Origin of the sequence: Methylobacterium brachiatum, from assembly GCF_020523825.1 — a bacterium.
Taxonomy (GTDB): Bacteria; Pseudomonadota; Alphaproteobacteria; order Rhizobiales; family Beijerinckiaceae; genus Methylobacterium; species Methylobacterium brachiatum.
The window spans coordinates 279323-334395 of sequence record NZ_JAJALK010000001.1; the positions used below are offsets into that span (position 1 = coordinate 279323).

Sequence of the window (55073 nt, forward strand, 5' to 3'; positions counted from 1 at the left end):
ACCCACGGCCATGTCGACCACGCCGCCGGCGCCGACGAGCTGCGCGAGCGCCTCGGCGTGCCGATCGAGGGGCCGCACCTCGCCGACAAGTTCCTGCTCGATTCCCTGCCGGAGACGGCGGCCAATTACGGGATCGGCGAGGGCAGGGCCTTGACCCCCGATCGCTGGCTCGACGACGGCGACGCCGTGACGGTGGGCGAACTCGGCTTCGACATCCTCCACTGCCCGGGCCACTCGCCCGGCAGCGTCGTGTTCGTGAGCCGGGACGCGCGCTTCGCCCTGGTCGGCGACGTCGTGTTCAAGGGCTCGGTCGGCCGCACCGACCTGCCGGGCGGCAACCACGAGCAGTTGATCCGGGCGATCAAGGAGAAGGTCCTGCCGCTCGGCGACGACATCGCCTTCATCCCCGGCCACGGGCCGACCGGGACGCTCGGCGAAGAGCGCGTCTCCAACCCATTCCTTCAGGGCTGACAGCATGGACAAGCGCCGCATCGGCCGCTCCGACCTCCGGGTCGCGCCCTTCTGCCTCGGCGGCAACGTCTTCGGCTGGACCGCGGACGAGGCGACCTCCTTCGCGATCCTCGACCGGTTCGTGGAGCGCGGCTTCGACTTCGTCGACACCGCCGACGTCTATTCGCGCTGGGCGCCCGGCCATCAGGGCGGCGAATCCGAGGCGGTGATCGGAAAGTGGTTCGCGGCGCGACCGGGCGCGCGGGACAGGATCGTGCTGGCCACCAAGGTCGGCATGGATATGGGCGAGGCCGGCAAGGGGCTCTCGGCCCGGCATATCGAGGCGGCCTGCGAGGCCTCCCTGCGGCGGCTCCAGACCGACCGGATCGACCTCTACCAGTCGCATGTCGACGATGCGGAGGTGCCGCTGGAGGAGACGCTGCGGGCCTATGAGCGCCTGATCGCCGCCGGCAAGGTCCGGGCGATCGGCGCCTCGAATTACGGCGCCACGCGGCTCGCCGAAGCGCTAAAGATCTCGGCCGCCTCCGGCTTGCCCCGCTACGAATGCCTCCAGCCGGATTACAGCCTCGCCGAGCGCGGCTTCGAGGCCGAGCTCGCCCCCCTGTGCCGGGCGGAAGAGATCGGCGTGATCGGCTATTTCTCCCTCGCCGCGGGCTTCCTCACCGGCAAGTACCGCTCTGCCCAGGATGCGGCCGGACGGGCCCGGGAAAACCGGGTCGCGAAGTACCTCACCCTGCGCGGCCTGGCGCTCCTCGACGTCCTCGATTCGGTCGCCCGGGACCACGGCGCCACCCAGGCCCAGGTGGCGCTCGCCTGGATCATCGCCCGGCCGGGCATCACCGCGCCGATCGCCAGCGCGACCTCGGTGGCGCAGCTCGACGACCTGCTCGGGGCCGCCGCGCTGACCCTGTCGGCGGACGCGATCGCCCGTTTGGACGCGGCCAGCGCGGGCGGAATCCAGGGCTAACGCGGCGTTAAGCGCCGGGCCTCAGAAAAGCGGGTGCACGGGTCCGGCGCGAGCCCGTAAAATCGTGCAATCTCAACGCGGAACCCCTATATCAGGCGGACCAAGCGAGAGCGCAGGCGTGGGCGCCCGACGGCGCGAGTCCCTCCGTCGCGAACTGGTCCGCCTGCCCGAGGAATTTCATGGCCGACATCCCCCCGAACGAGCCCGCCGAGTACGGCGCGGAATCGATCCGCGTGCTGAAGGGCCTCGACGCCGTCCGCAAGCGCCCCGGCATGTATATCGGCGACACCGACGACGGCTCGGGCCTCCACCACATGGTCTACGAGGTGGTGGACAACGCCATCGACGAGGCCCTGGCCGGCCATGCCGATCTCGTCACCGTCCAGCTCAACGCCGACGGCTCGGTCACCGTGTCCGATAACGGCCGCGGCATCCCCACCGACATCCACAAGGAAGAGGGCGTCTCGGCGGCCGAGGTCATCATGACCCAGCTGCACGCGGGCGGTAAGTTCGACCAGAATTCCTACAAGGTCTCCGGCGGCCTGCACGGCGTCGGCGTCTCCGTGGTCAATGCGCTGTCGTCCTGGCTGAAGCTCCGGATCTGGCGCAACGAGATGGAGCACGCCATGGAGTTTCGCCACGGCGATGCCGTGTCGCCGCTCAAGGTTGTGGGCCCCGGCAACGGACGCCGCGGCACGGAAGTGACCTTCCTGCCCTCCACCGACACCTTCACGATGATCGAGTTCGATTACGGCACGCTGGAGAAGCGGCTGCGCGAGCTCGCCTTCCTCAATTCCGGCGTGCGCATCGTGCTGACCGACGCGCGCCATGCCGAGCACAAGCGCGAGGAGCTGTACTACGAGGGCGGCATCGAGGCGTTCGTCCGCTACCTCGACCGTTCGCGCAAGCCGATCGAGGGCATGTCCAGCCCCGTGGTGGTCCGCGCCGAGCGTGAGGGCATCCGGGTCGAGGTCGCGTTCTGGTGGAACGACTCGTTCAACGAGACGGTCCTGCCGTTCACCAACAACATCCCGCAGCGCGACGGCGGCACGCATATGGCTGGCTTCCGGGCGGCGCTGACGCGGCAGATCACCGGCTACGCCGATTCGTCAGGCGTCTCGAAGCGCGAGAAGGTCTCGCTCACCGGCGAGGATTGCCGCGAGGGCCTGACCGCGGTCATCTCGGTGCAGGTGCCGGATCCGAAATTCTCGTCGCAGACCAAGGACAAGCTGGTCTCGTCCGAGGTCCGCCCAGCGGTGGAGAACGTGCTCAACGAGGGCCTGTCCACCTGGCTCGAGGAGAATCCGCAGCAGGCCCGCTCGGTGATGGGCAAGGTCGTGCTGGCGGCCTCCGCCCGCGAGGCCGCCCGCAAGGCCCGCGAGACCGTGACCCGCAAGGGGGCGCTGGACATAGCCTCGCTGCCCGGCAAGCTCGCCGATTGCCAGGAGCGCGACCCGTCGAAATGCGAGATCCTGCTGGTCGAGGGCGACTCGGCCGGCGGCTCGGCCAAGCAGGGCCGCGACCGGGCGTTCCAGGCGGTGCTGCCGCTGCGCGGCAAGATCCTCAACGTCGAGCGCGTGCGCGCCGACCGGATGCTGTCCTCGGTGGAGATCGGCACGCTGATCACGGCGCTCGGCGCCGGGATCGGCCGCTCGTCCACGGACCGCGAGGGATTCAACCCGGAGAAGCTGCGCTACCACCGCATCATCATCATGACCGATGCCGACGTGGACGGCTCGCACATCCGCACCCTGCTGCTGACGTTCTTCTTCCGCCAGATGCCGGAGCTGATCGACCGCGGCCACCTCTACATCGCCCAGCCGCCGCTCTACAAAGCCGAGCGCGGGCGCAAGGCGATCTACCTCAAGGACGAACGCGCCCTCGAGGATTACCTGATCGACCAGGGCACCGACGGGGCGATCCTGCGGCTGTCGACCGGCGCCGAGTTCACCGGCCCGCAGCTCAAGAGCCTGGTCGAGGAGGCGCGCGGCTTCCGCAACGTGCTCCAGGGCCTGCACACCCGCTACGACCGGTCGGTGGTCGAGCAGGCGGTGCTGGCCGGTGCATTCGACGCCGAGGCGGCCACGCGGCCCGGCGAGGCCGAGGTGCTGGCCGACATGACCGCGCGCCGCCTCGACCTGATCGCCGACGAGATCGAGCAGGGCTGGCAGGGCGAATCCCACGAGGGCGGCTATCGCCTCACCCGGACGCTCCGCGGCGTGAAGCAGGTCGCCACGCTGGATGCCAGCCTGATCTCGTCCCAGGAGGCCCGGCGCCTGTCCGAGCGCGCCGACGCGTTCCGCGAGATCTACGGCGAGCCCGCTACGCTGATGCGCAAGACCGACGAGACCGTGCTGCACGGGCCCGTCGCCCTGTTCGAGGCGGTGATGGCTTTCGGCCGCAAGGGGCTTCAGCTCCAACGCTACAAGGGCCTGGGCGAGATGACCGCCCAGCAGCTCTGGGAGACGACGCTGGACCGCGAGGTGCGCTCGCTTCTGCAGGTGAAGGTCAAGGACACGACCGACGCCGACGACCTGTTCGTCAAGCTGATGGGCGACGTGGTCGAGCCGCGGCGCGAGTTCATCCAGGACAACGCGCTGAGCGTCGCCAACCTGGACGTGTAGCGCCCGCTATGTAATTTCTCAGTAAAACATATCCCGGGAAGCGAGTTATGTGGACCGATTTACTGAGAAGCCTGACCTCGCCGGCATATCGGCCGGTTTTCAGGCCGGTAGAGCATTGATTCAGAGATGCTCTCCGCTGTCAACATCGAGCTTTCGTCAGTGCCCTTTGGTGACCGAGATCCAACGCTTCGGGGATGGTTACCTGCTGAGCGCCATGGCCGCCGAAGCCGTCGGGGTACGGACCGCTTAGGTTCGGAGTGGGTAAGGAAGACGGGGTTCCATCCGGCGTTGGTCGTCGCGGCGGGTGCCAGAGCGGGCAAACACCCTCGCAACGTCGACCGGGCGTCGGAGGAGGCCCAAGCCCTCATGGGGCCGCCCCCCTTCGGTTATGATTAAGCCGCCCGGCTCCTGAAAGGACTGCCTCATTGTAAGTGCTGGCGCTCAGAACAGCATCCAGCCGGTCCTGCAACCGCTCCGGCAGTACGGACTCTCAGTCCACCATCGCGGGCGTACCGACCAAGCCGACGATGGCAGCTACGGCCGCCTCACACTCGCCGGCGTCCATCTCCGTAACCTTGGCGTAGATGTCCGGCGAGCGTGGAAGACCCTTCATCCCCGCGATGCCCGATACCTGAGCGGGGGCGAACGTGGCTTGGGTAGCAAGGTCGCCGTCCTCCAGGGCGAGCATCGGGATGGACGAGTAGAGATCGTCGAGCCTCAACTCGACCCCGATGGCCGCTAGCCGGAGGACGGCGTTGGTCCTTGTTGGACTTCGTAGTGCCATCCGTCTCCCTGACGGTGAAAGAAATCAACCCGGCGCTGGTCCTGCGCGACAAGGACGAAATGCATGAGGTCCGGCAGCGTCTGGTATTCGAGCCATTTCCCGCCGCGGTCGTACCGTCAGGTCATCGAGGGGCCGGGTCAAGGCATCGTGGGCGATGGAGCCGCCGACCAGCATGCGGATTACCTGCCCGTCGATGTACTCCAGCCGCTCCCCTTCCTCCGCCGCTTCGCAAAGGCGTTCGTACTCATCCAGCCCGATGAAGTCGTCGCGTAACGCAGCGGGCATGCTATGGCCCTAGAGGTTCCCCCTCCTCATACGCTTGGACGTGGCGATCCGGAAGCTGCGGGCAAGGCACGGTGGCCGTTCGGCGCTCGCACGGGAACGTCCGGGTCACCGCGACGCCTGCGCTCCCTCTGTCGGATGCCGACCGGCCCTTTGCGGGAGGAGGACGATGAGCGCGACGATGAAGGCCCCGATCACGGCGGAGGCGAGCGGCCGGCTCAGGTTCAGCCCGCCGTCGGCGACCGGCTTGTCGAGGAAATCGCCCACCGTGGCCCCGAGCGGGCGGGTCAGGATGAACGCCGCCCAGAAGAGCGTGACCCGTGAAACGGAGGTCCGGTAGTACAGGGCGATGACGACCGCGAGCGCCGCCGCGAAGACGAGGGCGCCACCCTCGTAGCCGAGGCCGCCGGTGTCCGCGAGCCAGTCGCCGAGCGCGGTGCCCAACGTCTGCGAGAAGGTGATCGCCCCCCAATAGAACGCCTCGACCCGCGGGGTCGAAACCGTGTCCACCGACACGGTGCCCTCGGTCGCATACCAGAGCCCGAGCACGGCCGCGAGGCAGGCGAGGAGCAGGGTCGATCCGCCGGTGTATCCGATGCCGAGCGAGCGGTCGGCGAAGTCCGCCATCGTCGTACCGAAGGTGGTCGAGGCGACGATCGTGGACCAGTACAGGACCGGGTGGAACCGCTTCGACATGATCTGGGCGACCACGAGCCCGACCAGCAGCACGGCGAACAGGGCGGTGCCGGCGAGATAGCCCCAATCGAGGGTCATGGTGACGGTGTCGCCGCCGGTCTCCCCGAGCGTGGTGGCCAGGATCTTGACGATCCAGAAGCCCAGCGTGACCTCGGGTACCTTGCTCAGGGCGCGTTCGTAACGGTCGTCCATCGGACCTGCTCCTTCTTCGAGGGGAAACCTGACGGCGCGTCGGCGCAGGCCGCCCGGCGACCGGCACGCTGCGGGATGAGGAGGACGAGCCCGACCATGACGATCGCGAGGACGCCGGAGATCGTGATGTCGTCGATGCCCAGGCCGCCGGAAGCGACCGGCTTGTCGAGCGAGTTGGCGAGGGTGGCGCCGAGCGGCCGCGTCAGGACGAACGCCGTCCAGAACAGCATCGGCCTGGAAACGCGCGTACGCAGATGGAGGGCCGTGACCACGGCCAGCGCGACGAGGATGAGGAGCGCGCTCCCGTTGTACCCGAGCCCGCTGCTGTCGGCCATCCAGTCGCCCAACGCGGTGCCGAGCGTCTGGGAGAACATGACCGTGGCCCAATAGAAACCTTCGGCCCGCGGGGACCGCACCGTCTCCACGGCGACCGTGCCGAGCGTGCGCTTCCACAGGATCAGGGTCGCGACGACCGATCCGAGCAGCACCAGGGACCCGCCCGCGTAGCCGATGCCGAGGGACCGGTCGCAGAAGTCGGCGAGGGTCGTGCCTGCGAGCGTCGTCGCGGTGACCACGGCCCAGTACAGGAGCGGCTGGAAGCGGTCCGCCCGGACCTGTGCGGCGAGCAGCACCGCCAGGGCGGCCCCGAAGATCGCCGTGCCGGCGAGATAGCCGAGGCCGAGCGTCAACGTGACGGCGTTGCCGCCGACCTCGCCCAGGGTCGTGGCCACGATCTTGATGGCCCAGAACCCGGCGGTGGCTTCAGGCACCTTGGCGGGTTCGACGTGTCCGGGTCGCTCGGTCGGTTGCATCGGGCTGCCGTGGGAAAGCGAGTGCCGGCTCAGGCGGTGTGGGTCTGGTCGATGATGGCGAGCAGGTCGTCGACCGCGCGACGGCAGGCGGCCGGATCGGGGTTCGACGCCCGCAGCGCGTCGAGGGCGCGGTCGATGGCCTTGTCCACGACGTGCCAGTCGGCGGCGGCTCGCGGCTTCAGGCCGGCCTCGGACGCGTCCCAGGACAATTCCAGGTCCTTAATGTGCGTCTTGGCGGCGGCGAGGTCGCCCCGGTCGGTCATCGCCTTCACGTCGACGACGATGGACCGGAACTTGGAGAGGTCGCCAAGCTTCGAGGCCGCCATCGCCTTGGGCGTCGCTCCGACAGCGGCGTCCTGCATCGCCAGCAGGCCCAGGGGGGCGGCCGTGGCACCGATGACCGTCGCGGCGATGGCGGCGAGGAGGATGTTTCGCATGGTCGTTCGCTCCGTGTCGTGCGGCGTTGGAAGGACTGGAGGATGGGGATGCGGGAGGCGGCGGACGGTCAGGCCCGCCGCTGTCCGGCCGGCTCGCCAGGGCGTCCGGAGACGAGGCTCAGGGACGTCACCAGGGCGACGATGACGGCGAAGAAGGCGAGGCTGGTGGAGGCCGTGCCGAAGCCGAGGCCGCCGTATTCCCGTGCCTGCGACAGCAGATCGCCCAGCGATGCGCCGAGGGGGCGCGTGACGATGTAGGCGAGCCAGAAGGTCGTCACCGGGTTCGCGCCGAGGCGCCAGGCGAGGGCGAGGGCGGCCAGGATCGTGCCGAAGATGACGACGCCGAGATTGAAGCCGAGCCCCAGCGCCTCCGTGGCCAGGTCGCCCGCGGCCGTGCCGAGCGCGAAGGTCAGGAGGATGGCGAGCCAGTAGAACGCCTCGCGGCGTCGGGTCACGATGGCGTGGATCGAGAGCGTCCGCTCGGTCGCGTACCAGAGGGCGAACACGGCGGCGAGGGCGGTCGCGAACACGCCGGTGCTGACGAAGAGGCTCACGCCGAGCTTGTCGGTCAGGATGTCGGTGACCTGCGTGCCGACCACGCTGACGAGGACGACGGTCGACCAATAGGTCCAGGGCACGTAGCGCCGCTCGCGCACCTGCAGGGCGAGGACGGCCGCGAGGAGGCCGGCCGTGACGGTGGCGGTGACGGCGGCACCCAGGCCGACGTTCACCGCGAGGTAGTCCGCGCCGGTCTCGCCGACGGTCGTGGACAGGATCTTGATGACCCAGAAGGCCGCGGAGACCTCCGGTACCTTGTTCAAGACCTGGCGCTGGATCTCGCTCATCCCCGTCTCCCGTCCGTCATGGTCGGGCACGGTGATAGCGAGCCAGAATGAGGGCAGAATGAGCTTCGTCCAAAGGAGCCGCAGGCTCGGCCTCAGGCCGGCAGTCTGACGGTTGCGAGGGTCCCCTGCCCGTCACGTCGGTTTTCGACCGTCAGGCCGAGGTCGTTGCGCTCCGCGATGCGGCGGGCGATGGCGAGCCCGAGCCCTGTGCCTTCGACTTCCGGTGGCGCGGCCCGGAAGAAGCGGTCGAACAGGCGGCCCTCGCTTCCCGGCGGCAGCCCGCAGCCGGTGTCCCGAACCGTGACGACGCACGCACCGTCCCGGTTCAGCAGACGGACGTCGACCTGGCCTCCGGACGGCGTGTAGCGCAGGGCGTTGTCGACGAGGTTGGCGAACAGGACGCGGACCTCGTCCTCCGACGCGTGAAGCGTCGCGGGTGTCTCGATATGCACGCCCAGGTCGATGTCCTTGCGCTCGGCGAGCACGACGTGGTCGGCGACGCAGTCGAGCAGGAGCTGGCCGAGGTCGACGGATGCAGGACGCGCCTCGGCACCGTCGTCGAGCCGGGCGAGACGGAGCAGTTGATCCACCAGCCGGTTCGCCCTCCGGAGGCCGTCCGCCAGCGCCGTACGCCGCGCGTCGCTCCCGCCACCGGCAGGCCCGCCGAGGGAGTCGAGTTGGATCTGCATCGCGGCGAGCGGCGTACGCAGTTCGTGCGCCGCGTCGGCGACGAACCGCTTCTGGGCGGCCAGAGCGGCCTGCAGGCGAAGGATGAGCCCGTTCATGGCCTCGACGAGGGGCGCCACCTCCGTCGGCACGCCGCGCGTCGGCAAGGGGCCTTGGGCGGCGGCGCCGCGCCCGGCGAGGTCATGCACCAAGCCGTCGAGCCGCCCGAGCGCCCGGTTCATCGCCCAGCCGACGACGATCCACGACAGCGGGACGAGGAGCAGCAGGGGGGCCACGGCACCGAGCGCCGCATTGCGTGCGAACTCCGCCCTCACGACGTCGCGCTGGGCGACCCGGACCGTCGTTGTGCCGTTGGCGGTCGTGTATGTGCGCCAGAGCTCGCCGCCCATGACGACGTTCGCATATCCCGTGCGGCCGGGGTGGCGGACGTCGACGCCGCGGTCGTCGCGCAGGACCTGCCCGTCCTTCCAGATGGTGACGGCGAGTTGGTCCTCCGGGTCCTGGTCGGCGGCGGGCGGCGCGTCCGCGTCCGTTAGCCCGGGACCGGCGTTGAGGGCGACTTGCCGCAACTGCCCGTCGAGGAAATCGGCCGCCTCGATCCGCGCGAGGGCATAGGCCGCGACCATCGCGGCCAAGCCGATTCCGGCGAGCAGGGCGGTCATCCAGACGAGCGTCGTGCGGCGCAGGGAGGCGGCCCTCATGGCTTGGGTACCATCCAGCCCGCGCCGCGGACATTCAGGATCACGCCCTTGCCGACCTTTCGACGGACCGTGAGGATCAGGGCGTCCACCGCGTTGCTCTCGACCTCCTCGCCCCACCCGTAGATGCGTTCCTCGATCTGCGCACGAGAGAGGATGCGCCCCGGTCGCTCCATCAGGGCGTGCATGAGGGCGTATTCGCGCGCCGACAGGACCGCGACGGTCCCGGCGTGGGACAGGACGTGGCTTTCCGTGTCGAGTTCGGTCTCGGCGGCCACGAGCCGCGCGCTCGCCCGCCCGGCCCGACGGCGCAGGATGGCCCGCATCCTGGCGAGCAGCTCGCGCATCTCGAACGGCTTGACCAGGTAATCGTCCGCCCCGAGGTCGAGGCCTGCGACGCGGCTTTCGAGGCCGTCCCGCGCCGTGATGATGAGCACCGACGTGTCGATCCCGGCCGCCCGGGCGGATCGAAGCACCCGAAGTCCGTCCCCGCCCGGCAGGCCGAGGTCGAGCAGCGCGAGCGCGTGGCTGCCGTTGAGCAGGGCCGTCTCGGCCTCGCCGCCGTCGCGGACCCAATCGACGGAATAGCCCTCGGCCGAGAGGCCGTTCGACAGCCCTTCGCCGATCATCCGGTCGTCCTCGATCAACAGCACGCGCATCGGTCGGTCCGTCCGGTTTCGAGCCCTCGCCCTGGACTGCGCCGCGACGCATCCCTTCCCGCCGGCTTCATCCTCGATAGGCGACGAGCACGGCCCCGGCGGCGATGAGGGCGACGCCGAGCCAATTCGGTGGAGATAGACGTTCGCCGAGGAAGACGACCCCGAAGACGGCCACCAGCACGACGCTGAGCTTGTCGACCGGGGCCACGCGGCTGGCCTCGCCGAGCTTGAGGGCGCGGAAGTAGCAGATCCATGAGCCGCCGGTGGCGAGGCCCGAGAGCACCAGGAACACGTAGGTCCTGGCCGAGACCGACCCGACCGGTACCCACTGGCCCGTGCCGACCAGGATGGCGCCGAGGGCGCAGAGTATGACGACCGTGCGGATGAAGGTGGCGAAGTCGGAATTGACGTTCTCGATGCCGACCTTGGCGAAGATCGCGGTCAACGCCGCGAAGGCGGCAGAAAGCAGCGCCCACAGCTGCCAGGATCCGAGCAACGTCCTCATGCCGTGTTCCCCTCGATGCGGACCTGCCGCGACGCAATCCTCACGGCCCCCGACAGACCATCGGATGAGGGATGTCCGGCACCCGACGCCCCCCCCTGAGCGTCGCCGTTCCAACGCTCGCCGTGTGGTTCCTAATTCGCCCTGGACGGCCATTGCCGATGCAGGTCGTCGATGACGAAAGCATGCTCGTGCCGGCCCTGACCGATCCCCCGCACGTGGGGGTGGGACGGGTCGAGGTCCGCGTGGGCATGTGCGACGACGTCCGGGTCGGATGCAGGCCAAAGCATGGCCGCCGCCGCGACGCCCGCGACGGTCAGGGCGCCGAGTGCCGCCAGGGTCGCGGGCATCCCGACGGCAGCGCCGAGGCAGCCCGCCAGCGGGTAAGTGAGGAGCCACGACGCGTGCGAGAGCGCGAACTGGGCGGCGGAGTAGCCGATCCCAAGGACGAGCCAGGTCCCGAGCAGTACGGGCCAGCCGATGGCCCCGCACCAGGTCAGGGCAGCGACCCCGACGAGGACGACTCCGAGGAAGGCCGCGGACGGCAGCATCACACCCCTGTCGGACAGGCGGTCCAGGACCCGCGGTAGGACCAGGGCGGCGGCCATCGAGCCCGCGCCGAAGGGTCCAAGGGCAAGGGCGACGTCGTGCTGGGGGCGTCCGAGCAGGGCCTGGACGATTACCACGGTATTGACGATGACCATGGCGCCGGCCGCCGCGACGGCGAAATTCAGGGCGAGCAACCCGCGCAGGCGCGGTGTCGCCAGGAAGATCCGCCATGCCCAGTTGGCACTCGATACGGAGACGCCTAAGCCTCAGTGACGGGCCGGGCACCGAGCACAGAAAAGGCGACAGGCGCGTCAGGTCCGCGGGACCTCTGCTCTCCGTCACCAACACTCGATAACTGATAAATGGTCTCATCGGATTTCAACCAAGAGATCTACGCAAATCTTGGACGAATGCCTTCGCGAGCGCCGGCGCCTCGGCCACCACCTCTTCGTAGAACTTGGTCCCCACGGGGCCTGCCTGGGAATAATCCGGGGGCAACTCACCGATTGTCGCCGCGATCTCTGCGAAAACCTCTTCCCGTTCAGGTGCTGAAAGTTTTTGCATGAGAAGGGTCATCATGGCGATGGTCGATGTTCTCACAACCGCAAGCATCGCCGTTGTCGTCACGGCAAAATGGTGCGTTTGTAGATCATTCATTGAAAACACCTTGCATAGTCAAGCATCATTACTCAGGCATCACTTCCTGAGGTGCTTGAAGTATTGGAGAAACAATACGGCCAGAGGCAATCCGATACAGATCGCTATCATCATTCGATCCGCGGCTTTGCGGACGTATGGCCTGACCCGTCGCTTGCGCCGAGGATTTGGCGCCCACTCGGTCTGCAGCCGCGCCGATTTCTTACTCATGCCGGATGCTCGCCGTCACACGGGCAGGCGCGCGGCCTCGGCCGAAAGCGCCTCGTCCTCGACCTGGACGGTGACGTGCTCGATGCCGTGTCGCTCCTTCACCAGACGCCGGACCGCGCGGATGAGGTCGGGTCCGGCGGCGACGTCGTCCATGACCACGTGGCCGCTCATCGCGTCGAAGCCGGAGGTCAGCGTCCAGGCATGAAGGTCGTAGGCGCGCCGCACGCCAGGCATCGCCTCGATCTCCGTTCGTAGCGCGGCAAGATCGACACCCAGAGGCGTTCCCTCCAGCAGGATGTGAAGCGCCTCGCTCAACAGGCGCCAGGTGCGCGGCACGATGAACAGGCCGATGCCGGCGCCGACCAGCGGATCGACCCATCGCCAGCCCGTCGCCATCACCACGAGGGCCGCAGCGATGACGCCGACCGAACCCAGCATGTCGGAGAAGACCTCGAAGTAGGCGCCCTTGACGTTGAGGCTTTCCGACGATCCGCCCGCGAGGAGCCTCATGCTGGCGAGGTTCACCCCGAGGCCGACGAACGCGACCAGCATCATCGGCCAGCCGAGGATCTCGGTCGGCTCGAAGAAGCGCCGGTAGGCCTCGTACAGGATGTAGGCCGTCACCCCGAGCAGCACGACGGCGTTGGCGAGGGCCGCCAGGATCTCGAAGCGCATGTAGCCGAAGCTCTTGCCCGGCGACGGCGCCTTGGCCGCGTAGTGGATGGCGAGCAGCGACAGCGCGAGGCCGCCGGCATCCGTGACCATGTGGGCGGCATCGGCCAGCAGCGCGAGGCTGCCGGTGAGCAGGCCGCCGACGACCTCCGCGGCCATGTAGGTCAGCGTCAGGGCGAGCGCCCAGGCTAGGCGCCCCTTGTTCCTGCCCGCCGCCGAGCCCGCGGGTATGCCGCCGCCGTGCGAATGCCCGTGGCCGCCGCCGTGCGCGTGTCCGTGTCCCATGTCGCTCCCAGTCTTTCGTTGCCGTCCCGGACCGGCCGCCTCAGGGGCCGGAGGAGCCGATGAGCTCGGCCACGTGCGCGCCGGCGGGGTGTCCGGTCGCGGCGAGGTGGGCGGCCGAGCAGGCCGCGTAGCCGGGACCGAACGCCGCCATGACGAGCTCGTGCCGCCCGTCCGGAGCCTCGCGGCTGGCCAGGAGAGCCCGACCGCCGGGCCAGAGCTCGGAATCGGCCGATGGCCCCGGTGTCGGCTCGCCGTAGCGGCGCACCCCTTCGTCGTGGATGGCGCGGCGCACGCGCGCGAGTTCCTCGCCCGCCAGGGGGAGCCCCACCCAGACGACCTCCTGCAGACCCTCCTCGCGGCAGACCACCAGCACGACCTCGGCCGTTGCCGACCCGACGGCCGGCCGCCAGCCACGCGGGTAGTACAGCGCGGTCAGGTTGGCCTCGCGGTCGGCCTTGAGCGGGCGCGGCACGTCGGCGACGGGCCCCCACGCGAGGCCGAACGGAGCCTCGCCGACGCCTCCGTCCGCGCCCGGAGCCGCACCCGTCAGCGCGAGGAAGGCGAAAGGAGCCGCCAACCAGGTTGGGACGCGTCGCATCTCGTCTACTCCGCCGCCTTGAGGTGTCGTGGCCCCGGCTCCCGCGGCCGCTCCGCGACCTTCGGGACGACAACCTTGCCGAACCGGGCGTACAGGGCCGGCAGCACGATCAGGGTCAGCAGGGTGGCGCTGATCAGGCCACCGATGACCACGGTGGCGAGCGGCCGCTGGATCTCGGCGCCGGTCTCGGTGGCGATGGCCATGGGCACGAAGCCGAGCGAGGCGACCAGCGCCGTCATCGCCACCGGCCGCAACCGGGTCATGGCGCCCTCCAGGATGGCCTCGCGCTTCGGCCGGCCCTCCGCCACGAGCTGCTTGATGAAGGTCAGCATGACGAGGCCGTTGAGGACCGCAACGCCCGAGAGCGCGATGAACCCGACCGCCGCCGGTACCGAGACCGGCATGCCGCGCAGCCAAAGCGCGAAGATGCCCCCGGTGAGGGCAAGCGGCACCGCGCTGAACACCAGCAGCGCGTCCCGCGGCGAGCCCAGGGCCGAGTACAGCAACAGGAAGATCAGGAAGAAGCAGACCGGTACCACCACCATCAGCCGCCGCTTGGCCGAGGCGAGGTTCTCGAACTGCCCGCCCCAGGTGAGGTAGGAACCTGGCGGCAGCTGCACCTGGCTTCCAACCTTCGCCTGCGCCTCCGCGACGAGCGAGCCGATGTCCCGCCCGCGCACGTTGGCCGTGACCACGACCCGCCGCTTGCCGTTCTCGCGCGAGATCTGGTTCGGTCCCTCGGTGACCGAAAAGCTCGCCACCTGCTTGAGCAGGACCGAGCTCGCCCGGCCGTTCGGGCCCGCCGGCAGCGGCACCGGGATGTTCTCCAGGGCCTCCCGGTCCTCGCGGACCTTGTCGGTCAGGCGCACGACGATGGGGAAGCGACGGTCGCCCTCGAACACGACGCCGGCGTCCCGTCCCCCGATGGCCGCGCCGATGACCTCCTGGATCGCCCCGGTGCTCAGGCCGTAGCGCGCCGCCTCGGCCTTGTTGATCTTGATCTCCAGGAACGGCAGGCCCGCCGTCTGCTCGACCTTGACGTCCTCGGCGCCGTCGATGCCCTTCAGGACCGCCGCGACCTGGTTGGCCGCCTTCAGCATCGGCTCGAACTCGTCGCCGAACACCTTCACGGCGAGGTCGCCCCGGGTGCCGGCGAGCAGCTCGTTGAAGCGCAGCTGGATCGGCTGGGAGAACTCGTAGACGTTGCCGGCGAGCGCCCCGACCGCCTTCTCGATCTGCTCCTGCAACTCGGCCTTGGACAGGCTCGGCTCGGGCCACTCCTCCTGGGGTTTCAGGATGACGAAGGTGTCTGAGGAGTTCGGCGGCATCGGGTCGGAGGCGACCTCGGCGGTGCCGGTCTTCGAGAAGACGTAGGCCACCTGCGGGAATTTCGAGACCACCTTCTCGACCTTGAGCTGCATCGCCTGCGACTGGGTGAGGGAGGTCGATGGGATTCGGGTGGCGTTGAGGGCGATGCTCTTCTCGTCGAGCTGCGGGATGAACTCGGTCCCGAGGCGGGTGAACAGGATGCCCGCCCCGACGAGCAGCAGGAGCGCCGCGCCGACGAAGACGAACGGCGCCCGGACCGCCGCGCCGAGCACCGGGCGGTAAGCGGCCTTGAGCGCCCGGATGATGAGGTTGTCCTTCTCCGTGACCTTGCCGGTGATGACGATGGCGATGAGCGCCGGCACGAAGGTCAGCGACAGCACGAAGGCCGCCACGAGCGCGATGATCACGGTCAGCGCCATCGGCTCGAACATCTTGCCCTCGACCCCCGTGAAGGTCAGGAGCGGGACGTAGACCAAGATGATGATCGCCTGCCCGTAGAGCGACGGCTTGATCATCTCCTCGGCTGAGGCGCGGACCGTCTGGAGGCGCTCCTCGGTGTCGAGCCCCCTGCCCAGCTCCTGCTGCTTCTCTGCGAGGTGGCGCAGGGCGTTCTCGGTGATGATCACCGCCCCGTCGACGATCAGCCCGAAATCGAGGGCGCCGAGGCTCATCAAGTTGGCCGAGATCTTCGCCTCGACCATGCCGGTCATGGTCATCAGCATGGCGACCGGGATGACCAGGGCCGTGATGATGGCGGCCCGGATGTTGCCGAGCAGCAGGAACAGGATGACGATGACGAGAGCCGCGCCCTCGGACAGGTTCTTCACCACCGTCTTCACGGTCGCCTCGACGAGCCGGGTCCGGTCGAGGACGGTCTGGACCTCGACGCCGGGCGGCAGGCTCTTGCGGATCTGTTCCATGCGCGCGTCGACCGCGGCAGCCACCGTGCGGCTGTTCTCGCCGATCAGCATCAGGGCGGTGCCGACGACGACCTCCTGGCCGTCCTCGCTGCCCGAGCCCGTGCGCAGGTCGCGCCCGATGCGGACCTCGGCGATGTCCTTGATCCGCACCGGCACGCCGCCCCGGGTGGCGACGACCACGTCGCCGATCTCGTCCATGCTCTCCAGGCGGCCGGCGGCGCGCACGACGTAGCCCTCGCCGTTGTCCTCCAGGTAGCGGGCGCCCTGGTTGGCGTTGTTGGCCTCCAGCGCCCGGGCGACGTCCGAGAAGGACAGGTCGAGGGACGCGAGCCGCGTCGGGTCGGGCTGGACGTGGTACTGCTTCTCGAAGCCGCCGATGCCGTCGACCCCGGCCACGCCGGACACGGTCTTGACTAGGGGGCGGATGATCCAGTCCTGGACGGTGCGCAGGTAGGCGGTCTGCTCCAGCTCGGTCTTCAGGCGCTGGCCCTCGGGGGTCAGGTAGCTGCCATCGGGCTGCCAGCCGGGCTTGCCCGCCTTCGAGACCGTGCGCTCGCCGGGCTTCGCGTAATGGATCGACCACATGTAGATCTCGCCCAGCCCGGTCGAGATCGGCCCCATGCTGGGCTCGGTGCCGGGCGGCAGGTCCCGCCTCACCTGCGCGAGGCGCTCGGCGACCTGCTGGCGGGCGAAGTAGATGTCGAGCTTCTCCGCGAAGACCGCGGTGACCTGCGAGAAGCCGTTGCGCGAGAGCGAGCGGGTGTATTCGAGCCCCTTGATGCCCGCGAGCGCGGTCTCGACCGGGTAGGTGACCTGCTTCTCGATGTCGACGGGCGAGAGCGACGGCGCCGTCGTGTTGATCTGCACCTGGTTGTTGGTGATGTCGGGCACCGCGTCTATCGGCAGCTTGGTGACCGAGTAGCCGCCGAAGCCGGCGGCCAGCAGCGACAGGAGCAGAACCAGCCAGCGCTGGTGCACGGAGAAGTCGAGGATGCGGCTGATCATGTCGGGCTTCCTCAATGGTCGTGGTCGGCTTCGCTCTTCCCGAGCTCGGCCTTGAGGAGGAAGGTGTTGGCCACCGCGATGGTCTCGCCGGGCTTGAGGCCCGAGACGACCTCGAAGCCGTCGTCGTCGGAGCGCCCGAGCTCGACCTCGCGCTTTTCGAAGCCCTCGTCCGTGCGCACGAAGACGACGCGCTTGCCCTCGACGGTCTGGAGCGCCGACTTGGCGACCCGCACCGGCACTTGGTCCGTCGCGGTCTCGACCTCGGCGGTGACGTAGGTGCCGGGCCTCCAGGCCATGTCCTTGTTGGGCAGCGAGACCACGACCCGGGCGGACCGGGTGTCGGCGTTCAGCAGCGGGCTGACGAACACCACCTTGCCCTGCTCGCTGCGGCCGCCGCGGTTCACGGTGACCCGCGCGCCCTCCCGGACCTCGGCGAGGTCGGAGGTGGGGACCGCGAGCTCGATCCAGACGGTCGAGAGGTCGGCGACGGTGTAGACGTCGGCAGGGTCGCCCTCCTTGCCCACCGCCGTGCCGACATCGACCTTGCGCTCCACGATGCGGCCGGCGATGGGCGCCCGCAGCTCGTACTGGCGCAGCGTCGAGGCGTTCGGCGTCGCCTCGTCGCGTTTCTGCGCGGCGGCGACCTCGGCGGCGTTCAGGCCCAGCGCCGAGAGCTTCTGGCGGGCGAGGTCGACGCGCAGCTGGTTCTCCTGGAACACGGCCTTGGCGTTGTCGAACGCCGCCTGGGATGCCGCCGCCGACGCCAAGAGTTTCTGCTGGCGCTCGAAGTTGATCTTCTGGAGGTCGGACTGGACCATCGCGGTGAGGTACTCGCTCTTGGCGTCGGCGACTTCCCGGCTGTCGAGGAGGGCGACCACCTCGCCCTTCCTGACGTCGTCGCCCAGGCGCTTGCGCATCTCGGACACCGTGCCGACGACGCGGGCGGGGACGCGGGCGATCCGGTCGGTATCGGGCGTGATGGTGCCGGGCACCAGGACGTGTCGCGAGAGCGTCCCGCCCTCGGCCTTGGCGACGCCGATGTCCTGCCCCTCGACCTGCTCGGCCGTCATCTTGACGTGGCCTTCCTCGCCCTCCGCCTCGGAATGCTCGTGCTCGCCGTGAGCGTGGGCTCCCTCGGCCTTCGGCGCGGCGGCCTTGCCGTGGTCGTGGCCGTCGCCTTCGGCATGGTCGGCCTCGTCCTTCGGCGCCTTCCCGCCAGGGGGCGGGCCGGCGGCGAAGGTGAGGATGGCCGGCGGCAGCCCGGCCGATGTCAGGAGGCCGCGGACGAACGCGGATATGGCGGGGACGGCGGCGCCGACGACGATGCCGGCGGCCACGAGGACCGCGGTGATGAGGATGCGCATGAGACCTGCTCGGCCGGGATCGGGCGCCGTTCGGACGGACGCGGCAGTCCCGCTTCTGTGGCGTGAGGAGTGGCCCGGAGCGCGGGCTCCGGGTTCGGGACGCGCCTCTGCGGCGTCACCTCAGGCGCGGGGGGGCCTCGGCAGGCGGTCCGGCGAGACGGAGGAAACCGTCTGGCTCAAATGCGCATAGGCCAGCCGGGCGACCCCGAAGACCGGCTCCGAGAAGTCCGCCACGGCGGGTGCCGCCTGGTGGCAGCCACAATGGAGGTGGCAGGCCATGCCGGGGTCGGTCGCGCCGGTGTCGGGCGCGGCCTCAATGCTCGCGATCTCCGTGACGTGCCTGCCGCCGCCATCGTGGTACGCGACGTCGGCGGCGAGGCCGGCGGCGGGCGCGACGAGGGACAGGGCGAGGGCGAGCGCGAGCAGGCGTGCGGCGAACGCCCACCATCCCCGTGCCGCCCACCTGCGGCTATGCCCGCGTCCTGAACCCATCTCCGGCCTTATGCGCGATTTATCCCGGATCGGACAAGGCATCGTCCTGGCCTCTTGAACCCGGTCTGAACAGATTTTGTGGCCGCCATGCAAGGTCAGCCGCGGTCACGACGCGAAAGCGGCCAAGCCGTTTCTCGCTCGGCCGAGACGAATACCGGGCGAGGAAAATCCGGGAACGGTTTCGCGGGGGGCCGCATTCCCGGCCGACCGCGAAACATGGAGATCCTTGGATGAAGATCATGTTCGCCGCCGCCGCCGCGGCCGCCCTGGCCCTCGCGCCGGTCGGTGCGCTCGCCCAGCACGTGGACGTCGGCCCCGGCGGAGTCGGGGTTCACGGCGACGGCCACCGCCGCGATGTCGACCATACGCACACCACCGTCGAGGAGAACCATCGCGACCGGCCGGTCGTGCACGAACATCATGACGACCATCACGAGAAGACCGTCGTGGAAGAGCACCGCCACTGAGCGGCTGACATCGCGACGGGGCCGGGCCGGGGGCAGCGACGTCCGGCCCGGCCCCTCGCATTTCGAGGACGTCGGCGAACCTGGGGTGACGGCTTCCTGAACGACGGTCTCAGAACCTGTTCAACGGCCGCCGCGCAAACCGCCGCAATAGGAATCCCCGGAGGAGACAGCGATGCGACGGCACCTAGCAGGCTTGATGGCGGCGGCCATCCTCCTCGCGCCGGCCGCGGCCTCGGCCCAGTATTACGAGCGCGGCTACGGCTACGGCGAGCGGCGGCCGCACGACCATGTCGATGTCTACCGCCACGGCAACCATGACGACGTCGTGGTCCGGCACCATCACCCGCGCCGCGAGGATTACGGGCCGGGCCGGTTCGAGCGGCACCATCACCATCACGACTTCGACGACTGAGGTCGCCGCCTGGCGTCGAGAAGAGGTCGCCCGCACCGGCTCGCGCCGGTGCGGGCGCATCACGACGCGCGAGGGGTCGGCGCATCGTGAACGACGTGCCGAGCAGGCTCGGCGAGCGCGTAGCCGATCACCGCGGCCAGGAGCGCGAAGACGACGAGCAGGGGCAGCATCCGCATGTCCGCGCCTCCCGCCCCCGCGGCCTGCCCGGCGAGCTCACTTCTTGCCGGGCTTGTCGTGGCTGTGCCCGTGGGCATGCCCGTCGTTGTCCGAATGCGCCGGCTTGCCGTCGGGCCGCTTCTCACGGGCCTCGCTGACGCGCGGGTCGTCGCGATGGGCCGGGCCGCCCGACACGCCACCGGTGTTCGGGACGGCGCGCTCGGGGTTCGAGGCATTGCCGTGGCTGTCCACGGCGAAGGCGGACCCCGTGGCCGCGGCCAGCATCCCGGCGGCGAGGACGGCGGCGAGCGTGCGCTTCAACTGTCGGTCTCCTGTTCGGCGCCGACCGCGTCGGCCGCTTCGAAGTCCGAGATAGCCAAGCCGTTTGTCTCCGGGACGCCGCGTTCGTGACGAAGTGTGTCAGCCGCCGCGCCCAGCCCGGGGCACGCGGATCTCGGCCCGCAATCCGCCCTCCGGCCTCGTGGTCAGGATGAGCGTGCCTCCCTCCGCTTCCACGGCCCGCCGCGCGATGGTCAGGCCGAGTCCGGTCCCGCCGGTGTTTCGGTTGCGCGACCCCTCCAGGCGGGTGAAGGGCTCGAAGGCGCAGGCGACGTCGCATGCCGGGATGCCGGGCCCGTCGTCGTCGATGCGCAAGACCAGCGCTGTCTCTTCGGCCGCCAGGGCGATGCGCACCCGCGCGCCGTAGCGCACGCCGTTGTCCACGAGGTTCTCCAGCGCCCGCCGGAAGGCGACTGGGCGCACCGTCGCCAGGGCCCGGCCGGGTCCTCCGTATGCGACCGCCCGGCCGGCATCCGCGGAGGCGTCGGCGACCCCCATCAAAATGCTCGCGACGTTGGTGACCTGCCGCGGCTCCGGGTCGGCGTCGCCCCCCAGGTAGGCCAGCGTCGCGTCGACCATCGCCTGCATGTCGTCGAGGTCGGAGGCCATGGCGCGGCGCCCGGCCGGGTCCTCGACGTGGTCGAGGCGCAGGCGGAGCCGGGTGATGGGCGTTCGCAGGTCGTGGGACACGGCGGCGAGCGCCTGCGTCCGCTCGCCGACCAGCCGGTGGATGCGCTCCTGCATCGCGTTGAGGGCACGGCCGATCCCTCGGGTCTCGTCGGGACCAATCTCGGGAACCCGGACGGGGGCGCCGTGGCCGATCCGTCCGGTGGCCCGGGTCAGCTCCCGCAAGGGGCCGGCGATCCGATGCATCAGGACGACCGCGGCCACCCCGACGAGGATGGCCATGGCGGTGGCGAGCGAGGCCCAGGGCGCGACGGGGACGAGGCTCGGGGCGTGCGCGGACCGGAAGGTCAGCGCGCTCCCGTCCGGAAGCGGGATGATCCCGCGCAGGTCCTGCCGGTGGAGCGGCTCGTCCGGCGCCTCCAGGTTCAGGGCGAGCCCCGCCCCGAGGACCGGTTCGAGGGCGAGGAGGCGGTCGCGCAGGTCCCGGAGCGCGGGATCGGTCGCCCCCGGGGGGCGAGCCGGCGCTGGGGCGTCCCAGCCGATCTCGAAATGGTTCGACGAGAGGGCCTCGGCCTCGTCAGCCCGCTCCTCCGGCGGGCGCCGCGACACGGCCTCGCGCGCGATGACGAGTTGGCGGGCGACCTCGGTGGCGAAGGCCTCGTCGGCGGCGGCCGCCGCCGAGAGGCGGTAGATCGCCAGCGCGCCGCCATGGACGAGGAGCACGGCCAGGAGCAGGACGACGACGGTGCGCCCCTCCAGGCTGCGGGCGAGGCCGAGGACGCCCCTCATGCCCGCTCGACCTTGGCGGCCAGCATGTAGCCGGTGCCCCGCACCGTCTTGATGACGGCGGCCGTCCCCGCGGGCGGTTCGAGCTTGCGCCGCAGCCGGCTGACCAGGGTGTCGACGCTGCGGTCCGACGGCGCGGAGAGGCGCCCGCGGCCCATCTCCAGGATCTGCTCGCGGCCGAGCACCCGGCCCGGGTGTTCCAGGAACACCAGCAGCAGGTCGTGCTCGGCGCCCGACAGGTCGACGGCGGCGCCTTCGGGATCGGTCAGGGCGCGGCTGCGCAGGTCGAGCCGCCAGCCGGCGAAGGCGAGGGATTCCGGCCGCGACGCCGCGCTCGGCACCGGCGCGAGCGCCGACCGGCGGAGCACCGCCCGGATCCGGGCGAGGAGTTCTGGGCGCCCGAACGGCTTGGCGACGTAGTCGTCGGCGCCCAGTTCCAGGCCGAGCACCCGGTCCGCCTCCTCGTTGCGGGCGCTCAGCATGATGACCGGGACGGTGCCCTTCGCCCGCAGGGCCCTGAGCAGGTCGAACCCGGACGCGCCCGGCAGCATGACGTCGAGGAGGACGAGGTCAACCGGCGTGTCGGGCAGGAGCGACCACATCTCGGCGCCGCCGCGGCAGCCCGTGACCCGGAAGCCGCTCTCCCGCAGGATGCGGCCGACGAGCACGCGCATGCCGTCGTCGTCCTCGACGAGCAGGATGTGGGCCTCGTCCGGGAGGGACCTGGTTTCGCCCGCGGCAAGCATTCCGGATACAGCCTAGCCGATCATCCCGTCGAGCAGGAGCAGCAGCAGGAAGCCCGCGAAGAACATCGCCGTCACCCAGGGGCGGTCCTCGGTCTCGTGCGCCTCGATGAGGAGTTCCTCGGTCACGAGGTACAGCAAGGCGATCAGGCCGAAGGAGAGGAAGCCGGCCTGGACGGCGGCGGGCAGCGAGCCGACGGGCCCGCCGAGCAGGGCTCCGAGCGGGAGCAGCAGCACGAGGGCGGCCGTCAGGCCGACCACCTTGCCCTTCGACGCGCCGCCCTCGCCGAGTTCGTTCGCCACGGTTAGTCCCAGGAACAGCACCTCGATGGTCAGCGCGACGGTGAGCAGGATGCCGGCCTTCGCCCCGGCCGCGAAGGCGATGCCGAGGACGAGGCCGTCCACCAGGATGTCGATGCCGGTGACCGACATCAGCCCGGCCGGCCCCTTCACCCGCTTCTCCAGGATACGGACGAGGAGCATCGCGGCGACGCCGAGCGCGCCCCCGACCAGCATGGCCCAGGGCGATCCGGCATGCTTGACGTCGGGCAGGATCTCGCCCGCGGCCGCCGCGAAGACGACGCCCGCGGCGAAGTGCTGGATGGCGCTGACCAGGACGGGGCCCGGCCGCAGGTTGACCGCCACCGCCGCGCCGACGACGGCGGCCGCGGCGGGGATCAGGGTATAGGACCAGGCTTGCATGCCGCGCTCAGACCACGTGGTCCGGAGCCAGGGCGCAGGCGGTGGCCTCGCTCGTCTCCACCTGGAGGGTCGTGTGGCCGATGCCGAACCGCTCCCTGATGCCGGTGGCCGCCGCCATCAGGAAGGCGTCGTCGGGACGGCCGCCGGGCATGAGGAGGTGCGCCGTGAGGCAGGTGTCCGTGGTGCTCATCGCCCAGATGTGCAGGTCGTGCAGGGCCGCGACGCCGGGCAGCCCTTCGAGGTGGCGGCGTACGGCGACCGGGTCGATGCCCGGCGGGACGGCGGCGAGGGACAGCGTAAGACTGTCTCGCAGGAGCCCCCACGTGCTCCAGACGATGACGGCCACGATGGCGAGGCTCACCACCGGATCGAGCCACGTCCATCCGGTGTAGAGGATGACGAGGCCGGCGATGACCACCCCGGCCGAGACGGCGGCGTCGGCCGCCATGTGCAGGAACGCCCCGCGGATGTTGATGTCGCCCTTGGCCCCGGAGGCGAACAGCCACGCGGTGATGCCGTTCACCAGGATGCCGATTGCGGCCACGACCATCACGGTCTTGCCTGCGACCGGGACGGGCTCACCGAACCTCTGGATCGCCTCCCACGCGATGGCGCCGACGGCGACCAGCAGGAACACGGCGTTGAAAAGGGCCGCCAGGATCGACGAGGCCTTCATCCCATAGGTAAACCGCGCGCTCGGGGCCCGCCTGGCCAGCACCGTCGCGATCCAGGCCACGATGAGGCCGAGCACGTCCGAGAGGTTGTGGCCGGCATCGGCGAGCAGGGCCACCGAGTTCGCCAGGACCCCGTAGGTCGCCTCGACGGCCACGAAGCCGACGTTGAGCGCGATGCCGATGGCGAATGCCGTCCCGAAGCTTGCGGGGGCATGGCTGTGCCCTGGCCCATGGGAATGCCCGGCATGGTCGTGACCCGCCTCGCCGTCGTGGTCATGCGATCCGTGATCATGTCCTGCGCGTGCGTCGTGTGATGTCATGGTCGTCCCTGTATCCGTCTTGGTCTGTACGCGGATCGGTGCGCGCCTTATCCGGACGCCGCGGTTCGCGTCGTGACGGCGCCTTCGCGATACTCCGCCCAGGCCTGCCGCAGGATCTGCACCGACGAGGTCAGGAAGATGCCGGCCATCACCGCCGCGACGGCGAGGTCGGGCCAGGCCGACGCGGAACCCCAGACACCGAGCGCAGCCACCATCACCACGACGTTGCCGATGGCGTCGTTGCGCGAGCACAGCCAGACCGAGCGCACGTTGGCGTCGCCGTCCTTGTAGGGGCGCAGCAGCAGTACCGAGCCGAGGTTGGCTGCCAGGGCCATCAGCCCGATGACGCCCATGACCTCGGCCTTGGGCACCCCGAGCACCAGGACGTGGTAGGCAGTCGAGCCAAAGACCCAGACTGCCATCACGCTGAGGGACAGCCCCTTGGCGAGCGCCGCCGTGGCCCGAGCCCTGAGGGACGCTCCGATGACCGCGAGGCTCAGGCCGTAGGTGACCGTGTCGCCCAGGAAGTCGAGGGCGTCGGCCTGGAGCGCCTGCGAGCCGGCAAGGTGCCCGGCGGCCATCTCGGTCAGGAACATGGCGCCGTTGACGGCGATGACCGTCCACAGCACGCGCTTGTAGCGCGGGTCGACCCCGTCGAAGACGGGCACGCCCCCAGAGCAGCCGCAGGCATCCCCCGTGCCGCAATCGCCCCCCGCGACGAGCTGCGGCGGCGCCGCCGGATGCGCACGTTCCGCCCTCGATGCCTGACAGCCAACGGTCGAGCCGCAGCACTCCTTGGCCATGACGCCTCCTTTCCAAGTCGTGGACGACTGCCTACTTCCTCCAGCGACTAGAGGAGCAAGCGGAAAAATGGAGCTGTCGATAGGCGAGCTGTCGCGGCGTACCGGCGTGCTCGCCACGACCATCCGCTACTACGAGACGGCCGACTTGATGCCGCCGCCGCCGCGGACGGAAGGCGGCCGCCGCCGCTATGGGCGGGCTGACATCGAGCGCCTGGCCTTCATCCGCCACGCGCGCGAGCTCGGCTTCGAGGTGGACGCCATCCGTGAGTTACTGGCGCTGGCCGCCCAGCCCGACCGCTCCTGCGCCGAGGTCGACAAGATCGCCCGGCGTCACATGGCCGAGGTCGAGCGCCGCATCGAGCGGCTCATGGCCCTGAAGGGCGAGCTCGCCCGCATGACCGACGCGTGCGGCCAAGGCCGGGTCGGCGAGTGCCGTGTCATCGAGGTCCTCTCGGACCATGCCTGCTGCGAGGATGAGGGCCACCGCGCTACCCGGAGCCGGCGTCCCACAAGGCCGGAAGCGAAGCAGGGAGCCCGGCCCCGGAGCGCATCGTCGTCGACATTCGATCAGGAAGACGACATGATATTTCGGGAGGGCCGGGCTCAGCCGTGATTGGGACTTCCGAACATTCGAGGTTTGAAGCAACCGAATGCCAGGACCGCTTCCTGTAACCGCTCTGGTTCGCGGCCGGAGCGGACCGACGGTGGGGGCCTCTGGGTCTACCGAGGATGCAGGCGTCGGATGGGTGCTCCGAAGCTCACTCGGCGGGGTCGATCATATCGAGCACCGGGCATCCAGGAGCCGCCCCACCGGGGCACTGCTCGATGGTTTCGGCCAGGAGACGTTCGAGCCTTGACAGGTCCGCGATCTTCGCACGCACCCGGTCAAGGTGGTGCCTCGCGATCCCCTGTCCCTCGCGGCAGGTTGCCTTACCAGGCCGACGCAGTTCGAGCAGCGCCCGAACCTCGTTCGGCGTGAAGCCAAGTTCGCGTCCGCGACGGATGAAGGCCAGGGTGCGCTCGTGCTCGACGCCGTAGGACCGATGGCCACCCTCGGTGCGCGGGGGCGAAGGGAGTAGGCCGACCTTCTCGAAGTACCGGATGTTCTCGATGTTGACGCCGGTCCGCAGCGACAATTGACCGATGGTCAGGGCCCCGCTTCGCGCCCCCTTAGCCGTACCCATGAAGATCGCCCTTGATCCTGTAGTGGCTACAGGATGCAGGGTAGCCGAGGATCACGATGGATACGAGACATGACCCTCGATCAGACACCGCCTGCCGAACGACCCGTCCACGAACCGGCCGCGGTCAGCGTTGGCAGCATCGCTGCGCTCGGCGCCATCACGGGGCTCGGTGCCCTGGCGGCCTCGTCGTGCTGCGTGCTGCCCATAGTCTTGGGCGGCCTCGGGATCGGTGCTGGGGTCTTCACGGTCCTCGGCGTGCTCGCCTCTCTTCGCACGCCGCTGATGCTCGTCAGCGTCCTGGCGGTCATCGCCGGCTGGTTCTTCTACGCGCGGCGGCGACGGGCTGCTTGCGGGCCGGATGGATCATGCCCAGCTCCGCGTCGGTCATCCGCCCCCCTGGTGCTTCTCAGCCTCGCCACGCTGTTCATCGCCGCCGCTGCGGCCGGGAGCTACTTTGAGCCCGCCCTGATCAAGATGCTACGGACAGCCTGATGAAGCTGATCTCGATCCTGACCTGTCCGCATTGTGGGCACCGGGCTTCGGAAACGATGCCGACCGACGCCTGCCAGTTCTTCTACGAATGCCCTGGCTGCGGCACTCTGCTCCGCCCGAAGAAGGGCGATTGCTGTGTATTCTGCTCGTACGGCGATGTCCCGTGCCCGCCGATCCAGGAAGCTCAGGAACGAAATGAACCGGCGAGCTGCTGCAAGGGCTGAGCAGCCATACTGTTTAGCTCCATCACGCCCACCCGGTGAGCGGCGCTGCGCCAAAACCGAGGTCGGCTTGCGCAAACCCATCCGAACGCCGTGCGGGTCGCCTGATGCAAAGCGTCCCAGTCTGGCGCGCTAAGGACAAAAACACTGCCGGCGCAGCAGCCAGAAACCTGCCCAGAATCGTAGGATTGTGAACGTGGCGCACGCGCGCCCCATGGCAGCCAGCGGCGGCGCGACTATCGACGGATGCCGCGCGTGCACGAACCGCAGCCTGCGCACCTCGTCCTCGGCGTAAACCCGAAGGCCCGACACCGACCGGGTCGGTGTCGGGATCAGGCCCGTCCGCACGTAGTAGCGGATCATCTTGGGCGAGATCCCGCAGGCGCGTGCCACCTCCCCGATCCTCATCGCCCCACTCCTAGTTCCGTCGAGGCACGTCGGCGCACCCGGATGAGTCTGGACGCCGCGACCGACCCGGCCCCGCGACCGCTTCGCTCGGCTCGAACGCCGGCGTGATCCGGAGCGTGCTCGCATCGCCGCCGGCCGAGCCGCGCCGGACGGCCTTAGGGCACGCGACGTCGCCGTGGCCGGAAGCACCGACGGTGGAGCCCCGAGGGCCGCGGTCGCCTTCGCTACCGGGGGCGGCCGCGCCAGGACCTCGTATGGTGCGGGCCCCGGGAGGCGGAGCGGGGGGAGGCCGCGGTCGGGGAACGGCACAGGTTGGGCGCCCGTCGGCTAGGCCGCCTCCCGTGCCGAAACCGACCTCGTGATGCCTGGCTGAACGGCAGCCGGAAGGTCGACGGCCCGCGTGACCTCGGCGAAGCGCGCCGCCGCGTCCGACCAATCCTGGGCGAAATCGAACAGCTCCCTGAGGGCGGGCGCGATCTCCTTGTAGGCCGCGAGCGCCGCCACCAGGGCGCCGAGCGTGAGGCGGCCTTGCACGACGAGATAGCCGCCGATCAGGAAGAAGAAGAACGGCGTGAGGTTGGACGTGTAATTGTACAGGCTCTTGATGCCGCCCTTCATGTCGTTGATGGCGACGCGGAGCCGCTCAAGCTCCTCGACGTGCGCCATGTGGCGCCGCAACGACGAGGCGGATGCATCGCGCTCCGCCGCGGAAGGGGCGAGGCCCGGACGCCCGGCGACCTCGGGCGTGGTGACGAGGGCGCCCAGCGTCCGCGTGGCGAGGACGCGCTGCCGGACCTTCGCGTTCAGACGCCTTTGGAGGCGCGGCAGGACCGTAAGCTGCACCGGCAGCATGATCAGCGCGGCGAAGGCAAGGGCGACGTCCTGGAGCAGGAGGAAGGCGACGCTCGTGACCAGCACGCCCCCCTGCACGATGGGGACCGCGACGAGGCTGCCGCCGAAGTAGCCGATGGGCTCGACTTCCTGGACCGCCACGGCGGAGAGCGTCGTGCGGCGTTCGACCGAGCGCTCCGTCCGCACGCGCCGCAGGACGGCCAGGCGCAGGCGTCGCACGACCCGCTCGTTGACGCGTCCGCGGACCCGGTTCGCCGCGTACTTCAGGAGGCCGTTCACGGTGAGGACGGCGAGGTAGCCGGCGCACAGGGCGAACAGGAGTTCCGTGCGGCCGAGGGGGAGTCCCAGGAACGTCATGCCGGGATGCCCGTCGCCCCGCGCGTCGTCGAGCGTGTGGTTGACGATGTGCTTGGGTATCTCAAGGGTCAGCCATGCGGCCGGCAGCGTGGCGAGAGACAGGAAGACCAAGCGGACCTGGATGCCCGCCGTGGCACCCAGGACGTATGCCTCCAGGCGCCGTCCCGGCCGGAGCGCGAAGCCGCGATGCCGACGGCCACGGGACGGGGCGTCCCGCAGGGCATCGGTGGCTCCCGCCGCGGCGACAGCATCCGCCGTCCGCCGACGGCGGCGCAGCGCGGCGCGGCCGACGAGCCACGCGGTCCACACAGGCGCCACGACGAAGACGAGGAGGGCATCGGCGACGATCCACCAGTGGCCGTGTGGGTAGTCGAGGCCCGTGAGCCTGTGGGCGAGTGCGTGGATGGCTTCGATTGCCGTCACGGGGCGGATCGGTCCGAATGTCCGGGAGGGGAGGGCGCGCTTCGCGGCCCGGCGTGATTGATGGGCTCAGTCGGCATCCGGCGGCTCCGCCTCTCGTGCGTCCACCTCCGACTGGATGCCGTCCCCTGGGTGAGCGCCGTAGCCCTCGTCCCGCGGCGTGGCGCGCGCGCCGCGACCCACGGCCCCCGCCCGCGGTTCGAATCGGACGGTTCGGAACGTCCCGAAGGCGAACTGGCGTCTCGTGCGGATCGAACAGGGTCTGAAGCCCGCCCGTTCGACCGCCTTGAGGGAGGCGGCGTTGTCGGCGTCGACGAAGGCCACCAAGTGTCCCTTGCCCAGTGACCGGGCGCGTTCGGCGATCAGGTACACGGCGGCGGCCATGACGCCCAGGCCGCGGAAGCCCTTCGGCGTGAAGGCGTTCTCCAGCATGGCCTCGTCGGCTGCCAGAACCGGCAGGGCCCCGGACCGACGGACCGCGTCGCCGTAACCCGGGTCGGTGAGCCACTGGACGTGGCACGGGCGGCCCGACCTGACCTCTTCGAGCACGTAGCAGCGGCTCGGCAGGACGCCGTGCGCGGCGGCACGCAATCGCCACTCGACGTCATCGCGTTCGCGTTTCGCCGCCTCGTCGCCGCCGGAGGGGAAGAGGGCCGCGAGGTCGTCCGGCCGGAAGTCGCGCAATCGCACCGGGATTTTGGCGACCGGCGGTTCGATGGCGACCGACAGGTTCCGCCCAAAACCTATCGAGACCCGCCTGGAGTAGGGGCCCAGGGCGATGCGCCGGGCCACCCTGGCGCGCAGCATCGCCAAGCCATCGCCGAGGGAGCCGTCGCCGCGCGCGTGCGGGTAAGGCTTGAACGTCATGCCGAGCCTCCCTCCATTCGCCGCCGGCGCACCAGGGCGGCCATGCGTCGACGCGCACGGGTGACCGGCGCCTTCCGGCGCACCCAGGGGAGCGGCGGGAGCGCCGCCCATTCGGGCCGCATCAGCCGCCCTCCATGATCCGGGCGGTCCGGATCTCGACGGCCCGGACGCGCGCGACGTGCGCGGCCCAGAACCGGTTCGCGAGGAACATGACGGCCGTCGGCGCCGCGCGGGTTTTCGATGCGGATGTCCGCGGGATGCCGGGACCGGCCGTCGCCGCGACCGCCGCGAGCGGCGACCCCATGGCGGCCAGCCGGTCGTGGGCGCGCCGGCAGTAATCGACGGAGTGCGGCGTCATGCGCTCCTCGCCGTGGCCGGCACGATACTTGGCCAGGGCACGGCAGACATCGCCGCCCGCGAGGCTCCAGGCCCGTGCGAGGTAGGCGACGCCGAAGCGGATGTTCGTGGCAGGGTCGAGAAGTTCCGCGGCCGGCCCGCGATGACCGAGCATCGCCGCCGTGGCCGGCCGGACCTGCATCAACCCGAGTTCGCCGACCGTTCCGACCGCCCCGGCGTCGTAGCCGCTCTCGACGAACGCGACCGCCTCGGCGAGCGCGGGCGGGACCCCGCGTGCCGTCGCCTCCCGCATGAGGAGTTCGCCATAGGCGGTGCGACCGCGGGCCTTGGCGTTCCCGGGGGCCGTGGCCGTCGCGGATGGTCCCGTGGTGCCCTCCGCCGCGGCCGCCCCGGCGCCGGCAACGGCGGCGAGGCCGAGGAGGACGCCCAGGGCGCGAGGTGCCGCCGGGCGTGGGACGTTCCGGCCGTATCCCACTACTTGGCTTTCTGGATGCGGGTGACGGCGATCGAACCGTTCACGCGGTCGGCCGAGAACCGCACCCGCTCGCCGGGCCTCAGGCCCTTGAGCATGGCCGGGTCCTGGACCTTGTAGGCCATCGTCATCGCGTCCATCCCGATGTTCGGGATGGTCTCGTGGTCGAGGGTCACCTTGCCCGCGGCGTCGTCGACCTTCTTGACGGTTCCGGCGACGAGCGGGGCGTTCGACGGCGTCGCCTGCGGAGCCGGCTGCGGGGCCGCCTTCTCCGCGGGGGGCGTTTCCGGCTGACCCTGGGCCGGGTCGCCCTTCGCTCGACGGTCCAACGGTCCCTCGCCCGACGGCGTCTGGTTCGGCTGCGGCCGGTAGCCGGCCTCGCGGCTGCGGACCTGCCACTGCTTCAGGGCGTCGATCTTGGCCTGCTGCTCGTCCTGGATCTTCTGCGCGAGCTCGCGCAGCTGCCGGTCTCCGCCGTAGTCGAGCTGCGTCTTGGCCAGGAACAACGTCTCCTCGTAGCTGGCGATCAGCAGCTCCGCGAAGTCCCGGTCCGGGTCGCCGGTCAGCTTCGTGTCCCGGAAACGGTTCGACATCGTTTCGCGCGCCCGCTCCAGGGCTGCGGGCGCGCCCTTGGCGGGCTGCGCGCCGGCGTGCTGCGGGATCGGGCCGACGAGCGCGGCCGCGAGCGCGGTGGACAGGATCAGGCGTCGCATGGTTGCTCCATCTCAGGGCTCCGAAGCCCTCGCGCGGGACCGGGCGGAAGCCGCACGGGGCTTCCCTCCAGGGCGCTACTTCGTCTTCTGGATCTTCGTGACGGTGTACGCGCCGCCGGCCTCCGCGACGTCGAAATCGACCTTGTCGCCGGCCTTCAGATCCTTGAGCATCGCGGGATCCTTGACGGGGTACGCCATCGTCATCGCATCCATGTCGAGCTTCGGGATCGCCGCGTGGTCGAGCGTGACCTTGCCCGCGGCCGGGTCTACCTTCGTCACCGTCCCCTTCACGGACTGCGCCCATGCAGGCGCCGCGATCGCCAGGAAGGCCGCCGAAAGGACGGCGAGCGGGAACTTGCTTCTCATGGTTTCTTCTCCTCAGGTCGATTGAACCGCCACGCCGGCGCCGTTGAGGGGATCGGCGACCGGCGCGGCGGACTTCGGACGGGATCGCTCCCGTTCCGAACGGGTTCGCCTGCCTCGCTCGTGGCGATTCCGGCAGGCCGTCTGGCGCGTTGTGGGCGTCCGCCTAGTGCTCGTGGCCGCCCGCGTTCGAGGCCGTGCGGCGCGTCCGCGGATCGACGACCCGCAGGTCGGTCTGCCGGGCGCGCCGGGCCTTCGGGGTGTCCGGGGCGCGGGCCGGCTCCGGCATCGGCTCGCCGGTCCACTCGTATGCGAGGGTGCCTTCCGGATGCCTGTACCAACCGGGGTCGCGGTAATCGCCGGCCGCCAGTCCCGGACGGACCTTCAGGACCGTGAACATCCCGCCCATCTCGACCGACCCGAACGGGCCCGCGCCGGTCATCATGGGCAGCGTGTTCTCGGGCAGCGGCATCTCCATCTCGGACATCATGCCACCGCCCGTCGAACCCATCGGCATGTAACCTGGGGCGATCTTCTGGATCTGCTTGGCCGTGCTCTTCAGGTTCACGCCGATGTAGGTCCGCACGTTGTGGCCCATGGCGTTCATGGTGTGGTGCGACTTGTGGCAGTGGATCGCCCAGTCGCCCGGGTTGTCGGCGTTGAACTCGATGGCCCGCATCTGCCCGACCGCGACGTCGACCGACACCTCCGGCAACTGATAGTTTTCGTTGATCCAGCCGCCGTCCGTGCCGGTGACCTTGAAGTCGACGCCGTGGACGTGGATCGGGTGGTTGGTCATGGTCAGGTTGCCGAAGCGCATCCGGACCTTGTCGCCCTGGCGCGCGACCATCGGATCGATGCCCGGCCACACCCGGCTGTTGAAGCACCACATGTTCATGTTGAGCATCGTGTTGACCTTGGGCACATAGGACCCGGCCTCGATGTCGTAGGCGTTCAGCAGCCAGACGAAGTCGCGGTCGACCCGCCGCTCGGCGGGGTCGCGCGGATGCACGACGAAGAAGCCCATCATGCCCATCGCCATCTGGACCATCTCGTCCGAGTGCGGGTGGTACATGAAGGTGCCGGAGCGCCGGAGGATGAACTCGTAGACGAACGTCTTGCCCGGCGGGATGCCGGGTTGGGTCAGGCCGGCGACCCCGTCCATGCCGTTGGGCAGCGTCTGCCCGTGCCAGTGCACGGCGGTCGCCTCCGGCAGGCGGTTGGTGACGAAGATGCGGACCTTGTCGCCCTCGACCGCCTCGATGGTCGGTCCCGGCGACTGGCCGTTGTAGCCCCAGAGCCGCGCGTCCATGCCGGGCGCCATCTCGCGCACGACCGGCTCGGCGATGAGGTGGAACTCCTTCCAGTCGCCGCGCATGCGCCACGGCAGCGTCCAGCCGTTGAGCGTCACCACCGGCTGGTAGTCCGGCCCGCTCGTCGGATAGAGCGGCGGCTGCATGGTCGCCTTGTCCATGATCGGGGCCTCGGGCAGGCCCGCGGCCTGGACGCGCCCGCTGATCATCGACGTGCCGGCGAGCACGAGGCCGCCCGCTCCCAGGATCCCTCTGCGCGAGATGTCGGTCATGGTTTCCCTCCGAATGTCATGGGCGGCGCGGGCCCCCGACCTCAGCCGCCGGGCGTCGCGACGGCGAGGCTCGTGCCCGGGGTGCCCCCGGCGGCCTCGCCGCCGAAGTTGCCCCCCGAGAACCCGCCGCCGACGGTCGCCGCCTTGAGGTCGGTCGCCGCGATCCAGAAGTCGCGCTGCGCCTCGATCGCCTGGATGTTGCTCAGGATCCTGGCCCGGGCGTCGACGATCAGCGTCGTGACGTCCAGCAGCATGCCGCTGTACTGGAGCAGCGCCTGGTCCTGGATCGTCCGCCGCAGGGGCAGGACGCTCGTCTGGTAATGCCGAGTGATGTCGTACTGGCCGCGATAGCGCTGGTAAGCCTCGCGCACCTCGGAGCGGGCGTTGACCGCGCGCTCGGCGAGGCGGTTGGCGCTGGCGAGGTAGCTTTCCTGCGCCCCCCGGACAGCGGTGGCCCCGAAGTCGTAGATCGGGATGACGAGATCCGCCGAGAACCCGTTCAGGCTGGCCTTGTCGACCTTCGGGGCACCGCCCTCGCCCCCCGCGGTCCTCGACCGCGAGAACCGGTTCGCGAAGCCCGCATCGAAGACGCTGACGAAGCCGCTGGCCTGGTTCAGCCCGAACTGCCCCACGAGCGATTGCAGCTCGAAGCGGGCTGCCTGCACGTCGGCCCGCTTGATCATCGCCTCGGCCTCGATGGCGTGCCCGTCGACGAGCCTCCCGGGCAGGGGCGGCAGGCCGTTGGGCAGGCGGAAATCGATGTCCCGCCCCCAGAGACCGAGCAGTCGGGTCAGCCGCTCCCGTTCGGCGCGTTGCTGCACCCGCGCCTTAGCGAGCTGCGCGCCCAACTCGCTGTAGAAGGCGTGCTCGCGCGCCTGTTCCAGCTTGTTCAGAGCCCCCGTCTCGCCCAGCTGCTTGGCCAGCGTCGAGGCGGATTCCGCGCCGGCCAGCGCCTGTTCGAGGAAGGCGGTCGCCTGGTTGGCCGCGACGGTACGGTAGAATTGCCGGCGCGCCTCGCCCCCGAGCCGCAGGACCTGCTCCGCCGCGTTGTACTGGTCGGCCGTGAACCGCTGCCGCGCGATCTCGGCGCGCACCGGGAGCGTAGCCAACTCCAGCACGCTGGCGGCGACGGAGCGCTCGATCTCCGTGTTGAAACCCAATCCCCATTGCGTGATCGAGAGGCGCGGCGAGGGCGGCAGCGTGGCCTGCACGTACTGCGCCTCGGAGACGCCGAGGTCGTTGAAGGCGGCCTGCAAGCCCCGGTTCCTCAGGAGCGCGACCTGCACCGCGCCGTCGGCGGTCAAGGGACGGCGCAGCAACGCGTCCACGCGGGCGTCCGCGCTCGGCGCGACGCCCTGGTCGTCCGCCTTCACGATGTCCTTGCGCAGTTCAAGCGCCGCGTAGCCGCCGGCCACGGAGAGGCCCGCGTCCGGCGAGAAGCTCGCGCAGCCTGCCAAGGCGAGGCCGAGGCCGGTGATGCTCGCGGCCACGCGCACGAACCGCCCCCGGACGGCCTCGTCCGGCGGTCGCGCGCTCGTACCGGCGTGTCCCGGCGCGGTCGTCGTGCCACTCATGCCCGGTAGTCCGGCGCCGCCGCCCGTTTGGTTACAGCGACGGGCCATCACCGGCCCCCCGAATCGCGCTTGCCGCCCATGCCGGGCATCCCGTCCATGCCCGGCATGCCCCCCGTACCGCCGGACCCGGCCTTCGGCGCGACCTGGCGATTGAGCTCGCGCCAATCCTTTGGGTCGACGACGCCGAAATCCTTCACGCCCTGCGTCACCTTCGCGTAGCGGGGCGGCCGGACCGGGATGTCCGGCTCCGAGGGCAGGACGAGCCCGGCGGGAACGGCGGCGGGCATGCAGCCGGCGAGCGGCAGGACCGCCGCGAGCGCGGCCGGTCTCGGCAACTTGAACATCTTGGATTTCCCGAGGTGAGGCGGACGGCCGAAGGCAGGCCCAGGCGTGGCACGGGCCGCGGGTCGAGCGGCGACGGCGTCGCGCCCGGCGAAGGCGTCGGCTCGTTGTGGGTGTGCGAGGCCGTCCTGTCGGAGCGGCCGAGGGCGGGCGCTAGATCCGCCCGCGCGTCACGCTTGGCGCCTCGGCGGCCGCTCGATCCGTAGCGGATGCGCGTCGACGGCCCCGTCCACCTGGACGATCAGGACCCGCTCGGACGGATGAAATTCCAGGGTGATGCTCGCCCATGGCAGGGTGGGAAGCGCGGCTTGGCACGCGAGCGGGCAGCAGGTAGCCGGGCAGGGAGGATGTTTGGGGCGATGCCGATGGCCGGGGCATCCTTCGTCGGCGGCCGCAGCCGGCAAGGCGAGGGAAGTCCCCCGTATCCCAGCCTCGTCCGGCTTGTTCTGGCTGCCCAAGGTGCCGGCGGCGTGCGCGAGATGCGTCGCCGCGGCGGCGGCTATGTGCCGGTGAGCCGTCGACTGCCGGCCCATGGTGCACGGCGCTGCCGGCGCGATGGCCAAGGCCAAGGCGAGTACGGCAAGCAGCAATGCGCGCACGACTTTCACTGATCAGGGCCCCTGCCTAATCTTCGCGGACATTCTCACGCCGGGGTGGAAGCTGCAATCCGTGGTGCTCGACCGATGTCCCACAAACTCAGCGTGTTGGAAGTTCGCCACATGCCGGTGTCGACGGCGAAGCCGCACTCGGCGGATTGACCGCCACACCGGTGCCAGGACCCCCGCCGCGTTCATGCGACGGGCGCTTGGGGGTACCCGGGACGGGTATCACCGCGGCCCGTCCGTCAATGAGCGTGTTCGTGCGGTGCGGAGGGGGCGTCCGGCGCCGGGCGCGTCTCTACCTTGCCCGCGGCGGCATCGGGCGTGTTTGGGGCGTCCGCGGTCTCGTGGTCGTGGCCGTGCTCGTGGGGATGGCCGCCGCTTGCGGGGTGGACGTGGTCGCCCGATCTCGGGAGCGCCATGACGCCCAGGCCGTAACGGTAGACGTTCTCGCCGCCGAGCCAGCCCGTGACCACGAGGGCCCCGGAACCTCCGGCGAGGAGCGCCAGCAGCACGACGCCCGCGCCTGCGACCTTCCGGCGCTCCAGCCAGGCGACGCCGGCGGCGGCGAGGAACACGAGCGCGGTGGCGATGGCCCAGCGAAGGTGGACGGTCATGTTCGCGTGCGAGGCCGCGTCGTGGGCGACGGTGTTGTACGCCGACCAACCCGTGGCGAGGGTCGCGACCGTGACGGCCGCGCCGATTGCGAGGTTCCATCGGGCGGCGGCCGTGAGCGCGCCACCCGATGCCGCTTTCCTGAACAGGGTCCCCGCGGCGAAGAGGACGCTGGCCGTGATGAGGAGGGCGACCGTGAAATGGACCGCGACCGGATGCCAGTTCGGTATCACCTCGATCATGATCATGCTCCTAGGGAAACGTCGATGGCGGGACGGGCCGGCTTCTTGCCCGGACCGCCCCCGGTGAGGGGAAAAGCGATGGCGCCGAACGCCCGCTCCGGGACGAATCCGCCGTCGTCCCCGGATCGGAGACCGCCCTCTCGGCGGCGCTCTCGGCAGGCCTTTCCATGCGAAGGGAGAGCGCGGGCGGCGAGGCTCCGGAGGCTTCCCGCCCGGCGCGTGGCGTTGGGTCCGGCTGGGTCTAAGATCGGGGCATAGGCTTGGCAATTATGGGCGGCACATGCCTACGCTCCCGGGCATGCCGCGAGCGCTGTAACGTTTCGGCGGCCGCTTGCGGATTGTTCTCCGAGCGGCGCGGCCGATCATACGTCGCCTTCGGCCGACGAGCCTCAGGGCGCGGATCGCCGTACGACACGCTCCTGCAGGATGGTGCTGCGGTCGTGAGGACACGGTGGGGTGGCGGAACATGCGACGTATCTCTGGCATCCGCTCAGCGGCTACGAACCGGCCCGCCTAGTCCCGGTGCTGCAGGTGGAAGAGGAACTGCGCGCGCTGCTTATCGCCAGCCTTGCGGGCAGCGCGGCCGACTACCGGCGCTTCCTGGGGCGGCTCGGGTCGCACCTGCGCGCGTATTACAAAGGCAAACTGGCTCGCTCCGGCCGTACCGACACCGAGGCGGAGGATCTCGTCCAGGAGACGCTGATGGTGATCCATGTGCGGCGGCACACCTATGACGTCACGCAACCGGTGACGCCGTGGATCCACGCCATCGCCCGCTACAAGCTCATCGACCATTTTCGGCGTACGCGTACGGCCGCGGCCGACGTCCCTGTCGAGGATGCCGGCGTGCTGGTGGCTCGCGACGATCATGTCGCGGCGGAGAGTTCGCTCGACGTCGAGCGCCTCCTGGCGCACCTACCGCCCAAGATGAGGAACGCGATCCTCTCGACGAAGGTCGAGGGCCTGAGCGCCGCCGAGGCGGCCGAACGTGCCGGGATGTCCGAGACCGCGATTAAGGTGAGCGTCCACCGCGGCCTGAAGACCCTGGCCAATCTCGTGGGAGGCAAGGCGAGATGAAGACCGACGAACTCATCGGCCTGCTGGGCGCCAGCTTCGAGCGCGAACCGGTCGGGGCCCCCTGGATGACCCGCCGGCTCGCGCTGGCGGTCGCGGTCGGCGCGACGGCCGCGCTGTGCCTGGCGCTGGCGTTTCTGGGCTTGCGTCCCGGCCTGACCGAGGTCCGGCCGCTCCTGTTCCTCGCGTTCAAGTTCTCGTTTGCGGCCGCGGTCGGGGGTCTCGCGCTCCGGTATCTCGTCAGGGCGGCCAGGCCCGGCGGCGAGAGCCGCGTCCATCTCGGGGTCGCCGCCTTGCCGTTCCTCGTGGTCGCGGCGCTGGCGTGCGTGAGCCTGTTGATGGCGCCGACCGAACATTGGCACGGCATGGTATCCGGTCACACCTGGCTCGAATGCCTCATCTCGATCCCCGTGATCGCCGTCGTGCCGTTCGCCGTCGTCACGTGGGCGGTTCGACGGTTCGGAGCGCCGACGGATCTCGTGCGGGCGGGTGCCCTGGTCGGCCTCTCCGCGGGAGCCGTGAGCGCGCTCGGCTATTCGCTGCACTGCATGGACGATACCGTACCGTTCGTCGCCGTATGGTACGGGGGGACGATCGCGATGTGCACGCTCGTCGGAGCGCTCCTGGGACCGCGCCTCCTTCGCTGGTAGCGAGCCGGTTCGGAACATCCTCCGGATCGCCTGCCGGGGTTCGAGGGGCGACGCGACGGCTTGGGGGCCTGTCGCCGGCCGACGCTTCATGTCACGGGCCTCGTCGCGGTAACGCCGCGGATGGGATCCGGCACGACGACTGGCCTGACCCTCCCACCCGCCCGGCCGCGCGAGGCAATGCGGCCGTCGCGCATCCCACAATCGCTTGCAGGATTATCCCCCCGGTGAGCGAGGCGCCGCGCCGGGCGACCCCGGCCCAACCCCACAAAGGTTCGCAGCGCGCTGTAACGGTACGTCCAAGACATCCGGACTTAAAGACAAGGAGCGGCAAGCTTCTCGTCAGATCAACGGTTTCCGCCATGAAAAGCAAGATCATCCCCGCCTTTGCAGGAATCGCCATGCTCGCCGGACTGCCGGGTTACGCGCTCGCGGGATGGATGGACAACGTCCCACCCCGTTTCCTGCCCCAGACGCATCAATCGCAACGGACCGAAACGCCTCAGGTCGAAGCTCCGGACGTCGGCCTGACGACCGGATCGATCAGCGCGGTGCCCCGCCGCCCTGCCGCCGCCCGGTCGGCCCCCCCCGCCCAGCACTTCTGAACCTCCCGCGGGGTCCGAACCGCCGGACCGGCCGATTGGGGTGGTACGGGGTGAGGTTCGGCGCGCCGCCCTGCACCGCCTACCGCGCGGAGGGTCAAGTGTGCGGTAGGTTTCCCAGATGCCCGGACAGCACGCGCGCGGATGCCGGGAGCCCGGAACCTGCGCCCTTGCGATGGGCGGCCAGCGCAACAGCCCGAGAACGACGACCGGCTCACGCCTGCGATGCACGCGACCATTCCCCTGTTGACCGCCTTCCAGATTGCGCGCTCGGCAGACGGCCACTCCATGTCCGGGGGCTTGCCAGGGGACCGACGGTGTCGATGCGGCTTCCATGGGTGGCGGCCTCGATCCGGCCTCTGCCTGCCGTTCGGGGACGGCCATTGCACGGCAGGCCGGACGCGCCATGGCGCGGTCCGGCGGGCCCACGAGGAACGGGTCGCCGAGACGCCCGCCCGGCGAGGTCGGTCGGTGGATCGGCCGCCCGACGGAACGAAACCTTGACCCTCAAGACTTGGGACGCGCCGTCTCCCGTGACACTGGCCTTCCGCCCGGATCGAAAAGCTGGCATCGTACCTGCGTGACGTTCTTGATCGCCCTTCGGCGACTGTTGCCGCTCCTGGCGGTACTCAGCCTCGCCCTGACGCCGGTGGCCGCGCCCGCGGCCGCCGCGGGGATGCGCGCGTTCATCATGGCGCAAGCCGCGCCTGAGGCGACCTCGGCCATTGCCCATGCCGAGATGGAGGGGATGGACGTGGGCGACGCGGACATGGCCGACATGCCGTGCTGCCCGCCCGGGAAGGCGGCGAAGCCCGACTGCGCCAAGGCCGGCTGTCCGCTTTTGGCGCTCTGCCTCGCCAGCGTCGCCTCCCTCCTGCCGACCGCGGCGTCCGTCCCGGCCCCGGTGGCGACGCGGACGAGCCGGGTGTGGCCCGATGCGGCGTCCTTCGCCAGCGTGTCCGGCCGCCCGTTACCTGAGCCCCCCCGAGCCTGAGCCCGATGACGCCGGCGTGAACGCCGGCACGACGCCGCGCGTCCACGCGTGGCCATCCATCGCGTTCAGGAGACGAAATCCGTGACCACGTACCCCTTCGCGCGCGCCCTCGGTGCCGCGCTGCTCGGTGCCGCCCTGTCGGTCCCGGCCCTGCCGGCGCTCGCCGGCATCAAGGACTACGCCTTCGTGCTGATCCGGACGGAGGCGAAGGTCGGCGAGACCATCCTCTCGGTGCGACTCATGGACAAGCGCACCGGCAAGCCCGTTCCGGACGCGGTGATCTTCGCCAAGCGCATCGACATGGCGCCCGACAGCATGGACGAGATGACCTCGACGATCGAGCAGGTCCCGTCGACGGAGCCTGCCCTCTACCGCTTCAAGGCGAAGCTCACGATGGCCGGGGGCTGGCGGCTCTCGCTGGGGGCGAAGGTCCAGGGCGAAACCGGCACCGTCGAGGACAGGCTCGTCTTCCAGGCCGTCAAGTGAGCCGCTCGGCATGGCTCGCCGGGATCCTCGCCGCGTTGGCGGCGGGGGGCACCGGGTACTGGGCGGGGCGTGATGGCAGCCCCGTTCCGGTCCTCGTCGAGCGCGCACGGACCGAGTTCGCCCACTGGCTTCCGACCGGCATGCCGGGTCCGCAGGCACCGGCGCCGGCGAAGGTCACGGGTCCGGTGGTCTACTACCAGGATCCGGATGGGAAGCCGGTCTACTCCGCGTCGCCGAGAACGACTGCGGAGGGGCACGACTTCCGGGCGGTTCGGGCCAGCGAGGACGTGCGCTTCGACCAGGCACAAGGGAGCGAGACGACATCCCCCGACATGGCCGGCCACGACGTGACCGGGCACGGCATGGCGGCGCATGGAACGGCGGCGGCCGGGAAGCCCGACGGGGGCACGCGCAAGTTGCTCTACTACCGCAACCCGATGGGGCTGCCGGACACCTCGGCGACCCCGAAAAAGGATTCGATGGGGATGGACTACATCCCCGTCTACGCGGGCGAGGACGAGGGCGGCGCCGTCGTGACGGTCTCCCCCGGCAAGGTCCAGCGGACCGGCGTCCGAACCGAAACAGTGGAGCGGCGGGTGGTGGCGCAGCCGGTGCGCGTGCCCGGTACCGTCGCCCTCGACGAGCGGCGCGTGACGGTCATCGCGACCCGGTCGGACGCGTACGTCGACCATGTCGAGGACGTCACCACCGGCGACCGCGTCCGCAAGGGCCAGCCGCTGGTCCACATCTACTCCCCCGAAATCAACGCCGCCGCCGCGCAGCTCATCGCCAACCCCGGCTTCGACGGAGCTCGGCGACGCCTGCAGAACCTCAACGTCTCCGAGGCCGTCATCGACGACATGGAGCGCACCCGGAAGGTGCCGATGGCCATCACTTGGTCGTCGGCCCGGGACGGCGTGGTGCTGCAGCGCTCGGCCGTCGAGGGCATGAAAGCCGCGGCCGGCGACACCCTGTTCCGGATCGGCGACATCTCGGTCATGTGGGTGCTGGCCGACGTGCCCGAGCGCGACCTGGCCGGGGTTCGCGCCGGACAGGCCGTGACCGTGCGCCTGCGTTCGGCCCCGGGCCGGACCTTCTCCGGCAAGGTCGGGGTGATCTATCCGCAGGTGAACCCGGACACCCGGGCCACGCGGGTGCGCATCGAGCTGCCGAACCCGGACGGCGCGCTCCTGCCCGACATGTACGCCGAGGTCGAGATCGCCACGGGGGCGGGCAAGCCCGTCGTGGCGGTGCCCGACGACGCGGTCATCGACACAGGTGCGCGGCAAGTGGTGCTGCTCGACAGGGGCGGGGGGCGCTTCGAGCCGCGCGAGGTCAAAGTCGGGGTTCGCGGCACGGGCTACGTCGAGATCCGCGACGGCGTCGCCGCCGGCGACCGGGTCGTCACGGCGGCGAACTTCCTGATCGACGCCGAGAGCAACCTGAAGGCGGCGCTTCAGTCCATGTCCGCCCCGAAGGCGAGCGACCGGCAGGCCTCGAACCTTGAGGGCAAGCCATGATCGCGCGCCTCATCGGCTGGTCGGCCCGCAACCTCGTCCTGGTGCTGGTCGGCACCGTGTTCGCCGTGGCCGCTGGCGTCATGGCGCTGCGAACGCTGCCGCTCGACGCCATCCCCGACCTCTCGGACGTGCAGGCCATCGTCTACACCGAATACCCGGGCCAGGCCCCGCAGGTGGTCGAGGATCAGGTCACCTATCCTCTCACGACCGCCATGCTGACGGTCCCGAAGGCGAAGGTGGTGCGCGGCTTCTCGTTCTTCGGGGTCAGCTTCGTCTACGTGATCTTCGAGGACGGCACGGACCCATATTGGGGCCGCTCGCGCGTGCTCGAATACCTCAACGCGGCGGCCAGCCGCTTGCCGGCGGGCGTGACCCCAACCCTCGGTCCGGACGCCACCGGCGTCGGCTGGGTCTACCAGTACGTGGTCGTGGCCAAGGAGCGCACGCTCGCGGAATTGCGCTCCCTCCAGGACTGGGTGGTCCGTTTCGGGGCGTCGCGGGCCGAGGGCGTGGCCGAGGTCGCGGGCGTCGGCGGCTTCGTCAAGCAGTACAACGTCGTCGTCGACCCGAACCGCCTACGGGCGCAGGGGATCTCGCTCAACAAGCTCCGGGACGCGATCCGGGCGAGCAACGCCGACGTCGGCGGCCGCACGGTCGAGCTCTCCGAGTTCGAGTTCATGGTGCGCGGACGCGGCTACCTGCGGAGCGTGGCCGACATCGAGAACATCGTCCTGAAGACCACCGGTGGTGCTCCCCTGCGGGTGCGGGACGTCGCCCGGGTCGAACTCGGGCCTGACGAGCGGCGGGGCATCACCGAGATGAATGGTGACGGCGAGGTCGCCGGCGGCATCGTCCTGCAGCGGTTCGGCGCGAACGCCCTGACCGTCATCGAGAACGCGAAGGCGAAGCTCGCGGAGGTGGCGAAAAGCCTGCCGGCCGGCACCGAGATCCTGCCGGTCTACGACCGCTCGCAACTCATCGACGCGGCCATCGAGACGCTGCGGCACACGCTTGTCGAGGAGAGCGTCGTCGTCTCCCTCGTGTGCATCGTGTTCCTCCTGCACGTCCGAAGCGCGCTGGTCGCCATCCTGATGCTGCCCGTCGGCATCCTGATGGCGTTCGCCGGGATGAAGGCGCTGGGGCTGGGCGCCAACATCATGTCGCTCGGCGGCATCGCCATCGCGGTCGGCGCCATGATCGACGCGGCCATCGTGATGATCGAGAACGCCCACAAGCACCTGGAGCGGGCGCGGCCGGACAAGCCGCGGGTCGAGATCTTGGTCGAGGCGGCGGGCGAGGTCGGCCCCTCGCTGTTCTTCTCACTCCTCATCATCACCGTGAGCTTCCTGCCCATCTTCACCCTGGAGGGCGAGGAGGGGCGCCTGTTCGGGCCGCTCGCGCTCACCAAGACCTTCGCCATGGCGGCGGCGGCGCTCCTGTCGGTGACCCTGGTGCCGGCGCTGATGGTGTTGTTCGTGCGCGGACGGATCGTCCCGGAGCATCGCAACCCGGTGAACCGGCTCCTGATCTGGCTCTATCGCCCGGTCATCGCAGGCGTACTGCGGGCGCGGTTGCCCACCATCCTGCTCGCCCTCGGCGTCCTGGCGGTCACCGTCTGGCCGGCGCGCCAGCTCGGCTCGGAGTTCATGCCGGAACTCGACGAGGGGACGCTGATGTACATGCCGACGACCCTGCCCGGCATCTCGGTGACGAAGGCGGGCGAGTTGCTGGCGACCCAGGATCGGATCATCAAGTCCTTCCCCGAGGTCGCCTCGGTCTACGGCAAGGCCGGGCGCGCCAGCACCGCGACCGACCCGGCGCCGATGGAGATGGCCGAGACCATCATCAGCCTCAAGCCTAAGGCCGAGTGGCGCCCGGGCGTGACGCTCGCGAGCCTCAAGGCGGAGATGGACCGGGCGCTGCAGTTCCCGGGCGTCTCGAATGCTTGGACGCAGCCGATCCGGGCCCGCATCGACATGCTCTCGACCGGCATCCGGACGCCGGTCGGCATCAAGGTGCTCGGCACCGACCTCGGCGCCATGGAGAAGGTCGCCCGTCAGGTCGAGGCAGTGGTGCGCGACGTGCCGGGCACGTCGAGTGCCTACGCGGAGCGGGTCATCGGCGGGTACTTCCTCGACATCACGCCCGACCGGGAGGCGCTCGGCCGCTACGGGCTCATGGTGGGCGACGTCCAGGACGTGGTCGCCTCGGCTCTCGGCGGGCAGAGCGTCACCAACACGGTCGAGGGCCGCGAGCGCTACACCGTCAACGTACGCTACCCGCGCGCCTTCCGCTCCGACCCGCGGGCCATCGCCGACGAGGTGCAGGTGCCGCTGCCGGCCGGCGGGACGGTGCCGCTCGGCGAGGTCGCGAAGGTCGAGCTTACCCGGGGGCCGACCTCGATCCGGACCGAGAACGGCCAGCTCGCGGTCTACATCTTCGTCGACCTCACTGGGCGCGACCTCGGCGGCTACGTGGCCGACGCCCGGGCCGCGGTCGACAGGGAGGTCAGGTTGCCCCAGGGCACGACGCTGCAGTGGAGCGGGCAGTACGAGTACCTGGAGCGCGCCGAAGCCCGCCTCAGGATCGTTGTGCCGCTGACGCTGCTCGTCGTGTTCCTGCTCCTCTACCTGAACTTCCGCCGTCTGACCGAGACCCTCATCGTCATGCTCTCGCTGCCGTTCGCGCTCGTCGGCGGCGTCTGGCTGATGTGGTGGATGGGCTTCAACATGTCGGTGGCGGTGGCGGTCGGCTTCATCGCGCTCGCCGGCGTCGCGGCCGAGACCGGCGTGATCATGCTGGTCTACCTCGACCACGCCCTCGACGAGGTCCGGGCAGGGTGCCGGCGTGAGGGACGCCCCCTCACGCGCGAGGACTTGCGGCAGGCCATCATGGTCGGCGCCGTCGAGCGGGTGCGGCCCAAGATGATGACGGTGGTCGCCATCATGGCGGGTCTCCTGCCCATCCTCTGGAGCACCGGTTCGGGCTCCGAGGTCATGCAGCGCATCGCCGTGCCGATGATCGGCGGGATGGTGTCCTCGACCGTGCTGACCCTCGTCGTGATTCCGGCCGTCTACGCGTTGGTGAAAGGTCGCGGGTTGCCGGAGGCCGCCGCGGAGGGTGCACGGATGCCTCTGGCGGCCGAATGAGGAATCGACAGGAGCGAATGATGAAGTCAGACATGATGCCGTCCCGGCGTGCCGTGCTCGCGGGCTTGGCGGCGGGAGTGTCCCTCGGACGACCCGTGATGGGGGAGAGCCTGCCGACCGTCGCCGTGACGAAGGACCCGAGTTGCGGCTGCTGCGCGAAGTGGGTGGACCACCTGCGACAGGCCGGCTTCACGGTGACGGTGACCGAGGGTCCCGTGAACCCGGTGAAGGCGCGTCTCGGCGTGCCGAGGGACCTCGCCTCCTGCCACACCGCTCTCGTTGACGGCTACGTGGTCGAGGGACACGTGCCGGCGGACGCCATCAGGCGCTTGTTGGCCGAGCGCCCGAACGGAACCGGGCTGGCCGTTCCGGGCATGCCGGCCGGCTCGCCCGGCATGGAGGTCGAGGGCAGGGATCCCGGCGCCTACGCGGTGATCCTGTTCGGACCCGAGGGGCGAGACACCTTCGCCCGTTATCGTGGCGGCGAACCGGCCTGAGCGCGGCCGACGTGCGGATGATCGCCGTCGCCGTCCACGGTGGTCAACGGTCGTCGCGCCGCCGCGCAAGAGCCGACGCCCCGCTTCGTGCCCGGACATCCCCCGAAGGCGGGCTTAGCGTGGGCGGGAACTCGGTTCACAGACTCGCCCCGGCGGCATGAAGATCGGAGTGGCGAAGGGGACGCCGCAACGCTAGGACTCGGGGGATCCGAGAGAGTCTCGTCACCACCATGAATCGCGCAAGCCTCATCGGGGTCGCTTTGCACTATTTGACGCAACTGAGGATGTCGGTCGGGCACCTCAATAGCCTCAACCTACAAGACGTCAACGTCCATGCGGAAGCGTTCTTTCGAGATTTTCTGAACTTGGTGTTTGACTATAAGCTGAAGAACATCAACATAGTAGAGAGGAACGCGCGAGCTATCGATTTGGGCGACGAGGACGAACGGATCGCCATCCAGGTGACGTCGACGTCGGAGTTGGACAAGATCAAGCACACCCATAAGGGCTTCGTGGCGAGCGGCCTCGACGGCAGATACGACCGCCTGGTCGTTCTCATCATCGGAGAGAAGCGCAGGTACCGGGAGTCGTCCCTAGGCGGCGACGGCGTGTTCAGCATGTCCCTGGTGGACGACGTCTGGGACATTCCCGAGCTCCTGAGGAAGGTCGGCGACCTTCGCTTGGACAGGCTTGAGCGCTGCTGCGAGTTCCTGCGCGACGAGTTGAAGATCCCCGAGCCCCGGCAGTCCAACGAGGTTGGTACCCTGATCCGCCTGATCGAGGTTCTCAGCGCCGCCGAGGAAGGGATCTCGGTCGGCGACAACCGGGAGGACCCCGATCCCGACAGGAAGATCCGCGACCGATTCGCGGATCACGCCGCCTTCCTCGAACAGCAGTACGTCGACTTGCACGAGATATATGGACGTGCGCTGGCGGAAGTGAACAGGCATACCGACCTCGGGCACGTGCGTGTGCGCAAGCTCCAGGTCTACCTCATGAATTGGAGCGACCGTGTCCTGACGGAATATGGAGGCGATCCCAAAGCCGCCCTCGATGCGCTGACCGAAAAGGTCCTTCGGATGATGGGCACCAGCGCCGTCGCATTCGACGATTGCGCCATTCGATATTACCTTGTCGATCAGCTGATTGCCTGCAACGTGTTCCCGAACAAGCGCGCGCTCGATGCCTAGCATCTTCCTCAAAGACGAGGCACTCGACAAGTCTCCGCCAATCGTCGGTTTCGAGATCGCGCGGTACATCAGGCAGTCGGGCAAGGGTCGTGTCAGTATCTTCGACGTGGTGGAGCGCTTCAAACGCGAGAGTTGGTTCGCGTGGAATTCGTTCTTTTATGGCATCACCTTCCTATACGCCGTTGGCCTGGTCGATTTCGAAGAACCATACCTGATCGTCCGTGATGTTGATTGAGCGTCTCTACACCGAGCCCGCGACCATCGATCCCATCGTCTTCACGGCAGGGGTCAATGTGATCCTGGGTGAGAGCGACGTGACCAGCTCCAAGAACAACGGCGTCGGCAAGTCGCTCTGCATCGAATTCTTGAACTTCGCATTGCTCAAACGCAAAACGGAAAGTCGCGTGGCGAGAATCCCGAAGGAGAGCTTCGATCCGCGCAACCTCATCTGCGTCGACTTCCGGCTGCACGGGATCGGCTACACCATCAAGAGATCGCTCGAAGAGGCGGAGCACCCGCGGATCATCGTCGACGGGCGCGAGACGGTCTACGCCAAGCTCAAGGATGCGACCGATTTCCTGACGGGGAGGCTGTTCCCCGACCAGGATGAGCAGGTCGGGTTCCGGGAGATCCTGGGGCCGCTGATCCGGGACGAGCGATCCGAGTTCAAGTCGATTGTAGGCTGCTTCGACACCAAGGCCCGAATACCGGACAACTACGCGCCGCACCTCATGCTCCTCGGCATCGACCTCGGCATCTACCGTGCCATCAAGGGCATACAGAGGGAACTCGACGCAATCGCCACCGAGGAGGCTCGCATCAAGGACAGCGTGAGGCTCGTCCGCCAGAAGGATCTGGATGACGCCCGGTCCGACCTCAACGCCCTCGACGAGGAGGTCGAGACGATCCGGCAAGGCATCGATGCCCTGGAGAACGCCCCGGCCTACGACATCGTGAAGGGCGAGATCCTCGATATCGAAGACCGGATGTCGGACCTGCGCCGCAGCAAGGACGTGCTCGTCCAGCGCGCTGCAAACCTGGCACCGATTGCCCTGGAACCCGGCATAGACAGCGGCGAGATCCGCGACTTCTACGACCAGCTTCGTGCCGGCCTGGGCACCAGCATCGTCCGCGAACTCGCGGAGGTAATTACTTTCAAGTCCAAGATCGAGCAGTTCCAGCGCCACCTGCTGGACGAGAAGTCGAGGGTGGTGGACGTCGAGATCCGGAACCTCAACAAGCAGCTCGCCGAACTCGATAGGCGGTACGCAAAGCTGGTGGCGGTTCTCGATCAGAAAGGGCAGCTGCGCAACCTACGCCAGACCTATGCCTCCTTCCAGGCGAAGAGCGATGAACTTGGACAGCTCAAAAGCTTCTTCAGCCGTTACGACCAACTGCTGATCGAACGTCAGACCAAGAAGTCCGAGATCGAGGCCGAAAGGCTGGCATTGCAGGCCAGCATCTCTGCCGCCGCGGATCGGCTGCGGTCGTTCGAACGGACGATCCTCGCCATTCATCAGTTCATCCAGGGCAACCGCAAGGCTTCCTTCGAGGTGCGAACCACCCCCAGGAAGCACGTCGTCGATATCGTCCTGCGGATCGACGATGACGGCAGTCATAGCGTGGAGAGGGAGAAAGTCTTCATATACGACATCGCGCTGCTGCTGAACGATTACACCAAATCCCGTCACCCCGGGCTGTTGGTTCACGATAATATCTTCGACGTCGACGACGACACCTTACGAAAAAGCCTGGAGTTCATCCTCACTCGGGCAAGACTCGACGAGAACAAGCAGTACATCCTGACGCTCAATGTCGACCGCATCGAGCATGCACGGGAGGAGGTGTGGTATTACGAGCTTGAGCAGAGCGTCGTGGCATCTTTCACCAAAAGCAATCGCTTTCTCAAGGCGCAATACCAGGAGGTTGGCCGGGAGTGATCGTTCGGACCAGGTCCCTCCTCACCGCGATGCCCATCGATCAAGGGTTCAAGCGCACGTGCGCAGGCCGATGGACATGATGCTTCAGGGTTAAGCGATGGAACCACGCCAAGCGTCGCCGCACCGGTCGACGATGTCGAGGATCGACCGGCTTCAGCGTCACGACGGCCATGTCGCCTGCAGCGAACGCGCTCCAGCCCGATGCGGAGCGCTCCCCGACCCTTGACCTTCCCACCATGGGAAGCCCTATCTGAAGGTGACGCCGTCATAGGGAGAGCGTCATGCATCGTTTCAAGGTCGACAAGATGGACTGCGGAGGTTGTGTCAAGTCCGTGGCCCGGGCCATCATCGACATCGAGCCGGACGCCCAGGTCGCGGTGGACCTCGGGGCCAAGCTCGTGACCGTGTCCGGCGCCGTCGGGCCGGCAGACCGCATCGCACTGGCCGTCACCGCCGCCGGCTACCCGGCCGAGCAGGTACGCGCGACCGCGTGATGGGACGAGCCGGCAACCAAATGCGGATGCAGGCATTCTCGTCAAAGGTGCGACTTCGTCGCGACATGCAAGATCGGGGTTAGCGACCGGGATGGCTTTCAGGCGGCATGTGGTGCGTTCGATAGCGGCGATGATCCTCGCGATCATCGCCTACGTCGCGCCGTCCGCCGTCGAGGCTCACGATGGCCATGTCCACTGCGGTCACAATCGGCGCGCGGCGGCAATGGTCGATGCGAAGGCACCGCTTGCTGGACCAGCCCTCGCAACCTCGCTGCACGTCCCAGGGTTCATGGGATGGCTTCGCGGTGCACCGCGTCTCCGGACGCTGCCGGTTCGGGCGACGGCCTCGCTCAAAGCCGCCGATGCCGACGAGGGTTGCTGCCCCGGCGCCTGCAAGCGCTGCCGCTGCGGGACGGCCGTTTGTGGCACCCTCGGTATTCCCGCCGCCCCAACATCCTTGTCAGCCCCCCTCTTCAAGGCCGTCGTGATGGTCCCGGACGACGTCGCAGGGCACGAGGGCGCAGGCCCCGAGGCGCTTCGCAAGCCGCCACGAACCGTCGCGTGAGGTGATGCGCACCTGGGCGCGCAACGCCTGAGGTGCGCCCGCGGCCACGACCTGCGCCCGCTTCGTCGCCGGTCGAGACTGATCCCCTGTCGATCTGCCCAATCGTCGCCTCAGGAGCGGCGGCGCCGCTTCGGGTCGCCCCGGCGGGACGCGCCGAACCGTGAGCTCGAAAGGGCGGCGTCCCATCGGGTCGTTCGTGATCGGACGATCCCGGCGCGCTGGGACCGGTCCACGATGGCCGCGGGACCGACTTTCCAAACTCGAACGTCGCCGCGAAAGATTTTCGTCTTTCGCGTTGAACAAGACGTCAGTTCACTATCTTTATGACTGCGCTGTGCTGAGAAATAAAATCGCTTTTTAGCGTAAATCTCGGTTTATCGAACAGTGTGAACCGTCTTAATGGAGACTCGGAATGCATACGATGTCGAACGAGATGCAGTCCTGCATCGATGAGTGTCTTCGCTGCTATCAGACCTGCATGGGCATGGCCTCGAACCATTGCCTTCCGGCCGGCGGCAAGCACGTCGAGCCGGCGCATTTCCGGCTGATGTTAGCCTGTGCGGAGACGTGCCGGACTTCGGCTCACTTGATGCTGATCGGTACCCCCGAGCACAAGCATACCTGCCGCGCCTGCGCCGAGGTGTGCGAGGCCTGCGCCAGGAGCTGCGAGCAGGTCGGCGACATGCAGGACTGCGTCGAGCGGTGCCGGCGATGCGCCGAGAGCTGCCGCAAGATGGCCGCCTGAGCCAATCGGGGCGGCCGGCGACGGCTGCCCCTTCCACAAGATGAGAGGAGGCAATTATGCTCGTTCGTAACCTTGTCCTTGCCGCGACCATGGCGTTCGCCGGCGCCGGAGCGGCCGTTGCGGCCGACCATGACCACGATCACGACCACGGCTCGATGCAATCCGCCGTGAGGCTGCCGGAAGCGTGCAAGGCGGCCTCGGCGGGCAAGGAGGCGATGGTGAAGGACATGCAGGCGCACATGTCCCAGGCCATGCAGGGCATGGGCGGTCAGATGACCGAGACCCAGAAGGGCCTGCAGCGGGCGATGATGTCGATGAATGGCCCGATGATGCAGGGGATGATGGCGGGCGATCCCGACGTCGCGTGGGTCTGCACGATGATCCCCCACCACCAGGGCGCCATCGACATGGCCCGAGCGGCGCTGAAGGGCGCCGACAACGCCGAGAGCAAGCGCCTCGCCGAGAAGACCATCGGTGAGCAGGAGAAGAGCATTCAGGAGCTCGTCGCCTGGCTCGACAAGAACGCGAAGAAGGAAGGCAACCGGTAAGGCGCCGCGCGCCGCCGGACCGTTCGCGGTCTGGCGGCCAGGCCCTCGGCCATACGGAAGGAGCGGTGATGAGCGACGCGTCGCAGGGACATCCTCAATCTGCGGGAGGCCACGCCTGTGTCGGCGGCCACGATCATTCCGCGCACGCGCACGGCCACGGGCACGACCACCGTGCGCACAGCCATGCCGCACCTGCCTCGTCCGATGGCGCCTTCCGCGTGAAGGACCCGGTCTGCGGGATGACGGTGGACCCGCACGCGACGAAGTACCAGGCCGAGCACGACGGGCATCCGTACTACTTCTGTTCGAACGGCTGCCGGACCAAATTCGAGGCCGACCCCGTCCGCTACGTCGACCCCGCCTCCCCCGCGGCGAAGTCCGAGCCGGTGCCGGAGGGCTCGATCTACACCTGCCCGATGCACCCGGAGGTGCGCCAGGTCGGGCCAGGGGCTTGCCCGATCTGCGGGATGGCCCTGGAACCCGCGATGGTCGGTGCGGACGACGGTCCGAGCGAGGAACTCGTCGACATGACGCGCCGGTTCTGGGCCGGGCTGGTGCTGACCGTTCCGGTGTTCGTGCTTGAGATGGGCGGCCACCTGCTCGGGTTGACCGACCGCCTCGGCCAGCAGACCTCAAACTGGATCCAGTTCGCGCTCGCCACCCCGGTCGTGCTCTGGGCCGGCTGGCCCTTCTTCGTTCGGGCCTGGCACTCCGTCCTGTCCCGGAACCTGAACATGTTCACCCTGGTCGCCCTCGGGACGGGCACGGCCTACCTCTACAGCGTGGTCGCGACGCTCGCCCCCGGGCTGTTCCCGGAGGCGCTGCGCGGGCACGGCGGGGCGGTGCCGGCCTACTTCGAGGCGGCGGCGGTGATCACCGTGCTTGTGCTGCTCGGGCAGGTCCTGGAGCTCCGCGCCCGCGAGAGCACCGGCGGCGCGCTGCGGGCGCTCCTCGACCTCGCGCCGAAGACCGCCCGCCGCATCCGGCCGGACGGCGAGGACGAGGAGGTGCAACTCGATGCCATCGGGGTCGGCGACCGCCTGCGCGTGCGCCCCGGCGAGAAGGTCCCGGTCGACGGTGCGGTGGTGGAGGGCCGCGGCTCCGTGGACGAGAGCCTCGTGACGGGGGAATCGATGCCGGTCGCCAAGGAGGCCGGCGCCCCCGTCATCGGCGGCAGCCTCAACCAGTCCGGCTCGCTCGTCGTCGAGGCGACCAAGGTCGGGCGCGACACCATGCTGGCCCGCATCGTCCAGATGGTGGCCGAGGCCCAGCGGAGCCGGGCCCCGATCCAGCGCCTCGCCGACCGGGTCGCGGGCTGGTTCGTGCCGGCGGTCATCGGCGTGGCGGTTCTCGCCTTCGCCGCCTGGATGGCCTTCGGGCCGGAGCCCCGCTTCACCTTCGCGCTGTTGGCCGCGGTGGCGGTGCTGATCATCGCCTGCCCGTGCGCGCTCGGCCTCGCCACGCCGATGTCGATCATGGTCGGCGTCGGCCGCGGCGCCGGGGCCGGGGTGCTCGTCAAGAACGCGGAGGCGCTGGAGCGGATGGAGCGGGTCACGACCCTGGTGGTCGACAAGACCGGCACCCTGACCGAGGGCAAGCCGGCCGTGACCCGGATCGTGGCGGCGGCCGGCTTCGACGAGGACACGCTCCTGCGGCTCGCGGCGAGCGTCGAGCGCGCGAGCGAGCACCCGCTCGCCCTGGCCATCGTGGCGGCGGCCGGGAAGCGCGGGCTCTCCACAGCTCCCGTCACGGATTTCGACAGCCCCACCGGCAAGGGCGCGCTCGGAACCGTGGAGGGCCGCCGCGTGGCGCTGGGCAACGCCGCCTTCCTTCGCGAGCAAGGGGTCGACGTATCGACCCATGACGCCGAAGCCGACGAGCTCCGGCGCGACGGCGCCACGGCGATCTTCGCCGGCGTCGACGGACGGGTCGCCGGCGTCCTCGCCATCGCCGACCCGGTCAAGGCGACGACGGCCGAGGCGCTCGCGGCGCTCCGGGCGGAGGGCATCCGGGTGGTGATGCTGACCGGCGACAACCGCACGACCGCCGAGGCGGTGGCGCGTCGGCTCGGCATCGAGGAGGTCGAGGCGGAGGTGTTGCCCGACCAGAAGGCCGCCGTGGTCGAGCGCCACAAGGCGGCAGGGCAGGTGGTCGCGATGGCCGGGGACGGCGTGAACGACGCCCCCGCGCTCGCCGCGGCCGACGTGGGCATCGCGATGGGCACCGGCACGGACGTGGCCATCGAGAGCGCGGGCCTGACGCTGCTCAAGGGCGACCTCCTCGGCATCGTGCGGGCGCGGCGTCTGTCGCGGGCGGTGATGGGCAACATCCGCCAGAACCTGTTCTTCGCCTTCGTCTACAACGCGGCCGGCGTGCCGGTGGCGGCGGGCATCCTCTACCCGTTCCTCGGCATCCTGCTCTCGCCCGTCATCGCGGCGGCCGCCATGGCCTTGTCGTCGGTGAGCGTGATCGGCAACGCCCTGCGCCTGCGGGCCGCCCGGTTGTGAGACGGGCCGCGTGACCGAACTCCTGGACGCGACGGCTGTGATGCACCCGCTCGCCGCGGCGGCGGCGGAGCGGTACCTGACGGCGGTCGACGCGGCGCTGCCGGGCCTCGTCTCGGGCTTCCACGTGGTCGGTTCCGCGGCGCTGGACGACTTCGTGCCGGGACGGTGCGACCTCGACTTCGTCGCCGTCGTCGCCTGGCCCCCGGGGGCCGACGCGCTGGATCGGCTCGCGGACCTGCACGAGGGCCTCGGCGCGATGGGCGGCCCCGCCCTCGACGGGATCTACGTCGCCGCGGCGGACCGGCAAGGACCGGAGGACAAGGGTCCGGCGGTCCGGGTCGGCCGCTTCGAGCCGCTGTCCGGGCACAGGCGCCGCCCGGTGGACAGGCTCGCCCTCGCCGAGCACGGGCTGACCCTGCGGGGTCCGCCGCCGGGCTGGCTGAACGTGCCCGGGGTCGACGGGTGGGCGGCCGAGGCGTTCGGTTCCCTGCGGGACTCGGCTGGGACGGCCGAGGTCGACGAGGCCGTGCTGGGCGCCTGCCGGCTGCACTACCTGCTCGCGCTCCGGCGCATACCCTCGAAGTCCGAGGCCGGTCTTTACGGCCTGATCGCTCTCGACGAACGCTGGCGGCGGATCATCGACGAGGCGCTGCGCCTGCGCCGCACGCCCGACGTGCCGGCTTTGTACCTGAACGAGGACGAACGCCGCAGGGACGCGCTCGCCTTCGTCGAGGCGACGGCGGAGGACGGGCTGTCCCTGCCCTGAATGCGCGCCCCGGGGTTCCGGCGGCGCGCCCGAGCGCCTATCTTGGCAGTCGCAACACGGGCCCGAGATGAGCGAACCGGACGACAGACACGGCGGCGTGGCCGTGGACCATACCCGCCAGATCGCCCGGCTGCGCCGCATCGAGGGGCAGGTCCGCGGCCTGCAGCAGATGATCGAGAACGGGCGCTACTGCGTCGACGTCGCCCACCAGGCCGACGCCGTCATCGCGGCCCTTCGGCGGGTGCAGTCCGACATGCTGCGCGACCACCTGCAGGCGCTGGTACAGGCCACGCTAACCGGGAACCTGCCCGAGGAGGAGCGGGGTCGCCTCGCCGACGAGATGAGCCGCCTGATCGCCAAGGTGGTCTGAAGGGGGAGGAGCGCCGTGCCGAGAAGAAAACTTTTGCTTGTCGTCGGCGCCGGTGCGTCCCTCGAATTCGGGATGCCCCCGGTCGCAGGGGTTCGGGCCATGATCAACGACGCCATCCAGGTTCGCTACCCGTTGCTCGCCGAGCCCGCGACGAACCTTTACGAGCATGTCGAGGGTTTGGTCAGGACCCACTGGCAGCGGACGGTGCCCGAGTTCCTGCGCCGCGAGCCGCACTACGAGGACTTGCTGTACGCCATCTTCGCCGTCGCCGCGGCTTACCCCGCTGGCGCCGCGACCTCGGCGTTGGGCGCGGTCGTGACAGCCAAGGGGATGCCCGACGTCTCGCTTTTCGGTCGGCACGCCACGCCGGTCGGGCCGGACACCCTGCGCGATCTCGGCCGCGCGTCGGTTGATGCCGTCGTGGAGGCGTTCCGCGAGCGCTGCGCCGCCAGCGAGGCGGACAAGGCGTCCGAGTTCGCAAGGCTTCAAGTGCTGGTCGCCGCGCTGCAGGCCGAGTTCGACGTCGCGGTGGTCACCCTGAACTACGACA

General features: G+C 69.6%; 61 protein-coding genes (2 of these 61 running past the window's edge). 28 read left to right on the top strand and 33 right to left on the bottom strand.

The features are described from left to right. From LGR69_RS01325 to gyrB, 3 genes are all read left to right on the top strand, one after another. Positions 1 to 471, top strand: the 3' portion of a protein-coding gene (locus LGR69_RS01325; RefSeq protein WP_230364967.1) for an MBL fold metallo-hydrolase. 174 nt of this gene lie to the left of the window's left edge; only the last 471 of its 645 coding nucleotides appear in the window; the start codon falls outside the window, past its left edge; its stop codon occupies positions 469 to 471. Positions 472 to 475: 4 nt separating this feature from the next. Beyond that, positions 476 to 1438 (top strand): aldo/keto reductase, encoded by a 963-nt coding sequence (locus tag LGR69_RS01330; protein ID WP_230364968.1) that lies wholly within the window; start codon positions 476 to 478, stop codon positions 1436 to 1438. Between the two features lie 179 nt (positions 1439 to 1617). Next, complete coding sequence (gene gyrB, locus LGR69_RS01335) at positions 1618 to 4062, top strand: DNA topoisomerase (ATP-hydrolyzing) subunit B (protein ID WP_007563907.1); 2445 nt, start codon at positions 1618 to 1620, stop codon at positions 4060 to 4062. A gap of 490 nt (positions 4063 to 4552) precedes the next feature. Here the strand turns inward: gyrB and LGR69_RS01340 are convergent, their stop codons facing one another. Further along, the gene (locus tag LGR69_RS01340) at positions 4553 to 4846 is read right to left on the bottom strand and encodes a hypothetical protein (RefSeq protein WP_007563909.1); all 294 of its coding nucleotides are present in this window, start codon (positions 4844 to 4846) and stop codon (positions 4553 to 4555) included. 63 nt (positions 4847 to 4909) lie between these two features. On the opposite strand from LGR69_RS01340, the gene LGR69_RS01345 reads away from it, so the two are divergent. After that, the gene (locus LGR69_RS01345; protein WP_007563911.1) at positions 4910 to 5119 is read left to right on the top strand and encodes a hypothetical protein; all 210 of its coding nucleotides are present in this window, start codon (positions 4910 to 4912) and stop codon (positions 5117 to 5119) included. Positions 5120 to 5236: 117 nt separating this feature from the next. Here LGR69_RS01345 and LGR69_RS01350 read toward each other — a convergent pair whose 3' ends face one another. From LGR69_RS01350 to LGR69_RS01415, 14 genes are all read right to left on the bottom strand, one after another. After that, entirely contained in the window at positions 5237 to 6016 is a 780-nt protein-coding gene (locus tag LGR69_RS01350; protein WP_007563913.1) for a COG4705 family protein, read from the bottom strand. Continuing rightward, positions 5989 to 6828 carry a COG4705 family protein gene (locus tag LGR69_RS01355; protein ID WP_007563915.1) on the bottom strand — a complete coding sequence of 280 codons (840 nt, stop codon included), beginning with the start codon at positions 6826 to 6828 and terminating at the stop codon, positions 5989 to 5991. Before LGR69_RS01355 ends, LGR69_RS01350 begins: the two co-directional genes overlap by 28 nt. A gap of 29 nt (positions 6829 to 6857) precedes the next feature. Further along, positions 6858 to 7265 (bottom strand): hypothetical protein, encoded by a 408-nt coding sequence (locus tag LGR69_RS01360; RefSeq protein WP_007563917.1) that lies wholly within the window; start codon positions 7263 to 7265, stop codon positions 6858 to 6860. Positions 7266 to 7333: 68 nt separating this feature from the next. Further along, the gene (locus tag LGR69_RS01365; RefSeq protein ID WP_007563919.1) at positions 7334 to 8110 is read right to left on the bottom strand and encodes a COG4705 family protein; all 777 of its coding nucleotides are present in this window, start codon (positions 8108 to 8110) and stop codon (positions 7334 to 7336) included. Between the two features lie 92 nt (positions 8111 to 8202). After that, the gene (locus tag LGR69_RS01370; RefSeq protein WP_230365209.1) at positions 8203 to 9423 is read right to left on the bottom strand and encodes a sensor histidine kinase; all 1221 of its coding nucleotides are present in this window, start codon (positions 9421 to 9423) and stop codon (positions 8203 to 8205) included. A gap of 71 nt (positions 9424 to 9494) precedes the next feature. Further along, positions 9495 to 10154, bottom strand: coding sequence for a response regulator transcription factor (locus LGR69_RS01375; RefSeq protein WP_007563923.1), 660 nt, complete (start codon positions 10152 to 10154; stop codon positions 9495 to 9497). Between the two features lie 67 nt (positions 10155 to 10221). Next, positions 10222 to 10659, bottom strand: coding sequence for an EamA family transporter (locus LGR69_RS01380; RefSeq protein ID WP_007563925.1), 438 nt, complete (start codon positions 10657 to 10659; stop codon positions 10222 to 10224). 131 nt (positions 10660 to 10790) lie between these two features. After that, on the bottom strand, positions 10791 to 11399 hold the full coding sequence (locus tag LGR69_RS01385; protein WP_007563927.1) for an MFS transporter: 609 nt from the start codon (positions 11397 to 11399) through the stop codon (positions 10791 to 10793). A 184-nt stretch (positions 11400 to 11583) separates the two neighbouring features. Further along, complete coding sequence (locus tag LGR69_RS01390) at positions 11584 to 11862, bottom strand: hypothetical protein (RefSeq protein WP_007563929.1); 279 nt, start codon at positions 11860 to 11862, stop codon at positions 11584 to 11586. Between the two features lie 225 nt (positions 11863 to 12087). Further along, on the bottom strand, positions 12088 to 13029 hold the full coding sequence (locus LGR69_RS01395) for a cation diffusion facilitator family transporter (RefSeq protein ID WP_007563931.1): 942 nt from the start codon (positions 13027 to 13029) through the stop codon (positions 12088 to 12090). Between the two features lie 40 nt (positions 13030 to 13069). Further along, positions 13070 to 13627, bottom strand: coding sequence for a hypothetical protein (locus LGR69_RS01400; RefSeq protein WP_007563933.1), 558 nt, complete (start codon positions 13625 to 13627; stop codon positions 13070 to 13072). Between the two features lie 5 nt (positions 13628 to 13632). Further along, a complete protein-coding gene (locus LGR69_RS01405; RefSeq protein ID WP_007563935.1) occupies positions 13633 to 16881 on the bottom strand; it encodes an efflux RND transporter permease subunit in 3249 nt (1082 codons plus the stop codon). Between the two features lie 11 nt (positions 16882 to 16892). Continuing rightward, positions 16893 to 18245 (bottom strand): efflux RND transporter periplasmic adaptor subunit, encoded by a 1353-nt coding sequence (locus LGR69_RS01410; protein ID WP_007563937.1) that lies wholly within the window; start codon positions 18243 to 18245, stop codon positions 16893 to 16895. Between the two features lie 120 nt (positions 18246 to 18365). Then, positions 18366 to 18737, bottom strand: a complete 372-nt coding sequence (locus LGR69_RS01415; protein WP_039902985.1) for a hypothetical protein — start codon at positions 18735 to 18737, stop codon at positions 18366 to 18368. Between the two features lie 230 nt (positions 18738 to 18967). Here LGR69_RS01415 and LGR69_RS01420 point away from each other — a divergent pair, with 230 nt between their 5' ends. Both LGR69_RS01420 and LGR69_RS01425 read left to right on the top strand, forming a co-directional pair. After that, the gene (locus tag LGR69_RS01420) at positions 18968 to 19204 is read left to right on the top strand and encodes a hypothetical protein (RefSeq protein WP_007563940.1); all 237 of its coding nucleotides are present in this window, start codon (positions 18968 to 18970) and stop codon (positions 19202 to 19204) included. Positions 19205 to 19376: 172 nt separating this feature from the next. Next, complete coding sequence (locus LGR69_RS01425; RefSeq protein ID WP_007563942.1) at positions 19377 to 19616, top strand: hypothetical protein; 240 nt, start codon at positions 19377 to 19379, stop codon at positions 19614 to 19616. 213 nt (positions 19617 to 19829) lie between these two features. Here the strand turns inward: LGR69_RS01425 and LGR69_RS01430 are convergent, their stop codons facing one another. From LGR69_RS01430 to LGR69_RS01455, 6 genes are all read right to left on the bottom strand, one after another. After that, positions 19830 to 20093 carry a hypothetical protein gene (locus tag LGR69_RS01430; protein WP_007563945.1) on the bottom strand — a complete coding sequence of 88 codons (264 nt, stop codon included), beginning with the start codon at positions 20091 to 20093 and terminating at the stop codon, positions 19830 to 19832. 99 nt (positions 20094 to 20192) lie between these two features. Next, positions 20193 to 21527, bottom strand: coding sequence for an ATP-binding protein (locus tag LGR69_RS01435; protein ID WP_007563947.1), 1335 nt, complete (start codon positions 21525 to 21527; stop codon positions 20193 to 20195). Further along, a complete protein-coding gene (locus tag LGR69_RS01440; protein WP_007563949.1) occupies positions 21524 to 22270 on the bottom strand; it encodes a response regulator transcription factor in 747 nt (248 codons plus the stop codon). Before LGR69_RS01440 ends, LGR69_RS01435 begins: the two co-directional genes overlap by 4 nt. Positions 22271 to 22282: 12 nt before the next feature. After that, positions 22283 to 22969 (bottom strand): ZIP family metal transporter, encoded by a 687-nt coding sequence (locus LGR69_RS01445; RefSeq protein ID WP_007563950.1) that lies wholly within the window; start codon positions 22967 to 22969, stop codon positions 22283 to 22285. A gap of 7 nt (positions 22970 to 22976) precedes the next feature. Beyond that, entirely contained in the window at positions 22977 to 23963 is a 987-nt protein-coding gene (locus LGR69_RS01450) for a cation diffusion facilitator family transporter (RefSeq protein ID WP_007563951.1), read from the bottom strand. 47 nt (positions 23964 to 24010) lie between these two features. Then, positions 24011 to 24766: a cation transporter gene (locus tag LGR69_RS01455; RefSeq protein ID WP_043380901.1), complete on the bottom strand. Its 756-nt coding sequence runs from the start codon at positions 24764 to 24766 to the stop codon at positions 24011 to 24013. Positions 24767 to 24833: 67 nt separating this feature from the next. Between LGR69_RS01455 and LGR69_RS01460 the strand changes: the two genes are divergently transcribed. After that, positions 24834 to 25379, top strand: coding sequence for a MerR family transcriptional regulator (locus tag LGR69_RS01460; protein ID WP_007563954.1), 546 nt, complete (start codon positions 24834 to 24836; stop codon positions 25377 to 25379). A gap of 145 nt (positions 25380 to 25524) precedes the next feature. Here LGR69_RS01460 and LGR69_RS01465 read toward each other — a convergent pair whose 3' ends face one another. After that, positions 25525 to 25950 carry a MerR family transcriptional regulator gene (locus LGR69_RS01465; protein ID WP_007563956.1) on the bottom strand — a complete coding sequence of 142 codons (426 nt, stop codon included), beginning with the start codon at positions 25948 to 25950 and terminating at the stop codon, positions 25525 to 25527. 69 nt (positions 25951 to 26019) lie between these two features. Between LGR69_RS01465 and LGR69_RS01470 the strand changes: the two genes are divergently transcribed. Beyond that, the gene (locus LGR69_RS01470) at positions 26020 to 26442 is read left to right on the top strand and encodes a hypothetical protein (protein ID WP_007563959.1); all 423 of its coding nucleotides are present in this window, start codon (positions 26020 to 26022) and stop codon (positions 26440 to 26442) included. Then, positions 26442 to 26666, top strand: a complete 225-nt coding sequence (locus LGR69_RS01475; RefSeq protein WP_007563961.1) for a GDCCVxC domain-containing (seleno)protein — start codon at positions 26442 to 26444, stop codon at positions 26664 to 26666. The genes LGR69_RS01470 and LGR69_RS01475 overlap by 1 nt, the downstream gene beginning before the upstream one ends. 129 nt (positions 26667 to 26795) lie before the next feature. Here LGR69_RS01475 and LGR69_RS01480 read toward each other — a convergent pair whose 3' ends face one another. The 11 genes from LGR69_RS01480 to LGR69_RS01530 all read right to left on the bottom strand — a co-directional run bounded on the left by LGR69_RS01480 (position 26796) and on the right by LGR69_RS01530 (position 36429). Continuing rightward, positions 26796 to 27197, bottom strand: coding sequence for a MerR family DNA-binding transcriptional regulator (locus LGR69_RS01480; RefSeq protein WP_328505086.1), 402 nt, complete (start codon positions 27195 to 27197; stop codon positions 26796 to 26798). A gap of 201 nt (positions 27198 to 27398) precedes the next feature. Beyond that, complete coding sequence (locus LGR69_RS01485; protein ID WP_007563965.1) at positions 27399 to 28703, bottom strand: ABC transporter ATP-binding protein; 1305 nt, start codon at positions 28701 to 28703, stop codon at positions 27399 to 27401. A 66-nt stretch (positions 28704 to 28769) separates the two neighbouring features. Further along, entirely contained in the window at positions 28770 to 29567 is a 798-nt protein-coding gene (locus LGR69_RS01490; protein WP_007563967.1) for a GNAT family N-acetyltransferase, read from the bottom strand. A gap of 121 nt (positions 29568 to 29688) precedes the next feature. Beyond that, complete coding sequence (locus tag LGR69_RS01495; RefSeq protein WP_007563971.1) at positions 29689 to 30399, bottom strand: transglycosylase SLT domain-containing protein; 711 nt, start codon at positions 30397 to 30399, stop codon at positions 29689 to 29691. Beyond that, complete coding sequence (locus tag LGR69_RS01500) at positions 30399 to 31109, bottom strand: copper-binding protein (RefSeq protein WP_007563973.1); 711 nt, start codon at positions 31107 to 31109, stop codon at positions 30399 to 30401. The genes LGR69_RS01495 and LGR69_RS01500 overlap by 1 nt, the downstream gene beginning before the upstream one ends. Positions 31110 to 31184: 75 nt before the next feature. Further along, positions 31185 to 31475 (bottom strand): copper-binding protein, encoded by a 291-nt coding sequence (locus LGR69_RS01505; RefSeq protein ID WP_007563975.1) that lies wholly within the window; start codon positions 31473 to 31475, stop codon positions 31185 to 31187. A gap of 163 nt (positions 31476 to 31638) precedes the next feature. Continuing rightward, entirely contained in the window at positions 31639 to 33057 is a 1419-nt protein-coding gene (locus LGR69_RS01510) for a multicopper oxidase family protein (RefSeq protein WP_043380886.1), read from the bottom strand. 41 nt (positions 33058 to 33098) lie between these two features. Beyond that, positions 33099 to 34631 (bottom strand): TolC family protein, encoded by a 1533-nt coding sequence (locus LGR69_RS01515; RefSeq protein ID WP_007564144.1) that lies wholly within the window; start codon positions 34629 to 34631, stop codon positions 33099 to 33101. A 47-nt stretch (positions 34632 to 34678) separates the two neighbouring features. Next, complete coding sequence (locus LGR69_RS01520) at positions 34679 to 34975, bottom strand: hypothetical protein (protein ID WP_007564146.1); 297 nt, start codon at positions 34973 to 34975, stop codon at positions 34679 to 34681. Between the two features lie 168 nt (positions 34976 to 35143). Continuing rightward, entirely contained in the window at positions 35144 to 35572 is a 429-nt protein-coding gene (locus LGR69_RS01525) for a hypothetical protein (RefSeq protein WP_230364970.1), read from the bottom strand. A 245-nt stretch (positions 35573 to 35817) separates the two neighbouring features. Continuing rightward, complete coding sequence (locus tag LGR69_RS01530; RefSeq protein ID WP_007564148.1) at positions 35818 to 36429, bottom strand: DUF2231 domain-containing protein; 612 nt, start codon at positions 36427 to 36429, stop codon at positions 35818 to 35820. Positions 36430 to 36951: 522 nt separating this feature from the next. Between LGR69_RS01530 and LGR69_RS01535 the strand changes: the two genes are divergently transcribed. The 19 genes from LGR69_RS01535 to LGR69_RS01625 form a co-directional block, all read left to right on the top strand. After that, positions 36952 to 37506, top strand: coding sequence for a sigma-70 family RNA polymerase sigma factor (locus tag LGR69_RS01535; RefSeq protein ID WP_039903061.1), 555 nt, complete (start codon positions 36952 to 36954; stop codon positions 37504 to 37506). Then, positions 37503 to 38153 (top strand): NrsF family protein, encoded by a 651-nt coding sequence (locus tag LGR69_RS01540; RefSeq protein ID WP_007564152.1) that lies wholly within the window; start codon positions 37503 to 37505, stop codon positions 38151 to 38153. The genes LGR69_RS01535 and LGR69_RS01540 overlap by 4 nt, the downstream gene beginning before the upstream one ends. Positions 38154 to 38512: 359 nt before the next feature. After that, complete coding sequence (locus tag LGR69_RS01545) at positions 38513 to 38755, top strand: hypothetical protein (RefSeq protein ID WP_039903393.1); 243 nt, start codon at positions 38513 to 38515, stop codon at positions 38753 to 38755. 577 nt (positions 38756 to 39332) lie between these two features. Beyond that, complete coding sequence (locus LGR69_RS01550) at positions 39333 to 39746, top strand: hypothetical protein (RefSeq protein ID WP_007565524.1); 414 nt, start codon at positions 39333 to 39335, stop codon at positions 39744 to 39746. Positions 39747 to 39827: 81 nt separating this feature from the next. Beyond that, the gene (locus tag LGR69_RS01555) at positions 39828 to 40232 is read left to right on the top strand and encodes a FixH family protein (RefSeq protein ID WP_007565526.1); all 405 of its coding nucleotides are present in this window, start codon (positions 39828 to 39830) and stop codon (positions 40230 to 40232) included. After that, the gene (locus LGR69_RS01560) at positions 40229 to 41752 is read left to right on the top strand and encodes an efflux RND transporter periplasmic adaptor subunit (RefSeq protein WP_007565528.1); all 1524 of its coding nucleotides are present in this window, start codon (positions 40229 to 40231) and stop codon (positions 41750 to 41752) included. Before LGR69_RS01555 ends, LGR69_RS01560 begins: the two co-directional genes overlap by 4 nt. Continuing rightward, positions 41749 to 44901 (top strand): efflux RND transporter permease subunit, encoded by a 3153-nt coding sequence (locus LGR69_RS01565; RefSeq protein ID WP_007565530.1) that lies wholly within the window; start codon positions 41749 to 41751, stop codon positions 44899 to 44901. The genes LGR69_RS01560 and LGR69_RS01565 overlap by 4 nt, the downstream gene beginning before the upstream one ends. 20 nt (positions 44902 to 44921) lie before the next feature. Continuing rightward, positions 44922 to 45398 carry a DUF411 domain-containing protein gene (locus tag LGR69_RS01570; protein ID WP_007565532.1) on the top strand — a complete coding sequence of 159 codons (477 nt, stop codon included), beginning with the start codon at positions 44922 to 44924 and terminating at the stop codon, positions 45396 to 45398. A gap of 230 nt (positions 45399 to 45628) precedes the next feature. Next, on the top strand, positions 45629 to 46588 hold the full coding sequence (locus tag LGR69_RS01575; RefSeq protein WP_007565534.1) for an SMEK domain-containing protein: 960 nt from the start codon (positions 45629 to 45631) through the stop codon (positions 46586 to 46588). Next, a complete protein-coding gene (locus LGR69_RS01580; RefSeq protein WP_007565536.1) occupies positions 46581 to 46823 on the top strand; it encodes a hypothetical protein in 243 nt (80 codons plus the stop codon). The genes LGR69_RS01575 and LGR69_RS01580 overlap by 8 nt, the downstream gene beginning before the upstream one ends. Next, positions 46813 to 48528, top strand: coding sequence for a DUF2326 domain-containing protein (locus LGR69_RS01585; protein WP_007565538.1), 1716 nt, complete (start codon positions 46813 to 46815; stop codon positions 48526 to 48528). The genes LGR69_RS01580 and LGR69_RS01585 overlap by 11 nt, the downstream gene beginning before the upstream one ends. Positions 48529 to 48809: 281 nt before the next feature. After that, on the top strand, positions 48810 to 49022 hold the full coding sequence (locus LGR69_RS01590; protein ID WP_007565540.1) for a heavy-metal-associated domain-containing protein: 213 nt from the start codon (positions 48810 to 48812) through the stop codon (positions 49020 to 49022). Positions 49023 to 49152: 130 nt separating this feature from the next. Continuing rightward, entirely contained in the window at positions 49153 to 49587 is a 435-nt protein-coding gene (locus LGR69_RS01595; protein ID WP_230364971.1) for a hypothetical protein, read from the top strand. A gap of 412 nt (positions 49588 to 49999) precedes the next feature. Next, positions 50000 to 50332 carry a four-helix bundle copper-binding protein gene (locus LGR69_RS01600; protein ID WP_007565541.1) on the top strand — a complete coding sequence of 111 codons (333 nt, stop codon included), beginning with the start codon at positions 50000 to 50002 and terminating at the stop codon, positions 50330 to 50332. Positions 50333 to 50388: 56 nt separating this feature from the next. Next, positions 50389 to 50880 carry a DUF305 domain-containing protein gene (locus LGR69_RS01605; protein ID WP_007565544.1) on the top strand — a complete coding sequence of 164 codons (492 nt, stop codon included), beginning with the start codon at positions 50389 to 50391 and terminating at the stop codon, positions 50878 to 50880. A gap of 68 nt (positions 50881 to 50948) precedes the next feature. Next, positions 50949 to 53387, top strand: coding sequence for a heavy metal translocating P-type ATPase (locus LGR69_RS01610; RefSeq protein ID WP_007565546.1), 2439 nt, complete (start codon positions 50949 to 50951; stop codon positions 53385 to 53387). Between the two features lie 10 nt (positions 53388 to 53397). Beyond that, positions 53398 to 54153, top strand: a complete 756-nt coding sequence (locus LGR69_RS01615; RefSeq protein WP_007565548.1) for a DUF4111 domain-containing protein — start codon at positions 53398 to 53400, stop codon at positions 54151 to 54153. A 67-nt stretch (positions 54154 to 54220) separates the two neighbouring features. After that, entirely contained in the window at positions 54221 to 54523 is a 303-nt protein-coding gene (locus LGR69_RS01620) for a metal-sensitive transcriptional regulator (protein ID WP_007565550.1), read from the top strand. Between the two features lie 99 nt (positions 54524 to 54622). Continuing rightward, a protein-coding gene (locus tag LGR69_RS01625) for an SIR2 family protein (RefSeq protein WP_007565552.1) crosses the window boundary here: on the top strand, positions 54623 to 55073 show its beginning. It continues 722 nt past the right edge of the window; the window shows 451 of its 1173 coding nt (coding positions 1–451); its start codon is at positions 54623 to 54625; the stop codon falls past the right edge of the window.

Bases quoted from the DNA above. Each gene is read 5' to 3' on its own strand.
- LGR69_RS01345 (WP_007563911.1), top strand. From the start codon at position 4,910: ATGAGGTCCGGCAGCGTCTGGTATTCGAGCCATTTCCCGCCGCGGTCG.
- LGR69_RS01425 (WP_007563942.1), top strand. From the start codon at position 19,377: ATGCGACGGCACCTAGCAGGCTTGATGGCGGCGGCCATCCTCCTCGCG.
- LGR69_RS01590 (WP_007565540.1), top strand. From the start codon at position 48,810: ATGCATCGTTTCAAGGTCGACAAGATGGACTGCGGAGGTTGTGTCAAG.
- LGR69_RS01530 (WP_007564148.1), bottom strand. From the start codon at position 36,429: ATGATCGAGGTGATACCGAACTGGCATCCGGTCGCGGTCCATTTCACG.
- LGR69_RS01375 (WP_007563923.1), bottom strand. From the start codon at position 10,154: ATGCGCGTGCTGTTGATCGAGGACGACCGGATGATCGGCGAAGGGCTG.
- LGR69_RS01405 (WP_007563935.1), bottom strand. From the start codon at position 16,881: ATGATCAGCCGCATCCTCGACTTCTCCGTGCACCAGCGCTGGCTGGTT.
- LGR69_RS01455 (WP_043380901.1), bottom strand. From the start codon at position 24,766: ATGGCCAAGGAGTGCTGCGGCTCGACCGTTGGCTGTCAGGCATCGAGG.
- LGR69_RS01520 (WP_007564146.1), bottom strand. From the start codon at position 34,975: ATGTTCAAGTTGCCGAGACCGGCCGCGCTCGCGGCGGTCCTGCCGCTC.
- LGR69_RS01380 (WP_007563925.1), bottom strand. From the start codon at position 10,659: ATGAGGACGTTGCTCGGATCCTGGCAGCTGTGGGCGCTGCTTTCTGCC.
- LGR69_RS01610 (WP_007565546.1), top strand. From the start codon at position 50,949: ATGAGCGACGCGTCGCAGGGACATCCTCAATCTGCGGGAGGCCACGCC.
- LGR69_RS01505 (WP_007563975.1), bottom strand. From the start codon at position 31,475: ATGAGAAGCAAGTTCCCGCTCGCCGTCCTTTCGGCGGCCTTCCTGGCG.
- LGR69_RS01440 (WP_007563949.1), bottom strand. From the start codon at position 22,270: ATGCTTGCCGCGGGCGAAACCAGGTCCCTCCCGGACGAGGCCCACATC.
- LGR69_RS01360 (WP_007563917.1), bottom strand. From the start codon at position 7,265: ATGCGAAACATCCTCCTCGCCGCCATCGCCGCGACGGTCATCGGTGCC.
- LGR69_RS01420 (WP_007563940.1), top strand. From the start codon at position 18,968: ATGAAGATCATGTTCGCCGCCGCCGCCGCGGCCGCCCTGGCCCTCGCG.
- LGR69_RS01500 (WP_007563973.1), bottom strand. From the start codon at position 31,109: ATGCGACGCCTGATCCTGTCCACCGCGCTCGCGGCCGCGCTCGTCGGC.
- LGR69_RS01490 (WP_007563967.1), bottom strand. From the start codon at position 29,567: ATGACGTTCAAGCCTTACCCGCACGCGCGCGGCGACGGCTCCCTCGGC.
- LGR69_RS01330 (WP_230364968.1), top strand. From the start codon at position 476: ATGGACAAGCGCCGCATCGGCCGCTCCGACCTCCGGGTCGCGCCCTTC.
- LGR69_RS01400 (WP_007563933.1), bottom strand. From the start codon at position 13,627: ATGCGACGCGTCCCAACCTGGTTGGCGGCTCCTTTCGCCTTCCTCGCG.
- LGR69_RS01460 (WP_007563954.1), top strand. From the start codon at position 24,834: ATGGAGCTGTCGATAGGCGAGCTGTCGCGGCGTACCGGCGTGCTCGCC.
- LGR69_RS01395 (WP_007563931.1), bottom strand. From the start codon at position 13,029: ATGGGACACGGACACGCGCACGGCGGCGGCCACGGGCATTCGCACGGC.
- LGR69_RS01415 (WP_039902985.1), bottom strand. From the start codon at position 18,737: ATGGGTTCAGGACGCGGGCATAGCCGCAGGTGGGCGGCACGGGGATGG.
- LGR69_RS01435 (WP_007563947.1), bottom strand. From the start codon at position 21,527: ATGAGGGGCGTCCTCGGCCTCGCCCGCAGCCTGGAGGGGCGCACCGTC.
- LGR69_RS01565 (WP_007565530.1), top strand. From the start codon at position 41,749: ATGATCGCGCGCCTCATCGGCTGGTCGGCCCGCAACCTCGTCCTGGTG.
- LGR69_RS01355 (WP_007563915.1), bottom strand. From the start codon at position 6,828: ATGCAACCGACCGAGCGACCCGGACACGTCGAACCCGCCAAGGTGCCT.
- LGR69_RS01470 (WP_007563959.1), top strand. From the start codon at position 26,020: ATGACCCTCGATCAGACACCGCCTGCCGAACGACCCGTCCACGAACCG.
- LGR69_RS01410 (WP_007563937.1), bottom strand. From the start codon at position 18,245: ATGCGCATCCTCATCACCGCGGTCCTCGTGGCCGCCGGCATCGTCGTC.
- LGR69_RS01340 (WP_007563909.1), bottom strand. From the start codon at position 4,846: ATGGCACTACGAAGTCCAACAAGGACCAACGCCGTCCTCCGGCTAGCG.
- LGR69_RS01600 (WP_007565541.1), top strand. From the start codon at position 50,000: ATGCATACGATGTCGAACGAGATGCAGTCCTGCATCGATGAGTGTCTT.
- LGR69_RS01350 (WP_007563913.1), bottom strand. From the start codon at position 6,016: ATGGACGACCGTTACGAACGCGCCCTGAGCAAGGTACCCGAGGTCACG.
- LGR69_RS01585 (WP_007565538.1), top strand. From the start codon at position 46,813: ATGTTGATTGAGCGTCTCTACACCGAGCCCGCGACCATCGATCCCATC.
- LGR69_RS01595 (WP_230364971.1), top strand. From the start codon at position 49,153: ATGATCCTCGCGATCATCGCCTACGTCGCGCCGTCCGCCGTCGAGGCT.
- LGR69_RS01575 (WP_007565534.1), top strand. From the start codon at position 45,629: ATGAATCGCGCAAGCCTCATCGGGGTCGCTTTGCACTATTTGACGCAA.
- LGR69_RS01450 (WP_007563951.1), bottom strand. From the start codon at position 23,963: ATGACATCACACGACGCACGCGCAGGACATGATCACGGATCGCATGAC.
- LGR69_RS01620 (WP_007565550.1), top strand. From the start codon at position 54,221: ATGAGCGAACCGGACGACAGACACGGCGGCGTGGCCGTGGACCATACC.
- LGR69_RS01370 (WP_230365209.1), bottom strand. From the start codon at position 9,423: ATGGTCGCGGCCTATGCCCTCGCGCGGATCGAGGCGGCCGATTTCCTC.
- LGR69_RS01515 (WP_007564144.1), bottom strand. From the start codon at position 34,631: ATGAGTGGCACGACGACCGCGCCGGGACACGCCGGTACGAGCGCGCGA.
- LGR69_RS01445 (WP_007563950.1), bottom strand. From the start codon at position 22,969: ATGCAAGCCTGGTCCTATACCCTGATCCCCGCCGCGGCCGCCGTCGTC.
- LGR69_RS01475 (WP_007563961.1), top strand. From the start codon at position 26,442: ATGAAGCTGATCTCGATCCTGACCTGTCCGCATTGTGGGCACCGGGCT.
- LGR69_RS01580 (WP_007565536.1), top strand. From the start codon at position 46,581: ATGCCTAGCATCTTCCTCAAAGACGAGGCACTCGACAAGTCTCCGCCA.
- LGR69_RS01605 (WP_007565544.1), top strand. From the start codon at position 50,389: ATGCTCGTTCGTAACCTTGTCCTTGCCGCGACCATGGCGTTCGCCGGC.
- LGR69_RS01510 (WP_043380886.1), bottom strand. From the start codon at position 33,057: ATGACCGACATCTCGCGCAGAGGGATCCTGGGAGCGGGCGGCCTCGTG.
- LGR69_RS01365 (WP_007563919.1), bottom strand. From the start codon at position 8,110: ATGAGCGAGATCCAGCGCCAGGTCTTGAACAAGGTACCGGAGGTCTCC.
- LGR69_RS01545 (WP_039903393.1), top strand. From the start codon at position 38,513: ATGAAAAGCAAGATCATCCCCGCCTTTGCAGGAATCGCCATGCTCGCC.
- LGR69_RS01540 (WP_007564152.1), top strand. From the start codon at position 37,503: ATGAAGACCGACGAACTCATCGGCCTGCTGGGCGCCAGCTTCGAGCGC.
- LGR69_RS01390 (WP_007563929.1), bottom strand. From the start codon at position 11,862: ATGAATGATCTACAAACGCACCATTTTGCCGTGACGACAACGGCGATG.
- gyrB (WP_007563907.1), top strand. From the start codon at position 1,618: ATGGCCGACATCCCCCCGAACGAGCCCGCCGAGTACGGCGCGGAATCG.
- LGR69_RS01465 (WP_007563956.1), bottom strand. From the start codon at position 25,950: ATGGGTACGGCTAAGGGGGCGCGAAGCGGGGCCCTGACCATCGGTCAA.
- LGR69_RS01570 (WP_007565532.1), top strand. From the start codon at position 44,922: ATGAAGTCAGACATGATGCCGTCCCGGCGTGCCGTGCTCGCGGGCTTG.
- LGR69_RS01480 (WP_328505086.1), bottom strand. From the start codon at position 27,197: ATGCGAGCACGCTCCGGATCACGCCGGCGTTCGAGCCGAGCGAAGCGG.